Here is a 55925-nt window from a genome sequence, read left to right on the forward strand (position 1 = left end):
TCCCGAACTCAGTAGTGAAACGATGCATCGCCGATGGTAGTGTGGGGTTTCCCCATGTGAGAGTAGGTCATCGTCAAGATTAAATTCCGAAACCCCAATTGCGAAAGCAGTTGGGGTTTTGTTTTGGCGCTCGGAAAAGCTAAAAAATATCGCTTATGCCTTGAGTGCTAACGAACGGGCTTTCTATGCAATGACCCTACGCATGGCTATCATGCGTGCCTCATTGTGAGGCGATACCTGCATGCTGATGTTGTTGAAACTTCTGAAAGATGGTCGATTCCATTCTGGAGAGGCGCTTGGCGCTGCCCTGGGGATTAGTCGAAGTGCTGTGTGGAAGCAGCTCCAGCATCTTGAGGCCGAGATGAATCTGCCTATTCATAAGGTCCGTGGCCGTGGGTATCAATTGGCTGCGCCGCTGGTGTTTTTGAATGCAGAGGACATTTCTCTGGAGGCGGCTTCTTCAGCCTGGCCGATTCACATTTACGATTCCGTTGATTCCACTAATGCCGAGGCTTTGCGTCTTGTGGAGTCGGGCTGCGTGCCACCCTTTGTTGTCTTGGCGGAGCAACAAACGGCTGGAAGGGGAAGGCGTGGCCGAAAATGGGTCAGTCCATATGCGCAAAATCTTTATTACAGTCTCGTGCTGCGCATTGAAGGCGGTCTGCGGCAGTTGGAGGGGCTAAGCCTTGTAGTGGGTTTAGCTGTCATGCAAACCTTGCACGAGTCGGGCGTTCAGGGCGCGGCCTTGAAGTGGCCAAACGATGTCCTGGTTGGAAATAAGAAAATTTCTGGAATCTTGCTCGAGTTAGTCGGGGATCCTGGAGATATATGTCACGTTGTGCTGGGCATCGGTATCAACGTGAATATGCAGAAGGCAGTTGAGGTCGATCAGCAGTGGACCTCGATGCAGCTTGAGACCGGAACCCCTATCGACCGCAACCACCTTTCGGCGCGCCTTGGGAGGCAACTGCATGCCTATCTAGACCGACATAAGGCTACTGGTTTTGCCGGTTTGCAAGAAGAGTGGGAGAAGCATCACCTGTGGCAGGGCAGGAGTGTATGTCTCATTGCTGGCGTAAACCGGATTGAAGGGGTGGTGCTGGGTGTGGATCGTCAGGGCGCGTTGCGTTTGAATGTCGATGGAGTTGAGAAAATATATAGCGGTGGTGAGCTAAGCCTGAGGTTGCGTGATGATTCTTGAGCTCGACTGTGGAAACAGCTTCATTAAGTGGCGTGTGCTTGAGTCGAGTGAGGCAAGCGCTAGCGCGGAAGGCATCGCCGGTTCGGATGTGTCATTGATTGATAGCCTGGTGGCTCTTCCCGATCTTCTGCTTACGCGTTGCCGATTGGTGAGTGTCCGTGCGCTTGAGGAAACCGCCCAGCTGGTAGCTGCGTTGGTGGATGCATTTGGCGTTAGCGTTTCATGTGCTGCCCCTGCGCGGGAAATGGCTGGGGTGCGCAACGGATACGAAGATTTCGAGCGTCTTGGGCTTGATCGCTGGTTGGCGATGCTCGGGGCATTCAAATTGGCGTCAGGTGCATGCCTGGTGCTCGATTTTGGCACCGCGGCGACCGCAGATTTTATCAGTTCAGATGGTGAGCATCTGGGAGGGTTTATTTGCCCGGGCATGCCCCTCATGCGCAATCAGCTGCGAACCCATACGCGCAAGATACGTTATGGCGACGCGGCGGCTGAGAGGGCTCTGGAGCGCCTCTCTCCGGGGCGGACCACCGTGGAGGCCGTCGAGCGAGGCTGTACGCTCATGCTTAGAGGGTTTGTGCTGACCCAGCTCGAGTTGGCGCGAAGCTACTGGGGTGATGATTTCACCGTCTTCCTGACTGGAGGGGATGCTGAGTTGGTCTCGGATGCTGCGCCCCAGGCTCAGCTGGTTCCAGACCTTGTATTTGTTGGTCTGGCGATGGCATGTCCTTTGTCTTGAGGTGATTATGCGTTGGCTGTTTTTGCTTTTACTTGTCCTCAATGCGTTCTATTACGTCTGGCATCAGCAAGAGGCTCCATTGCGTGCCAAGGATGTCACGCCTTTGAGTCTTTATCGTGGGACACAGCAAGACATTCGGCTCTTGAGTGAATCTGCAGATGGGGTGGCTCGGCGTGATCGGATAAAGCCGTCTGATGGGCAAAATACCTGTCTATACATCGGTGGTTTCTCTGATCGGCGCCAAGCCCTATCTGTCGAGCAGCGGCTGACGAGCCTTGATATAAAGGTCAAGATTCAATTGCTGAGCGCGCCTGATGTCTCGGGGTACTGGTTGCGTGTAGCCCCTGAGAGCCGGCGCCTGGCTGATGATCTGCCGTTTGAAAACCTTGCCAAGGAATTCAATGAGTTAAAACATAAAATAATGCTGTGCGAAGGCATTGCAACTCTCGAATAGTTTGCATAGAATGGCGCCCGCTTCGCAGTGAAGACCTTTAAGGTCTACATGGTGAAGCGAAGGTCAACGCAGCTAACCTCATATTTTTAATGAGAAAATGCTTGACAGAAGGTCGGCGTGATGTAGAATGCCGGCTCGCTTAGGAGGGGTTCCCGAGCGGCCAAAGGGATCAGACTGTAAATCTGACGTCTACGACTTCGAAGGTTCGAATCCTTCCCCCTCCACCATTTTAGCGTGAGCTGCAAGCTCCGCGGGTATAGTTTAGTGGTAGAACCTCAGCCTTCCAAGCTGATGATGCGGGTTCGATTCCCGCTACCCGCTCCAAGTTTGCAGGTTGTGCACGGTGTTTTGCTCTTGTAGCTCAGTTGGTAGAGCACACCCTTGGTAAGGGTGAGGTCAGCGGTTCAAATCCGCTCAAGAGCTCCATATAACAAGGCAGATATGAAAATATCTGCCTTTGTTTTAACAGCTGCCTCGGCTTGTTTCGTGTTGTGTCTGGCTTTGATTGTCGGGTGATTTCAAGTCTGTTGGGGTTGGTTGTTGTAAAGTCTTTTTCAGGCCTGCATAATGGTCGGCCTGATTTTGTTTTAGGTCAGTAGCTCAATTGGCAGAGCGACGGTCTCCAAAACCGTAGGTTGGGGGTTCGATTCCCTCCTGACCTGCCAGATTCACGTGGTGTGTCTGGCTTTCTTTTCACAGGATCTTCATAGATGACTCCTAAGGCTGAAGCTCAAAGCTCTCGTTTCGATCTGGTCAAGTGGCTCGCTGTAGTCGCCTTGGTGGTCGTAGGCGTTGTTGGCAATCAGTACTATTCTGCTTCGCCGATCCTGTACCGTGTGCTCGCTTTGCTCGCCCTTGCTGCTGTAGCTGCCTTTGTAGGCCTGCAGACTGCCAAAGGCAAGTCTTTCGCAGTCCTGGTAAAGGAAGCTCGCACCGAAATACGTAAAGTCGTTTGGCCGACTCGCCAAGAAACCACGCAGACCACATTGATTGTCGTGGCTGTTGTACTGGTTATGGCGTTGCTGTTGTGGGGGCTTGATTCCCTGCTCGGCTGGCTTGTTTCCTTGATTGTTGGCTAAGGGTGTCCCGTGGCTAAGCGTTGGTACGTTGTGCATGCTTACTCGGGTTACGAGAAGCATGTTATGCGCTCTTTGCTAGAGCGCGTAAAGCTTGCAGGCATGGAAGATGGCTTCGGCGAAATTCTGGTTCCCACTGAAGAAGTGGTTGAGATGCGCAATGGCCAGAAGCGCAAAAGCGAGCGCAAGTTCTTCCCTGGCTACGTGCTGGTTCAGATGGACATGAATGAAGGTACTTGGCACTTGGTCAAGGACACTCCTCGTGTCATGGGTTTCATTGGCGGTACTGCTGATAAACCTGCTCCGATCACCGACAAAGAGGCGGAAGCAATTCTGCGTCGCGTTGCTGATGGTAGCGACAAGCCTAAGCCGAAGACATTGTTCGAGCCGGGCGAGGTTGTTCGTGTGACTGATGGCCCATTTGCTGATTTCAATGGCACCGTCGAAGAAGTTAACTACGAAAAGAGCCGGATCCAAGTGGCAGTGCTCATTTTCGGTCGCTCTACTCCGGTAGAGTTAGAGTTCAGTCAGGTCGAGAAGGTCTAGCTGAGCAAGCATCCCAACCCCGCAGCCTTAGGCTGTGGGGTTTTGTCGTCACTGGGATAAACGCGCAAGTAACCGGGGAGCCTTTCGAGGCGTTTGAACCCGTAATTGGAGTGCCTCATGGCCAAGAAGATTACCGCTTACATCAAGCTGCAAGTGAAGGCCGCTCAGGCCAACCCAAGTCCACCCGTCGGTCCAGCTCTGGGTCAGCACGGCGTGAACATCATGGAATTCTGCAAGGCCTTCAACGCCCGTACTCAGGGTCTTGAGCCAGGTCTGCCGACTCCAGTGATCATCACTGTATACAGCGACCGTAGCTTCACTTTCGAAACCAAGTCGACCCCGGCTTCGGTTCTGCTGAAGAAGGCTGCTGGTCTGACTAGCGGTTCCGCTCGTCCTAACACCGTTAAGGTTGGCACCGTAACTCGTGCTCAGCTGGAAGAAATCGCGAAAACCAAAAACGCGGATCTGACTGCAGCTGATATGGATGCAGCCGTGCGTACCATCGCCGGTTCTGCTCGTAGCATGGGCCTTAACGTGGAGGGTGTGTAATGGCTAAGCTGACCAAGCGCCAAAAGGCTATCGCCGGCAAGATCGAAGCAGGCAAGTCCTACAACTTTGTAGATGCTGCTGCCCTGCTGACCGAGCTGTCGACTGTCAAGTTCAGCGAGTCTGTTGACGTTGCTGTAAACCTGGGTGTTGACCCACGTAAATCTGACCAAGTCGTTCGTAGCGCTACTGTGCTGCCACACGGTACTGGCAAGACTGTACGTGTTGCCGTCTTCACCCAGGGGCCGGCAGCTGAAGCTGCTCTGGCAGCTGGCGCTGATCGCGTTGGTATGGACGACCTGGCTGCCGAAATGAAAGGCGGCGACCTGAACTACGACGTAGTTATTGCCTCCCCGGATGCAATGCGCGTAGTAGGTCAGTTGGGTCAGATCCTCGGCCCACGTGGTCTGATGCCTAACCCTAAAGTCGGCACCGTAACCCCAGACGTAGCTACCGCGGTTAAAAACGCCAAGGCTGGTCAGGTTCGTTATCGCACCGACAAAAACGGCATCATTCACACCTCCGTTGGCAAAGTCGGCTTCGATGCCGTCAAGCTGAAGGAAAACGTTGAAGCCCTGATCGCTGATCTGAAGCGTATCAAGCCGGCTTCCTCGAAAGGTATCTACGTCAAGCGCGTTACCCTGAGCACCACTATGGGCCCAGGCTTGGTCATCGACCAAGGCTCGCTGGACGTATAAGTCACAAGTTGGCGCAAGCGATTGCGCCAATTGAAAGATTGGGGTCCCTGCCTGGCGGGGGCTATCCAAGACCGTAGGCGGCGCAAGTCTTAAACCAACAAGCCTACGCAGATGGTGCTCCCGGTTCCTTACCGAATCAGACACCAAAACGACATCCGGCTCCGGCCAGATGAAACGGTAACAAGCAGGAGTTAAACCCGTGGCAATTAATCTCGAAGACAAGAAGGCCATCGTCGCTGAAGTCAACGAGGCTGCCAAAGCTGCTCTGTCCGCTGTCGTGGCTGATGCCCGTGGTGTGACAGTAGGCGCTATGACCGGACTCCGTAAAGAGGCTCGTGAAGCTGGCGTATACGTACGTGTTGTACGTAACACCCTGCTCAAGCGCGCTGTTGCTGACACTGAATACAGTGTTCTCAACGACGTGTTCACTGGCCCGACTCTGATTGCGTTCTCCAAGGATCATCCAGGCGCTGCTGCCCGTTTGTTCAAGGAATTCGCCAAGAGTCAGGATAAGTTCGAGATCAAGGCAGCTGCGTTCGAGGGCAAGTTCCTCGCAGCTAACCAAATCGACGTACTGGCAACACTGCCGACCCGCGACGAAGCCATTTCGCAGCTGATGAGCGTGATTCAAGGCGCTACCAGCAAGCTGGCTCGTACTCTGGCTGCAGTTCGCGAGCAAAAAGAAGCTGCCGCAGCCTAAGGCTGAGCAACCTCTCTCGCGTATTTTTGTTTATTTCGATGGCCGCGTAGGCCGTCCCCCAATTCAGGAAATACAGCAATGTCTATCTCCCAAGACGATATCCTCAACGCCGTAGCTGAAATGTCGGTTCTGCAGGTTGTTGAGCTGATCAAAGCTTTCGAAGAAAAATTCGGCGTTTCCGCTGCCGCTGCTTCCGCTGGCCCAGCTGTTGCTGCTGTTGCTGCTGAAGAGCAAACCGAATTCAACGTCATGCTGCTGGAAGCTGGCGAGAAGAAAGTAAACGTGATCAAGGCAGTACGTGAACTGACCGGTCTGGGCTTGAAAGAAGCCAAGGCTGTAGTTGACGGCGCTCCTGCCCAGGTTCTGGAAGCTGTGTCGAAAGACGCTGCTGACAAAGCCAAGGCTACTCTGGAAGAAGCAGGCGCTAAAGTCGAGCTGAAGTAAGCATCGACCTTGCGTCTCCAGCCCAAGCGTTAAGCTGAAGGCTGATGGCTGGTGGCTCTTGCCACCGGCCTTTTTCCGTTCTTGGCTGTCGACTCGGTCGCCGCCATTAACGCGCTGTAGCCACCCGATGCGGTGGTGCAAACCATGGGGTTTGCAAGATTTTCTGGCTGCTCCCGTCGGGAGGGCCAAACAAGCAGGTGACCAAGCTGGGGAACGCTGATGGCTTACTCATATACTGAGAAAAAACGTATCCGCAAGGACTTTAGCAAGTTGCCGGACGTCATGGATGTCCCGTACCTTCTGGCTATCCAGCTGGATTCGTATCGTGAATTCTTGCAGGCGGGAGCGACCAAAGATCAGTTCCGCGACGTGGGCCTGCATGCGGCCTTCAAATCCGTTTTCCCGATCATCAGCTACTCCGGCAATGCTGCGCTGGAGTACGTCGGTTATCGCCTGGGCGAACCGGCATTTGATGTCAAAGAATGCGTGTTGCGTGGCGTTACGTACGCCGTACCTTTGCGGGTAAAAGTCCGCCTGATCATTTTCGACAAAGAATCGTCGAACAAAGCGATCAAGGACATCAAAGAGCAAGAAGTCTACATGGGCGAAATCCCATTGATGACTGAGAACGGTACCTTCGTTATCAACGGTACCGAGCGTGTAATCGTTTCCCAGCTGCACCGTTCCCCGGGCGTGTTCTTCGACCACGACCGCGGCAAGACGCACAGCTCCGGCAAACTCCTGTACTCCGCGCGGATCATTCCGTACCGCGGTTCGTGGTTGGACTTCGAGTTCGATCCGAAAGACTGCGTGTTCGTGCGTATCGACCGTCGTCGCAAGCTGCCGGCCTCGGTACTGCTGCGCGCGCTCGGCTATACCACCGAGCAAGTGCTGGACGCTTTCTACACCACCAACGTATTCAGCCTGAAGGATGAAACCCTCAAGCTGGAGCTCATCGCTTCGCGTCTGCGTGGTGAAATTGCTGTCCTGGATATCCAGGATGAAAAAGGCAAGGTCATCGTTGAGGCTGGCCGTCGTATCACTGCGCGCCACATCAATCAGATCGAAAAAGCCGGTATCAAGGAGCTGGAAGTACCTCTGGACTACGTCCTGGGCCGTACTACCGCCAAGGTCATCGTTCACCCGGCCACAGGCGAAATCCTGGCCGAGTGCAACACCGAGCTGAACACCGAGATCCTGGCTAAAATCGCCAAGGCCCAGGTCGTTCGCATCGAGACCCTGTACACCAACGACATCGACTGCGGTCCGTTCATCTCCGACACACTGAAGATCGACTCCACCAGCAACCAATTGGAAGCGCTGGTCGAGATCTATCGCATGATGCGTCCTGGCGAGCCACCAACCAAAGACGCTGCCGAAACCCTGTTCAACAACCTGTTCTTCAGCCCTGAGCGCTATGACCTGTCTGCGGTCGGCCGGATGAAGTTCAACCGTCGTATCGGTCGTACCGAGATCGAAGGTTCGGGTGTACTGTGCAAGGAAGACATCGTTGCGGTCTTGAAGACCCTGGTCGACATCCGTAACGGCAAAGGCATCGTCGATGACATCGACCACCTGGGTAACCGTCGTGTTCGCTGCGTGGGCGAAATGGCCGAGAACCAGTTCCGCGTTGGCCTGGTACGTGTTGAGCGTGCGGTCAAAGAGCGTCTGTCGATGGCAGAAAGCGAAGGCCTGATGCCGCAAGACCTGATCAACGCCAAGCCAGTGGCTGCGGCGGTGAAAGAGTTCTTCGGTTCCAGCCAGCTCTCGCAGTTCATGGACCAGAACAACCCGCTCTCCGAGATTACCCACAAGCGCCGTGTCTCTGCACTGGGCCCGGGCGGTCTGACCCGTGAGCGCGCAGGCTTCGAAGTCCGTGACGTACACCCTACGCACTACGGTCGTGTTTGCCCGATCGAAACGCCGGAAGGTCCGAACATCGGTCTGATCAACTCCTTGGCCGCTTATGCGCGCACCAATCAGTACGGCTTCCTTGAGAGCCCGTACCGTGTGGTGAAAGAGGGTCTGGTCACCGACGAGATTGTATTCCTGTCCGCTATCGAAGAAGCTGATCATGTGATCGCTCAGGCTTCGGCCACGATGAACGACAAGAAAGTCCTGATCGACGAACTGGTAGCTGTTCGTCACTTGAACGAGTTCACCGTCAAGGCGCCAGAAGACGTCACCTTGATGGACGTATCGCCCAAGCAGGTAGTTTCGGTTGCAGCGTCGCTGATCCCGTTCCTTGAGCACGATGACGCCAACCGTGCGTTGATGGGTTCCAACATGCAGCGTCAAGCTGTACCGACCCTGCGTGCCGACAAGCCGCTGGTAGGTACCGGCATGGAGCGTAACGTAGCCCGTGACTCCGGCGTCTGCGTCGTGGCTCGTCGTGGTGGTGTGATCGACTCTGTTGATGCCAGCCGTATTGTGGTTCGTGTTGCCGATGACGAAGTTGAAACCGGTGAAGCTGGTGTCGACATCTACAACCTGACCAAGTACACCCGTTCTAACCAGAACACCTGCATTAACCAGCGTCCGCTGGTGCGTAAGGGTGATCGTGTTCAGCGTAGCGACATCATGGCCGATGGCCCGTCCACCGACATGGGTGAGCTGGCACTGGGCCAGAACATGCGCATCGCATTCATGGCTTGGAACGGTTACAACTTCGAAGACTCCATCTGTCTGTCGGAGCGCGTTGTTCAAGAAGATCGCTTTACCACGATCCACATTCAGGAACTGACCTGTGTGGCACGTGATACCAAGCTTGGGCCAGAGGAAATCACTGCGGACATCCCTAACGTGGGTGAGGCTGCACTGAACAAGCTGGACGAAGCCGGTATCGTTTATGTAGGTGCTGAAGTTGGCGCAGGCGACATCCTGGTCGGTAAAGTCACTCCGAAAGGCGAGACCCAGCTGACTCCGGAAGAAAAACTGCTGCGAGCCATCTTCGGTGAAAAAGCCAGCGACGTTAAAGACACCTCCCTGCGTGTACCTACCGGTACCAAGGGTACTGTCATCGACGTACAGGTCTTCACCCGCGACGGCGTTGAGCGTGATGCTCGTGCACTGTCCATCGAGAAGACCCAGCTCGACGAGATCCGCAAGGACCTGAACGAAGAGTTCCGTATCGTTGAAGGCGCGACCTTCGAACGTCTGCGTTCCGCTCTGGTAGGCCACAAGGCTGAAGGCGGCGCAGGTCTGAAGAAAGGTCAGGACGTCACCGACGAAATCCTCGACGGTCTTGAGCATGGCCAGTGGTTCAAACTGCGCATGGCTGAAGATGCTCTGAACGAGCAGCTCGAGAAGGCTCAGGCCTATATCGTTGATCGTCGTCGTCTGCTGGACGACAAGTTCGAAGACAAGAAGCGCAAACTGCAGCAGGGCGATGACCTGGCTCCAGGCGTGCTGAAAATCGTCAAGGTTTACCTGGCAATCCGTCGCCGCATCCAGCCGGGCGACAAGATGGCCGGTCGTCACGGTAACAAAGGTGTGGTCTCCGTGATCATGCCGGTTGAAGACATGCCGCACGATGCCAATGGCACCCCGGTCGACGTCGTCCTCAACCCGTTGGGCGTACCTTCGCGTATGAACGTTGGTCAGATCCTTGAAACCCACCTGGGCCTCGCGGCCAAAGGTCTGGGCGAAAAGATCAACCGCATGATCGAAGAGCAGCGCAAGGTCGCAGACCTGCGTAAGTTCCTGCACGAGATCTACAACGAGATCGGCGGTCGCAACGAAGAGCTGGATACCTTCTCTGACCAGGAAATCCTGGATCTGGCGAAGAACCTGCGCGGCGGCGTTCCAATGGCTACCCCGGTGTTCGACGGTGCCAAGGAAAGCGAAATCAAGGCCATGCTCAAGCTGGCAGACTTGCCAGAAAGCGGCCAGATGCAGCTGTTCGACGGCCGTACCGGCAACAAGTTCGAGCGTCCGGTTACTGTTGGCTACATGTACATGCTGAAGCTGAACCACTTGGTAGACGACAAGATGCACGCTCGTTCTACTGGTTCGTACAGCCTGGTTACCCAGCAGCCGCTGGGTGGTAAGGCTCAGTTCGGTGGTCAGCGTTTCGGGGAGATGGAGGTTTGGGCACTGGAAGCATACGGTGCTGCATACACTCTGCAAGAAATGCTCACAGTGAAGTCGGACGATGTGAACGGTCGTACCAAGATGTACAAAAACATCGTGGACGGCGATCACCGTATGGAGCCGGGCATGCCCGAGTCCTTCAACGTGTTGATCAAAGAAATTCGTTCCCTCGGCATCGATATCGATCTGGAAACCGAATAACACGTGACGCGAATCGAGAGCGGAGCCGTTTGGCCCGCTCTCTGCTCCGCCAGGAGGAAAGGCCTTGAAAGACCTACTGAATTTGCTGAAAAACCAGGGTCAAGTCGAAGAGTTCGACGCCATCCGTATTGGGTTGGCATCGCCTGAGATGATCCGTTCGTGGTCGTTCGGTGAAGTTAAAAAGCCGGAAACCATCAACTACCGTACGTTCAAACCTGAACGTGACGGCCTGTTCTGCGCCAAGATCTTTGGCCCGGTAAAGGATTACGAGTGCCTGTGCGGTAAGTACAAGCGCTTGAAGCACCGTGGTGTGATCTGCGAGAAGTGCGGCGTTGAAGTTGCACTGGCCAAGGTTCGTCGTGAGCGCATGGCGCACATCGAGCTGGCTTCGCCGGTTGCCCACATCTGGTTCCTGAAATCGCTGCCGTCCCGTATCGGCCTGCTGATGGACATGACCCTGCGTGATATCGAACGCGTTCTCTATTTCGAGAGCTATGTCGTTATCGATCCAGGCATGACCACCCTTGAAAAGGGCCAGCTGCTGAACGACGAGCAGTACTTCGAAGCGCTGGAAGAGTTCGGCGACGATTTCGATGCCCGCATGGGTGCCGAAGCTGTCCGCGAACTGCTGCACGCTATCGACCTGGAGCACGAAATTGGTCGTCTGCGCGAAGAAATTCCGCAAACCAATTCCGAGACCAAGATCAAGAAACTGTCCAAGCGTCTGAAGTTGATGGAAGCCTTCCAGGGTTCCGGCAACTTGCCAGAGTGGATGGTACTGACCGTTCTGCCGGTTCTGCCGCCAGACCTGCGTCCGCTGGTACCGTTGGACGGTGGTCGTTTCGCGACATCCGACCTCAACGACCTGTACCGCCGCGTGATCAACCGTAACAACCGCTTGAAGCGCCTGCTCGATCTGTCCGCTCCGGACATCATCGTGCGTAACGAAAAGCGTATGTTGCAGGAAGCTGTCGATGCCTTGCTCGACAACGGTCGTCGTGGCCGCGCTATCACCGGTTCCAACAAGCGTCCTCTGAAATCCCTGGCTGACATGATCAAGGGTAAGCAAGGTCGTTTCCGTCAGAACTTGCTCGGTAAGCGTGTTGACTACTCCGGTCGTTCGGTAATTACCGTAGGCCCGACCCTGCGTCTGCACCAGTGCGGTCTGCCTAAGAAAATGGCGCTCGAGCTGTTCAAGCCGTTCATCTTCGGCAAGCTGGAAATGCGCGGTCTTGCGACCACTATCAAAGCGGCCAAGAAAATGGTCGAGCGCGAACTGCCAGAGGTTTGGGACGTTCTCGCTGAAGTGATTCGCGAACACCCGGTTCTCCTCAACCGTGCACCGACCCTTCACCGTCTGGGTATCCAGGCGTTTGAACCGGTACTGATCGAAGGTAAGGCTATCCAGCTGCACCCTCTGGTCTGTGCTGCGTACAACGCTGACTTCGACGGCGACCAAATGGCCGTGCACGTACCGCTGACACTGGAAGCCCAGTTGGAAGCGCGTGCGTTGATGATGTCGACCAACAACATTCTGTCGCCAGCCAACGGTGAGCCAATCATCGTTCCGTCGCAGGACGTTGTATTGGGTCTGTACTACATGACGCGTGAAGCGATCAACGCCAAGGGCGAAGGTCGTGTGTTCGCTGACCTGCAGGAAGTTGACCGTGTGTTCCGTGCCGGCGAAGCCGCACTGCACGCCAAGGTCAAAGTGCGGATCCACGAGACTGTCAACGACCGTGATGGCGGCAGCGTGAGCAACGTTCGTATCGTCGACACTACTGTTGGCCGTGCACTGTTGTACCAGGTTGTGCCAAAAGGCCTGTCGTACGACGTCGTCAACCTGCCAATGAAGAAAAAGGCGATCTCCAAGCTGATCAACCAGTGCTACCGCGTGGTTGGTTTGAAAGAGACCGTGATCTTCGCTGACCAGTTGATGTACACCGGTTTTGCTTACTCGACTATTTCCGGCGTTTCCATCGGCGTTAACGACTTCGTTATCCCTGATGAAAAAGCTCGCATCATCGCGGCTGCTACCGATGAAGTGAAAGAGATCGAAAGCCAGTACGCCTCAGGCCTGGTAACCCAGGGCGAGAAGTACAACAAAGTGATCGACCTTTGGTCCAAGGCCAACGACGAAGTATCCAAGGCGATGATGGCCAACCTCTCGAAAGAGAAAGTCATCGACCGTCACGGCGACGAAGTCGACCAGGAGTCCTTCAACTCGATGTACATGATGGCCGACTCGGGCGCACGGGGTTCTGCTGCGCAGATCCGTCAGCTCGCCGGTATGCGTGGCCTGATGGCCAAGCCGGACGGCTCCATCATCGAAACGCCGATTACCGCGAACTTCCGTGAAGGTTTGAGCGTACTTCAGTACTTCATCTCCACTCACGGTGCTCGTAAGGGTCTTGCGGATACCGCGTTGAAAACCGCTAACTCCGGTTACCTGACTCGTCGTCTGGTAGACGTTGCACAAGATCTGGTTGTAACCGAGATCGATTGCGGCACCGAGCACGGCCTGCTGATGACTCCGCACATTGAAGGCGGTGACGTTGTAGAGCCGCTGGGTGAGCGCGTATTGGGTCGTGTTATTGCCCGTGACGTGTTCAAGCCAGGTACCGAGGAAGTTATCGTTCCTGCCGGCACCCTGGTGGATGAGAAGTGGGTCGAGTTCATCGAACTCAACAGCATCGACGAAGTGATCGTTCGCTCGCCGATCAGCTGCGAAACCCGCTACGGCATCTGCGCCAAGTGCTACGGTCGTGACTTGGCTCGTGGTCACCAAGTGAACATCGGTGAAGCGGTCGGCGTTATCGCTGCCCAGTCCATCGGTGAGCCGGGTACCCAGCTCACCATGCGTACGTTCCACATCGGTGGTGCGGCAAGCCGGACCTCCGCAGCCGACAGTGTTCAGGTTAAGAATGGCGGTACCGTCCGCCTGCATAACCTCAAGCACGTTGAGCGAGTGGATGGCCACCTGGTTGCTGTGTCCCGTTCCGGTGAGCTGGCAATCGCTGATGACTACGGTCGTGAGCGCGAGCGTTACAAGCTGCCGTACGGTGCTGTGATCTCGGTTAAAGAGGGTGACAAGGTCGACGCTGGCGCAATCGTGGCCAAGTGGGATCCGCACACTCACCCAATCGTTACCGAAATGAAAGGTACCGTGACCTACGTGGGCATGGAAGAAGGCATTACGATCAAGCGTCAGACTGACGAATTGACCGGTATGACCAACATTGAAGTACTCGACGCCAAAGATCGTCCAGCTGCCGGTAAAGACATCCGTCCTGCCGTGAAGATGGTCGACGACAACGGCAAGGATCTGTTGCTGCCAGGCACTGACGTAATCGCTCAGTACTTCCTGCCAGCCAACGCCCTGGTCGGTGTAGCGGATGGTGCGAAGATCGCGATCGGTGATGTTATCGCGCGTATCCCGCAAGAAACTTCGAAGACCCGTGACATCACCGGTGGTCTGCCGCGTGTTGCTGACTTGTTCGAAGCGCGTCGTCCGAAAGAAGCGTCGATTCTGGCTGAAGTCAGCGGCACCATCGCGTTCGGTAAAGAGACCAAGGGCAAGCGCCGTCTGGTCATTACCCCGAACGACGGTAGCGATCCGTATGAAGAGCTGATTCCGAAGTGGCGTCACCTGAACGTCTTCGAAGGCGAACAGGTAAACCGCGGCGAAGTTATCTCCGATGGCCCGAGCGATCCGCACGACATCCTGCGTCTGCTGGGTGTGAGTGCGCTGGCCAAGTACATCGTCAACGAGATCCAGGACGTTTACCGTCTGCAGGGCGTGAAGATCAACGACAAGCACATCGAGACCATCCTGCGTCAGATGCTGCGTAAAGTTGAAATCGCTGAATCTGGCGATTCCAGTTTCATCAAAGGCGACCAGATGGAACTGACTCACGTACTGGTAGAAAACGAGCGCCTGGCGAACGAAGAGAAATTCGTTTCCAAGTTCACTCGCGTGCTGCTGGGTATCACCAAGGCGTCGTTGTCCACTGAGTCGTTCATCTCGGCGGCCTCCTTCCAGGAGACCACTCGCGTACTGACCGAAGCAGCGGTAACCGGCAAGCGCGATTACTTGCGCGGCCTGAAAGAAAACGTAGTCGTGGGTCGTCTGATCCCGGCAGGTACCGGTTTGGCTTACCACAGCGAGCGTAAGCGTCGCCGTGATGCTGACAAGCCGCTGCGCGTAAGCGCCAGTGAAGTGGAAGCTGCACTGACCGAAGCGCTGAACTCAAGCGGTAACTGAGTTCTGCAATAGATGAGTCTGGGCCCTGGCACTCCCATTCGTCGGATCGAGGCATTTTTGCCCCGGTTCGACGCAAGGGGAGGTCGGGGCCTTGCCTTGACTGGGGGCAAGATCCTCTTTAGACTCTTGTACCCCTAAATTTGGCGGGAATTCGTTCCTGCCATTTTGCTTTTCTTGCAAGACAATAGCGTCGCAAGACAACAGTGGAGCTAGTAGATGGCAACTATCAACCAGCTGGTACGTCAGCCGCGTAAGCGTATCGTCGAGAAATCCGACGTACCTGCGCTGCAGAACTGCCCGCAACGTCGTGGCGTATGCACCCGTGTGTATACCACCACGCCGAAAAAACCTAACTCGGCACTGCGTAAAGTATGCCGTGTGCGTCTGACCAACGGTTTCGAGGTTTCCTCGTACATCGGCGGTGAAGGCCACAACCTGCAAGAGCACAGCGTGGTACTGATCCGCGGCGGTCGTGTAAAAGACTTGCCCGGTGTTCGTTATCACACCGTACGCGGTTCCTTGGATACTTCCGGCGTTAAAGGTCGTAACCAGGGTCGTTCGAAGTACGGTACCAAAAAGCCTAAGTAGTAGCGGCTTTTTGTAAACCTGAATCATCTTATTTTCTGAGTCGATAAGAGTAAGGTCGGAGGCGTCCCGAAAGGGCACCGATTCCGAGCGAACCTGAAGACCGTTTGAGGGCTTATCCATGCCAAGAAGACGCGTAGCAGCCAAGCGCGAAGTGCTTGACGATCCAAAATACGGAAGCCAAATCCTGGCCAAGTTCATGAACCACGTGATGGAAAGCGGCAAAAAAGCCGTTGCCGAGCGTATCGTTTATGGCGCGCTGGAAAAGGTTAAAGAACGCAAGAACAGCGACCCCCTGGAAATCTTCGAGAAAGCTCTCGACGCCATCGCTCCGCTGGTCGAAGTGAAGTCGCGCCGTGTAGGCGGTGCTACTTACCAGGTTCCGGTTGAAGTTCGCCCGTCCCGTCGTAACGCTCTGGCAATGCGCTGGTTGGTAGACTTCGCCCGTAAGCGCGGCGAGAAGTCTATGGCTCTGCGTTTGGCCGGCGAATTGTTGGACGCTGCTGAAGGTAAAGGTGCTGCTGTTAAGAAGCGTGAAGACGTGCACCGTATGGCTGAAGCTAACAAAGCTTTCTCGCACTACCGCTTCTAATTTTAGCTTCACTAATTTTGCGAGGGCTTTATGGCTCGTACTACTCCGATTAGCCGCTACCGTAACATCGGTATCGTCGCTCACGTGGATGCTGGTAAAACCACCACCACCGAGCGCGTACTGTTTTACACCGGCAAAAGTCACAAGATGGGCGAGGTGCATGATGGCGCCGCGACCACAGACTGGATGGTTCAGGAGCAGGAGCGTGGTATTACCATTACTTCTGCTGCTATTACCGCCTTCTGGAAGGGTTCCGAGAAGCAGTACAAAGATGAGCATCGCTTCAACGTAATCGATACCCCGGGCCACGTAGACTTCACCATTGAAGTTGAACGTTCCCTGCGCGTGCTCGACGGCGCTGTCGTTGTGTTCTGCGGTACCTCGGGTGTTGAGCCTCAGTCGGAAACCGTATGGCGTCAAGCCAACAAATACGGCGTTCCACGTCTTGTTTACGTAAACAAGATGGACCGTGCTGGCGCCAACTTCCTGCGCGTGATCGGTCAGATCAAGCAGCGCCTGGGTCACACCCCGGTGCCAATCCAGTTGGCTATCGGTTCCGAAGACAACTTCCAAGGCCAGATCGATCTGCTGACCATGGAAGCTGTTTATTGGAACGATGCTGACAAAGGTATGGTTCCTGTTCGTAAGCCTATCCCTGCTGAACTGCAGGAACTGGCTGACGAGTGGCGCAACAACATGGTTGAAGCTGCGGCTGAAGCCAACGAAGAGCTGATGAACAAATACCTCGAAGGTGAAGAACTCACCAACGTGGAAATCAAGGCTGCTCTGCGTCAGCGTACTATCGCTGGCGAAATCGTCTTGGCTGTTTGCGGCTCCTCGTTCAAGAACAAGGGTGTTCCCCTGGTTCTCGATGCTGTGATCGACTACCTGCCGGCGCCGGTTGATATTCCTGCCATCAAGGGTACCGACCCGGATGACGAGACTATCGAGCTGGAGCGTCATGCGGACGACGCAGAACCGTTCTCCGCTCTGGCATTTAAAATTGCCACTGACCCATTCGTGGGTACCTTGACCTTCGTCCGTGTTTACTCGGGCGTGTTGAACTCCGGCGACGGCGTGATCAACTCGGTTAAAGGCAAGAAAGAGCGCGTGGGTCGTATGGTGCAAATGCACGCAAACGCCCGCGAAGAGATCAAGGAAGTACGCGCTGGTGACATCGCGGCCTTGATCGGCATGAAGGACGTCACCACTGGTGAAACCTTGTGCAACGCTGACAAGCCAATCATCCTGGTTCGCATGGACTTCCCGGAGCCGGTTATTTCGGTTGCCGTAGAGCCTAAGACCAAGGATGACCAGGAAAAAATGGGTATCGCTCTGGGCAAGCTTGCTCAGGAAGATCCATCTTTCCGCGTCAAGACTGATGAAGAGACTGGTCAAACGATCATCTCGGGCATGGGCGAGCTTCACCTGGACATCCTGGTTGACCGGATGCGCCGTGAGTTCAACGTCGAAGCCAACATCGGTAAGCCTCAGGTTTCCTATCGTGAGCGCATCACGAAGAACTGTGAAATCGAAGGCAAGTTCGTTCGTCAGTCCGGCGGTCGTGGTCAGTTCGGTCACTGCTGGATCCGTTTTGCGCCTGCTGACGAAGGTCAGGAAGGTCTGCAATTCGTGAACGAAGTAGTGGGTGGTGTTGTTCCTAAGGAATACATCCCTGCTATCCAGAAGGGTATCGAAGAGCAGATGAAGAACGGTGTTGTTGCCGGCTATCCGCTGATCGGCCTGAAAGCAACCGTTTTTGACGGTTCTTACCACGACGTCGACTCCAACGAGATGGCGTTTAAGGTGGCTGCCTCCATGGCAACCAAGCAACTGGCCCAGAAGGGCGGTGGTGAGTTGCTTGAGCCAATCATGGCGGTAGAAGTTGTTACACCTGAAGACTATATGGGTGATGTCATGGGCGACCTTAACCGTCGTCGCGGCATGATCTTGGGTATGGAAGACACGGTTTCCGGCAAAGTGATTCGCGCTGAGGTTCCGTTGGGTGAGATGTTCGGTTATGCGACCGACGTTCGCTCCATGTCCCAGGGTCGCGCAAGCTACTCTATGGAATTCAAAAAATACAACACAGCTCCGGCGCACATCGCTGAAACTGTATCCAAAAAACAAGGCTGATTCAGTCCTTTAGGCAAGGAGTTAATTGTCGTGGCTAAAGAAAAATTTGATCGTTCCCTACCGCACGTCAACGTTGGCACCATCGGTCACGTTGACCACGGTAAAACCACTCTGACTGCTGCTCTGACTCGCGTTTGCTCCGAAGTATTCGGTTCTGCAATCGTTGATTTCGATAAAATCGACAGCGCACCAGAAGAAAAAGCTCGTGGTATCACCATCAACACCGCACACGTTGAATACAACTCGCTGATCCGTCACTACGCTCACGTTGACTGCCCAGGTCACGCTGACTATGTGAAGAACATGATCACCGGTGCTGCCCAGATGGACGGCGCAATCCTGGTTTGTTCGGCCGCTGATGGTCCGATGCCACAAACCCGTGAGCACATCCTGCTGTCCCGTCAGGTTGGCGTTCCGTACATCGTGGTTTACCTGAACAAGGCTGACTTGGTAGACGACGCTGAGCTGCTGGAACTGGTTGAGATGGAAGTGCGCGATCTGCTGAGCACTTACGACTTCCCAGGTGACGACACTCCGATCATCATCGGTTCTGCTCGTATGGCTCTGGAAGGCAAAGACGATAACGAAATGGGCACCACGTCCGTTCGTAAACTGGTTGAGACTCTGGATAGCTACATCCCAGATCCAGTCCGTGTTATCGACAAGCCGTTCCTGATGCCAATCGAAGACGTATTCTCGATCTCCGGTCGCGGTACTGTTGTAACTGGCCGTATCGAGCGCGGTATCGTCAAGGTTCAAGATCCACTGGAAATCGTTGGTCTGCGTGACACTACCGTCACCACCTGCACCGGTGTTGAAATGTTCCGTAAACTGCTCGACGAAGGTCGTGCTGGCGAGAACTGCGGCGTTCTGCTGCGTGGTACCAAGCGTGACGACGTTGAGCGTGGCCAGGTTCTGGTCAAGCCGGGTTCGGTTAAGCCGCACACCAAGTTCGAAGCTGAAGTGTACGTGCTGAGCAAAGAAGAAGGCGGCCGTCACACTCCGTTCTTCAAAGGCTACCGTCCACAGTTCTACTTCCGTACTACTGACGTGACTGGTAACTGCGAACTGCCGGAAGGCGTTGAGATGGTAATGCCGGGCGACAACATTAAAATGGTTGTTACCCTGATCAAAACCATCGCGATGGAAGACGGTCTGCGTTTCGCTATTCGCGAAGGCGGCCGTACCGTTGGTGCTGGCGTTGTAGCTAAAATCATCGAGTAATTATCTCTTCTGAGATAGCTCGATGTTTTGAGAAGGCCCCCGCTTAGCGGGGGCCTTTTTTATTGGGTTGACACCTATCAGGGGCGTCTATAGAATTGCGCCTCCTTTTAACGGGCGTATTGCGCTCGCTGGGAATAGCAGCCGGAGTCTGAAATCCAATGCAAAATCAGCAAATCCGTATCAGGTTGAAGGCTTTTGACCATCGCCTGATCGACCAATCCACCCAGGAAATCGTGGAAACCGCGAAACGTACTGGTGCTCAAGTGCGTGGTCCAATTCCACTGCCTACCCGTAAAGAGCGGTTCACCGTTCTGGTCTCCCCGCACGTCAACAAAGACGCGCGTGACCAGTACGAGATCCGTACTCATAAGCGCGTACTGGACATCGTCCAGCCAACGGATAAAACCGTTGATGCACTTATGAAGCTCGATCTGGCGGCCGGTGTGGAAGTACAGATCAGCCTCGGCTAAGACTTGGGTCTTAGTCGTGTAACGCTCTGAAATGGGCGGCCATAGCGGGTGAAAGCCCCGTACACTCATGAGGTTTACAACATGACTATTGGTGTAGTCGGTCGTAAATGCGGTATGACCCGTATTTTCACCGAAGAAGGTGTCTCCATTCCGGTCACGGTCATTGAGATCGAACCGAATCGCGTCACCCAGTTCAAAACTGAAGAAACCGATGGCTATCGTGCAGTGCAAGTCACTGTCGGCGAGCGTCGTGCTTCGCGCGTGACTGCTGCTCAAGCAGGTCACTTCGCTAAAGCAAACGTTGCAGCTGGTCGCACCGTCATGGAGTTCCGTCTTGAAGACGGCGACTACAAGGCTGGCGATCTGATCAACGCTGAAATCTTCGCCGCTGGTCAACTGGTTGATGTAACCGGTCAGTCCAAGGGTAAAGGCTTCCAGGGTACGATCAAGCGTTGGAATTTCCGTGGTCAAGACAACACTCACGGTAACTCCGTTTCCCACCGCGTCCCGGGCTCTATTGGCCAGTGCCAGACTCCTGGTCGTGTATTCAAGGGCAAAAAAATGTCCGGTCATATGGGCGCTGAGCGCGTGACCGTGCAGTCCCTCGAAGTAGTGCGCGTCGACGCTGAACGCAATCTGTTGTTGGTCAAGGGTGCTGTTCCTGGCGCTACTGGCGGCAACCTGGTTGTACGTCCAGCGGCCAAGGCTCGCGGTTAAGGGGAAGCTGACATGCAATTAAATGTAAATGACGCTCAAGCGATCGAAGTTTCCGAACTGACATTTGGCGGCGAATTCAACGAGACGCTGGTTCACCAAGCAGTCGTGGCCTACATGGCCGGCGGCCGTCAAGGTAGCAAGCAGCAAAAGACCCGTTCCGACGTACGTGGTGGCGGTAAGCGCCCTTGGCGTCAGAAAGGCACTGGCCGTGCTCGTGCCGGTACTATCCGTAGCCCAATCTGGCGTGGCGGCGGTACCACTTTCGCAGCTCGTCCACAGGATCACTCGCAGAAGCTCAACAAGAAGATGTATCGCGCAGCTCTGCGCTCCATCCTTGCTGAACTCGTGCGTACCGATCGTCTGGTCGTGGTTCAGGACTTCGCTGTTGAAAGTCCAAAAACCAAAGAACTGCTGGGCAAACTGACCAACATGAGCCTGACCGATGTTTTGATCGTGTCTGAAGCCGTTGATCAGAACCTGTACCTGGCTGCTCGCAACCTGCCACACGTTGATGTACGTGACGTGCAAGGTTCCGATCCAGTTAGTCTGATCGCATACGACAAGGTGTTGATCACCGTGTCGGCCGTGAAGAAATTCGAGGAGCTGCTGGGATGAACCAGGAACGCGTATTTAAAGTTCTGCTTGGCCCGCACGTTTCCGAAAAGGCTACGGTTCTGGCTGACAAGAAAGGCCAGTTCGTTTTCAAGGTTGCAACTGACGCAACCAAGCTGGAAATCAAGAAGGCCGTCGAAAGCCTGTTCAGCGTGAAAGTAGAGCGTGTTACTACCCTGAATGTTCTGGGTAAGAGCAAGCGCACTGCTCGCGGTCTGGGCAAGCGTAATGACTGGAAGAAGGCAGTTATCTCCCTTCAGCCAGGCCAAGATCTCGATTTCAGCAGCAGTGCTGAGTAAGGAAGGGGTGCATCATGGCAATCGTTAAATGCAAACCGACTTCCCCTGGCCGCCGTTTTGTGGTCAAGGTGGTCAACCAGGAGCTGCATAAAGGCGCTCCTCACGCACCGCTGCTCGAGAAAAAATCGAAGACTGGTGGTCGTAACAACAATGGTCGTATTACCACTCGTCACATCGGTGGTGGCCATAAGCAGCATTATCGTCTGGTCGATTTCCGTCGCAACGACAAAGATGGCATCTCCGCCACTGTCGAGCGTATCGAATACGATCCAAACCGTACTGCTCACATCGCTCTGCTGCTGTACGCAGATGGCGAGCGTCGCTACATCATCGCCCCTAAAGGCGTGAGTGCTGGCGACCAGCTGATCGCAGGTGCCCTGGCGCCGATCAAGCCGGGCAACGCTCTGCAACTGCGCAACATTCCAGTTGGTAGCACCGTACACGGCATCGAATTGAAGCCAGGTAAAGGCGCGCAAATCGCTCGTTCCGCTGGTGCTTCGGCTCAGCTGATCGCTCGTGAAGGTGTCTACGTGACCCTGCGTCTGCGTTCTGGTGAGATGCGTAAAGTGCTGGCTGAATGCCGCGCGACCCTGGGTGAAGTCTCGAACTCCGAGCACAGCCTGCGTTCGCTGGGTAAAGCTGGTGCCAAACGCTGGCGTGGCGTTCGCCCAACCGTTCGTGGTGTTGCCATGAACCCGGTTGACCACCCACACGGTGGTGGTGAAGGTCGTACCTCTGGTGGTCGTCATCCGGTATCGCCATGGGGCTTCCCGACTAAGGGCGCGAAGACTCGTGGTAATAAGCGTACCGACAAAATGATCGTCCGTCGTCGCAAGTAAATAGAGGGATACGACAGTGCCACGTTCTCTGAAAAAAGGTCCTTTTATTGATCTTCACCTACTGAAGAAGATCGAAGTGGCGGCGGAAAAGAACGATCGCAAACCAGTTAAAACCTGGTCGCGCCGTTCGATGATCCTGCCACAAATGGTCGGTCTGACCATCGCTGTACACAACGGTCGCTTGCACGTCCCAGTTCTCGTGAACGAAGACATGGTCGGCCACAAACTAGGCGAGTTTGCCGGTACCCGCACTTATCGTGGGCACGTGGCAGACAAGAAAGCCAAGCGTTAAGGGGTTAGGAAATGGAAGTAGCCGCTAAGTTGTCGGGCGCTCGAATCTCCGCCCAGAAAGCCCGCTTGGTCGCCGACCAGATCCGCGGGAAGAAGGTGGGCGAAGCGCTCAACCTGTTGGCTTTCAGCAGTAAGAAAGCCGCCGAGATCATGAAGAAAGTGCTGGAGTCGGCCGTAGCCAACGCCGAGCATAACGAAGGCGCAGACGTTGATGACCTGAAGGTCAGCACCGTTTTCGTCAACGAAGGGCGTTCGCTGAAGCGTATCATGCCACGTGCCAAAGGCCGTGCTGATCGCATCGTCAAGCGGTCTTGCCATATCACTGTCAAGGTTGCTGACAAGTAACGGAGTCGAAGAGATGGGTCAGAAAGTACATCCCATTGGCATTCGCCTGGGAATCGTCAAGGAGCACACCTCCGTCTGGTACGCAGACGGTCGGACTTATGCGGACTATTTGTTCGCTGATCTGAAGGTGCGTGAGTATCTCCAAGACAAACTAAAAAGCGCGTCCGTAAGCCGTATCGATATCCATCGTCCGGCGCAAACTGCACGTATCACCATCCACACCGCTCGTCCAGGTATCGTTATCGGGAAGAAAGGTGAAGATGTTGAGAAACTGCGTCAGGACCTGACCAAGCAAATGGGTGTGCCTGTGCACATCAATATCGAAGAGATCCGTAAGCCGGAGCTCGACGGTATGCTGGTTGCGCAGAGCGTAGCTCAGCAGCTGGAACGCCGCGTAATGTTCCGTCGCGCTATGAAGCGTGCCGTACAGAACGCCATGCGTATTGGTGCCAAAGGCATCAAAATCCAAGTGAGCGGTCGTCTCGGCGGTGCTGAAATCGCACGTACTGAATGGTATCGCGAAGGTCGTGTGCCACTGCACACCCTGCGTGCCGACATCGACTATGCCAACTACGAAGCTCACACCACTTACGGTGTGATCGGTGTAAAGGTTTGGATCTTCAAAGGCGAAGTAATTGGTGGTCGCCAAGAAGAACTGAAACCACAAGCACCAGCGCCTCGTAAAAAAGCTGCTAAGTAAGGGGTACGCCAAATGTTGCAACCTAAGCGTACGAAGTTCCGCAAGCAGATGACAGGCCACAACCGTGGTCTGGCTCAGCGCGGTAGCAAAGTCAGCTTCGGCGAGTTCGCGCTGAAGTCTGTAGCTCGTGGTCGTCTCACCGCTCGTCAGATCGAGTCAGCGCGTCGTGCTCTGACCCGTCACGTAAAACGTGGCGGCAAGATCTGGATCCGTGTATTCCCGGACAAGCCGATCTCCAAAAAACCTCTCGAGGTTCGGATGGGTAAAGGTAAGGGTAACGTGGAATACTGGGTAGCCCAGATTCAGCCAGGCAAAGTCCTGTATGAAATCGAGGGCGTTTCTGAAGAGCTGGCGCGTGAGGCTTTCGCCCTGGCTGCTGCAAAGCTGCCGCTCGCCACCTCCTTTGTTAAACGGACGGTGATGTGATGAAAGCGAATGAACTTCGTGAAAAATCCGCACAGCAGCTGAACGAGCAACTGCTCGGCCTGCTGCGCGACCAGTTCAATCTGCGCATGCAGAAAGCAACTGGCCAGTTGGGGCAGTCTCATCTGCTCTCGCAAGTTAAGCGTGACATCGCTCGCGTGAAGACTGTGCTCAACCAGCAGGCAGGTAAGTGATCATGGCTGAAGCCGAAAAGACTGTCCGTACGCTGACTGGCCGTGTTGTCAGCGACAAGATGGACAAAACCATCACCGTTTTGATCGAGCGTCGTGTTAAGCACCCGATCTACGGTAAATATGTTAAGCGTTCGACTAAGCTGCACGCGCACGACGAAACCAACCAGTGCCACATCGGCGACAAAGTCACTATTCGTGAAACTCGTCCGCTGGCCAAGACCAAGTCTTGGGCACTGGTTGATATTCTCGAACGCGCTGTGGAAGTCTAAGGACTAGGGGTCGGAGAAATTATATGATTCAGACTCAATCCATGCTCGATGTGGCCGATAACAGCGGCGCTCGCCGTGTTATGTGCATCAAGGTGCTGGGTGGCTCCCATCGTCGTTACGCTGGTATCGGTGACATCATCAAAGTTACCGTGAAGGAAGCAATTCCTCGCGGTAAGGTGAAAAAAGGCCAAGTGATGACTGCTGTCGTAGTCCGCACTCGTCACGGCGTACGTCGTGCAGATGGCTCCATTATCCGCTTTGATGGCAACGCTGCTGTTCTTCTGAACAACAAGCAAGAGCCTATCGGCACCCGTATCTTTGGGCCAGTGACCCGTGAACTTCGTACTGAGAAGTTCATGAAGATCGTCTCGCTCGCCCCAGAAGTGCTGTAAGGAGATCCGACATGCAAAAGATTCGTCGTGACGACGAGATCATCGTGATCGCCGGCAAAGACAAAGGTAAGCGCGGTAAGGTGCTGAAGGTTCTCGCCAACAACCGTCTGGTTATCGGTGGTCTGAACCTGGTCAAGCGTCATACCAAGCCTAACCCGATGTCGGGCGTGCAGGGCGGTATCGTCGAGAAAGAAGCTCCGCTGGACGCTTCTAACGTCGCCATCTTCAACGGCGAAACCAACAAGGCTGATCGCGTTGGTTTCAAAGTAGAAGACGGTAAGAAAATTCGTGTCTTCAAGTCGACCCAAAAAGCGGTTGATGCTTGAACACTGCTAGGTAGATAAGACCATGGCACGACTACAAGAGATTTACCGGAAGGAAATCGCCCCCAAGCTTAAGGAAGAACTTAAGCTCGGGAACGTGATGGAAGTTCCGCGCGTCACCAAAATCACCCTGAACATGGGTCTGGGCGAAGCGATTGGTGACAAAAAAGTCATCGAGCACGCTGTTGCTGACCTGGAAAAGATCACCGGTCAAAAAGTCGTTGTGACTTACGCTCGGAAATCCATCGCGGGCTTTAAAGTCCGTGAAGGTTGGCCGATCGGCGTCAAAGTGACTCTGCGCCGTGAGCGTATGTACGAATTCCTGGATCGTCTGCTGTCGATCTCCCTGCCTCGGGTTCGCGACTTCCGCGGCCTGAATGCCAAGTCCTTCGATGGTCGTGGTAACTACAGCATGGGCGTGAAAGAGCAGATCATCTTCCCGGAAATCGACTACGACAAGATCGATGCTCTCCGCGGTCTGGACATCACCCTGACCACCACTGCCAAGAACGATGATGAAGGTCGCGCCCTGTTGCGTGCTTTCAAATTCCCGTTCCGCAACTGATTGGAGTAGGACCATGGCCAAGATGAGCATGAAAAACCGCGAGCTGAAGCGTCAGCTCACGGTTGCCAAGTACGCCAAGAAGCGTGCAGCACTGAAAGCAATCATCGTTGATCTGAACGCAAGTCCAGAAGCGCGTTGGGAAGCTACAGTTGCTCTGCAGAAGCAGCCACGTGACGCAAGCGCCTCGCGCATGCGTAACCGCTGCCGCCTGACCGGTCGTCCACACGGCGTTTACCGCAAGTTCGGCCTCGGCCGTAACAAACTGCGTGAAGCGGCAATGCGTGGTGACGTACCAGGTCTGGTTAAAGCCAGCTGGTAAGTACGTTCGAAGTCCAGGCGGTTCGGATCGCAAGATACTGACCGCCGGTGACCTTGAATCTGGAACAAGCCCCTTTTGGGGCTTGTTTCATTTCCGGAGTGTGTCTAGAATACCCGGCTCGCCTGAGCCCGTGTTTTCTATGCTCGGAGATTCTCGGCGACATATGTAGCCGCAAGGCTAATTTTTTTGTATTAGGAGCGTCTAGCCCATGAGTATGCAGGACCCGTTAGCGGACATGCTAACTCGTATCCGTAATGCCCAGATGGCTGAAAAGTCCGTCGTAAGCATGCCATCTTCCAAGTTGAAGGTAGCTGTTGCCAAAGTCCTGAAAGACGAAGGCTACATTGCGGGTTATCAGATCAGCAGCGAAATCAAACCTCTGCTGTCCATCGAGCTGAAGTACTTCGAAGGCCGTTCGGTCATCGAGGAAGTGAAGCGCGTTAGCCGTCCAGGCCTGCGTCAGTACAAGTCCGCTGAAGATCTGCCGAAAGTTCGTGGCGGTCTGGGCGTGTCTATCGTCTCCACCAACAAAGGTGTGATGACGGATCGTGCTGCGCGCGCTGCCGGTGTCGGCGGCGAAGTTCTTTGCACTGTGTTCTAAGGGGGGATAAGCATGTCACGCGTCGCTAAGAACCCCGTTAAGCTGCCAGCCGGTGTCGAAGTCAAATTCGCAGGCCAACAGCTTTCGGTGAAGGGTGCCAAGGGTACTCTTGAACTGAACATCCATTCGTCCGTTGAGATCGTTGAAGAAGCTGGTGAGCTGCGTTTCGCTGCTCGCAATGGCGATCAACAAACTCGCGCAATGGCCGGTACCACGCGTGCGTTGGTAAACAACATGGTCCAAGGCGTAAGCCAAGGCTTCGAGCGTAAGCTCCAGCTGGTCGGTGTTGGTTACAAAGCGCAAGCAAAAGGCACGGTTCTGAACCTTGCCCTTGGCTTCTCGCACCCTGTGGATTACGAACTGCCAGCGGGCATCACTGCTGAGACTCCTAGCCAGACCGATATCCTGATCAAGGGCATCGACAAGCAGCTGGTAGGTCAAGTGGCCGCTGAGATCCGCGACTTCCGTCCACCAGAGCCGTACAAAGGCAAAGGTGTGCGCTACGCGGACGAAGTCGTCCGTCGTAAAGAAGCCAAGAAGAAGTAGGGCATAGCAAATGACCGACAAAAAAGTTACTCGACTGCGTCGCGCTCGCAAAGCACGCCTGAAAATGCACGAACTCGAAGTCGTGCGTCTCTGCGTGTTCCGCTCGTCGCAGCACATCTACGCCCAGGTCATCTCGGCCGACGGCAACAAAGTCCTGGCAAGCGCCTCGACTTTGGATAAAGAACTGCGTGATGGTGCCACTGGCAACATCGACGCGGCCACAAAGGTTGGCCAGCTGGTCGCTACGCGTGCTAAGGCCGCTGGCGTCTCGCAAGTGGCTTTCGACCGCTCTGGCTTCAAGTACCACGGTCGCGTGAAAGCGCTGGCTGATGCTGCTCGTGAAGCTGGGCTGGAGTTCTAAGTTATGTCAAATAACGACCAAAAGCGCGACGAAGGCTACATTGAGAAGCTGGTTCAAGTTAACCGCGTAGCCAAAACCGTTAAAGGCGGCCGTATCTTCACTTTCACCGCGTTGACCGTGGTAGGTGATGGTAAAGGGCGTGTTGGCTTCGGCCGTGGCAAGTCACGTGAAGTGCCTGCTGCGATCCAGAAGGCAATGGAAGCTGCTCGTCGCAACATGATCCAAGTTGATCTGAACGGCACCACTCTGCAGTACGCAATGAAGTCCGCCCATGGCGCTTCGAAGGTGTACATGCAGCCTGCTTCTGAAGGTACCGGTATCATCGCTGGCGGCGCTATGCGTGCTGTCCTCGAAGTTGCTGGCGTTCAGAACGTTCTGGCCAAGTGCTACGGCTCGACTAACCCGGTAAACGTGGTTCACGCCACTTTCAAGGGTTTGAAAGCTATGCAATCTCCTGAGTCTATCGCTGCCAAGCGTGGCCTGACTGTCAAGGAGATCTTCTGATCATGGCTACCGTTAAAGTAACGCTGATCAAAAGCATGACCGGCCGCATCCCTAACCACAAACTGTGCGTTAAAGGTTTGGGTCTGCGTCGCATCGGTCACACTGTAGAAGTCCAGGATACTCCCGAGAATCGCGGGATGATCAACAAGGCTTACTACATGCTGCGTGTAGAGGGTTAATCGATGAAACTCAATGATCTGAGTCCAGCGCCGGGTTCCCGTCGCGAAAAGCATCGTCCGGGCCGTGGTATCGGTAGCGGTTTGGGTAAGACTGGTGGCCGTGGCCACAAAGGTCAAACCTCCCGCTCCGGTGGTACCATCGCTCCAGGCTTTGAAGGCGGTCAACAGCCGCTGCATCGTCGCCTGCCTAAGTTCGGTTTCGTATCCCTGAAAGCCATGGATCGCGCAGAAGTGCGTCTGTCCGAGCTGGCTAAAGTGGAAGGCGACATCGTTACTGTGCAGACCCTGAAAGATGCCAACGTGATTAACGTCAACGTACAGCGTGTGAAAATCATGCTGTCCGGTGAAGTGACTCGCGCTGTCACTATCGGCAAGGGAATCGGCGCCACCAAAGGTGCGCGTTCGGCTATCGAAGCAGCTGGCGGCAAGTTCGAGGAATAAATGGCTAAGCAAGGTGCTCTCTCAGCGCTCGGCAAAGGCGGTATGTCTGAACTTTGGGCTCGTCTGCGTTTTCTGTTCCTGGCGATTATCGTCTACCGAATAGGCGCACACATCCCGGTTCCAGGTATCAACCCGGACCGACTCGCAGACCTGTTTCGACAGAATGAGGGGACCATTCTTAGCTTGTTCAACATGTTTTCCGGTGGCGCGCTGGAGCGGATGAGCATTTTTGCACTGGGGATCATGCCGTACATCTCGGCATCGATCATCATGCAACTGATGACAGCCGTCAGCCCGCAACTGGAGCAGTTGAAGAAGGAAGGTGAAGCTGGCCGTCGCAAGATTAGCCAGTACACCCGCTACGGCACTGTCGTCCTCGCCCTGGTTCAAGCTATCGGCATGTCCGTTGGCCTGGCCGGGCAGGGCGTTGCGTTCACTGGTGACTTTGGCTTCCATTTCGTCGCAGTATCCACTTTTGTGGCTGGTGCGATGTTCATGATGTGGCTGGGTGAGCAGATTACTGAGCGTGGTGTTGGTAACGGTATCTCGATGTTGATTTTCGCAGGTATCGTCGCCGGTCTTCCGAGAGCAATCGGGCAGTCTTTCGAGTCTGCGCGTCAGGGTGATATCAATATCTTCGCCTTGGTTGCCATCGGTTTGCTGGCAGTAGCGATTATCGGTTTTGTGGTGTTCATTGAGCGTGGCCAGCGTCGTATTGCTGTTCACTACGCCAAGCGTCAGCAGGGCCGTAAGGTCTTTGCTGCGCAGACCAGCCACTTGCCGCTGAAAGTGAATATGGCCGGCGTTATTCCGGCAATTTTCGCGAGCAGCATCTTGCTGTTTCCGGCTTCGTTGGGTACCTGGTTTGGTCAGTCCGAAAATATGGGCTGGCTGCAGGACCTCTCTCAGTCGATCGCTCCTGGTCAGCCGTTGAATATTCTGCTGTTTAGTGCAGGGATTATTTTCTTCTGCTTCTTCTATACGGCGTTGATGTTCAATCCGAAAGACGTAGCGGAAAACCTGAAGAAGTCCGGTGCCTTTATTCCGGGCATCCGTCCAGGTGAGCAGTCGGCACGCTACATTGATGGCGTTCTGACTCGTTTGACCCTGTTCGGTGCTCTATATATGACGGCCGTGTGCTTGTTGCCCCAGTTCCTGGTGGTTGCAGCAAACGTTCCGTTCTACCTTGGCGGGACCTCGTTGCTGATCGTGGTCGTGGTTGTGATGGACTTCATGTCCCAAGTACAATCGCACCTCGTTTCGCACCAGTACGAATCCCTGATGAAGAAAGCCAACCTGAAGGGCTACGGCAGCGGCATGTTGCGCTGAGTACCCCATAAGGTTCGAGGAGTTGGTGATGAAAGTTCGTGCATCGGTGAAAAAGCTGTGCCGTAACTGCAAGATTATTCGCCGCGAAGGTGTTGTTCGAGTAATTTGCAGCGCGGAACCGCGTCACAAACAGCGCCAAGGCTGAGTGTGATCCGCTTGAAGCCCGGCAGCTAGTGCGCTGCCGGGTTGATTATTTGTTATTACAGCGATATTATCTCGCGCCCTATTTCTTGGCTTCCGGGGCGTAGGTAGCTGTCAATTGGAGTCCCACTGAATGGCCCGTATTGCAGGCGTTAACATTCCAGATAACAAGCACACTGTTATCTCGCTGACCTACATCTATGGTGTTGGTCGCACTACTGCGCAGAAAATTTGCGCAGTTGCTGGGGTAAACCCAGCCGCTAAGATCAAGGATCTGAGCGACGAGCAGATTGAACAGCTGCGTGGCGAAGTGGCGAAGTTCACCACTGAAGGTGACCTGCGTCGCGAAATCAACATGAAAATCAAGCGTTTGATGGACCTCGGTTGCTATCGCGGTCTGCGTCATCGTCGTGGTCTTCCAGTACGCGGTCAGCGTACCAAGACTAACGCGCGTACCCGTAAAGGTCCGCGTAAGCCGATCCGCAAGTAATCGCCCCAGCGAATCGACAGGAAAATTATCATGGCAAAACCTGCTGCTCGTCCTCGTAAAAAAGTTAAAAAGACAGTGGTTGATGGCATCGCCCACATCCATGCATCTTTTAACAACACCATCGTGACCATCACCGACCGTCAAGGTAACGCGCTTTCTTGGGCTACCTCCGGTGGTTCGGGTTTCCGCGGTTCCCGCAAGTCCACCCCGTTTGCTGCTCAAGTAGCTGCTGAACGTGCTGGTCAAGCTGCGCTGGAATACGGCCTGAAAAACCTCGACGTTAACGTCAAAGGTCCAGGTCCAGGTCGTGAGTCTGCTGTCCGTGCTTTGAACGGCTGTGGCTATAAGATCGCCAGCATCACCGACGTGACGCCAATCCCGCACAACGGGTGCCGTCCGCCGAAGAAGCGCCGCGTGTAATCCAGGAGATTGTAAAGAATGGCTCGTTACATTGGTCCAAAATGCAAACTCGCTCGTCGCGAGGGCACCGATCTCTTTCTGAAGAGCGGCGTGCGCGCGATCGAATCGAAGTGCAACATTGAAGCAGCACCTGGTATCCACGGCCAACGCCGCGGTCGCCAGTCCGATTACGGCACCCAACTGCGTGAAAAGCAGAAGGTCCGTCGTATCTACGGCGTTCTCGAGCGTCAGTTCAGCGGCTACTACAAAGAAGCTGCTGGCAAGAAAGGTGCAACCGGTGAAAACCTGCTGCAACTGCTCGAATGCCGTCTGGACAACGTTGTATACCGTATGGGCTTTGGTTCGACTCGTGCCGAATCCCGTCAGCTGGTATCGCACAAGTCGATCAGCGTTAACGGTCAGACCGTAAACGTTCCGTCCTACCAGGTTCGTGCTGGTGACGTGGTCGCAGTTCGCGAGAAAGCAAAAAACCAACTTCGCATTGTCCAAGCTCTCGATCTGTGTGCCCAACGTGGCCGCGTAGAATGGGTAGAAGTAGACACTGAGAAGAAGTCGGGCGTTTTCAAGAACGTTCCTGCTCGCAGTGATCTGTCCGCCGACATCAACGAAAGCCTGATTGTCGAGCTCTACTCCAAGTAAGGGCTAGAAAATAGGTGCATCCATGCAGATTTCGGTAAATGAGTTCCTGACACCCCGCCACATTGATGTGCAGGTTGTCAGTCCAACCCGCGCCAAGATCACTCTCGAGCCTCTCGAGCGTGGTTTTGGCCACACCCTGGGCAACGCGCTGCGCCGCATCCTGTTGTCCTCAATGCCCGGCTGTGCAGTAGTCGAGGCCGAGATTGACGGTGTGCTCCACGAGTACAGCGCCATCGAAGGTGTACAGGAAGACGTAATTGAAATCCTGTTGAACCTTAAAGGTCTGGCTATCAAGCTGCACGGCCGTGACGAAGTTACGCTGACCTTGTCGAAGAAGGGTTCGGGGGTGGTTACCGCTGCCGATATTCAGCTGGATCATGATGTCGAGATCGTTAACCCCGATCACGTAATCGCTAACCTGGCGTCTAACGGCGCCCTGAACATGAAGCTCACTGTAGCTCGTGGTCGTGGTTATGAACCGGCCGACTCGCGTCAGAGCGATGAAGACGAAAGCCGCAGCATTGGTCGCTTGCAGCTTGACTCTTCGTTCAGCCCGGTTCGCCGTATCGCATACGTGGTGGAAAACGCCCGTGTCGAGCAGCGTACTAACCTGGACAAGCTGGTTATTGATCTGGAAACCAACGGTACCCTGGATCCTGAAGAGGCTATTCGCCGCGCTGCAACCATTCTGCAACAGCAGTTGGCTGCGTTCGTCGACCTCAAGGGTGACAGCGAACCAGTGGTAATCGAGCAAGAAGACGAGATCGATCCGATCCTGCTTCGCCCGGTTGACGATCTGGAACTGACTGTACGTTCGGCTAACTGCCTTAAGGCGGAAAACATTTACTACATCGGCGACCTGATTCAGCGTACCGAAGTAGAACTGTTGAAGACTCCGAACCTGGGCAAGAAATCCTTGACTGAAATCAAGGACGTTCTGGCCTCCCGCGGTCTGTCCCTCGGCATGCGCCTCGACAACTGGCCGCCTGCAAGTCTTAAGAAGGACGACAAGGCGACTGCCTGATCGTCGTAATCACCGAACGTGAGTTTGGTAAGGAATGAACCATGCGTCATCGTAAAAGTGGTCGTCACCTGAGCCGTACCAGCTCGCACCGCAAGGCCATGTTCCAAAACATGGCGGTGTCGCTGTTCGAGCACGAGCTGATCAAAACTACACTGCCGAAAGCTAAAGAACTGCGTCGCGTTGCTGAGCCGCTGATCACCTTGGCCAAGACAGACAGCCTGGCTAACCGCCGTCTGGCTTTCGACCGTACTCGTTCGAAAGCTATCGTTGGTAAGCTCTTCAACGACCTGGGCAAGCGTTACGCTACCCGTGAGGGTGGCTACCTGCGCATCCTCAAGTGCGGCTTCCGCACTGGCGACAACGCGCCTATGGCGTATGTCGAGTTGGTTGATCGTGCTACTGCCGGCGAAGCTGTATCCGCCGAGTAAGACGACAAGCTGTAACGAAGAACCGGGCCTAGTGCCCGGTTTTTTGTGCGCGTAAGAAAAGCTCAGTAGATACAAGCTTTCACTCATCGGCGCTGGGTACTATGACTATTGGAGAGTTATTAGTTATTTTCTATTGATGCTTACGATTTAATGAATTTGTACACGTCATGTTGATGATCAATACTCCCTCCAAGCCGATTAGCCGGCAGTTCCAAGCCCGACCTGAGGAAGATTGCGCATGAGCCAGAATAACGTCCTTACCACCGCCAGCGGCGCCCCCGTCGCAGACAACCAGAACTCGCGTTCCGCCGGCCCCCGCGGCCCGTTGCTGCTCGACGATTTTCACCTGATCGAGAAGCTCGCTCACTTCAACCGTGAAAACATCCCTGAGCGTCGTGTGCACGCCAAAGGTTCGGGTGCCTACGGTACGTTCACTGTGACAAAAGACATCACCCAGTACACCAGCGCCAAGCTGTTCGAATCGGTTGGTAAGCAAACGCCGACGTTCCTGCGGTTCTCCACTGTAGGTGGCGAGCGCGGTTCGGCTGACACCGAGCGCGATCCACGTGGCTTCGCCTTGAAGTTCTACACCGAAGAAGGCAACTGGGACATCGTAGGTAACAACACCCCGGTGTTCTTCATCCGCGACCCATTGAAATTCCCGGACTTTATCCACACCCAAAAACGCCTGCCGCAAAGCAACCTGAAAAGCGCGCAGATGATGTGGGACTTCTGGTCGCACTCTCCTGAGGCGCTGCACCAGGTCACCATCCTGTTTTCGGACCGCGGTATTCCAGACGGCTATCGTCACATGCATGGCTTCGGTAGCCACACTTACAGCCTTATCAATGCCAAGGGCGAACGTCATTGGGTGAAATGGCACTACAAGACCAAGCAAGGTATCAAGAACCTTGCGCCAGCCGAGGCCGCCCGACTTGCAGGGACTGATCCTGACTATGCCCAGCGTGATCTGTTTGGGGCAATTGAGCGCGGCGACTTCCCGAAATGGCGCGTCTGCATCCAGATCATGACTGAGGCCCAGGCGAATGCTCATTACGAGAATCCGTTTGACGTGACCAAGACCTGGTCGCAAAAAGAGTTCCCGCTGATTGAAGTGGGTGAGTTGGAACTCAACCGCAATCCGCAGAACTACTTCGCTGAAGTGGAACAGGCTGCATTCGGCCCAAGCAACATGGTTCCAGGGGTTGGCCTGTCGCCGGACCGCATGCTGCAAGGTCGGGTTTTCGCTTACGCAGATGCCCACCGCTACCGTGTCGGCACCAACCACCAGCAATTGCCGGTGAATGCGCCACGCAACCCGGTGAACAGCTACCAGCGTGACGGTTCGATGGCCTTCGGCAGTAACGGTGGTGCGGCTCCCAACTACGAGCCAAATAGCTACGCCGATGCGCCGAAACAAGCCCCGCAATATGCAGAGCCTGCATTGGCCCTGAGCGGCGCCGCGGATCGTTACGATCATCGTGAAGACACCGACTACTACAGTCATGCGGGCGCGTTGTTCCGCCTGATGAACGATGAGCAAAAAGCCTTGCTCACCAGCAACATTGCCGGTGCGATGGCTGGGGTTTCCAGCGATGTGGTCCAGCGTCAATTGCAGCATTTCTATAAGGCCGACCCGGCTTATGGAGAAGCAATCGCAAAGGCACTGGGTGTATCGCTTAACTGACTCTAAACGATAAGCAGAACCGCCCTCATTTGGGCGGTTTTTGCGTTATTTCAGCTACTTTTCTCCGGAAATCTTCACTTTTCTGCCGTTGATCCCGTGACCTTCAACTCAGCATGGTTCAAACTACAGCCTTTCAAGTAGGGAGATGTAGGGCGATGCAAGGTCACCCCGACGTAATCGATTACCTCAACACGTTGCTGACGGGCGAACTGGCAGCTCGTGACCAATATTTCATCCACTCGCGTATGTACGAAGACTGGGGCTTTACCGAGCTTTACGAGCGTATCAACCATGAAATGGAAGAAGAGGCACAGCATGCTGACGCGCTGATGCGCCGTATCCTGATGCTCGAAGGTACGCCACGCATGCGTCCCGATGACCTGGATGTGGGCACAACGGTACCTGACATGCTCGCTGCCGACCTGCGTCTCGAATATAAGGTCCGTGCGGCCCTGTGCAAGGGCATCGAGCTGTGTGAGCAGCACAACGACTATGTCACCCGGGAAATACTGCGGGTCCAGTTGAACGACACCGAAGAAGATCACACCTATTGGCTGGAAAAGCAGTTGGGCCTGATCAAGCTGATTGGCCTGGAAAATTACCTGCAGTCGCAGTTCTAACTTCCGGCTACAAAAAAGCCCCTGTCACCGCAACGTGACAGGGGCTTTTTATTGGGGCCTGAAAATCAGGCCCGGTCGCGCGCCAACAACGGCTTCAAGTAATAACCCGTGTGTGACTGCGACATCTCGCAGACTTGCTCCGGCGTGCCCACTGCGATGATCTGACCACCCTTGGAACCACCTTCCGGCCCCAAGTCAACCAGCCAGTCGGCGGTCTTGATCACATCCAGGTTGTGCTCGATCACCACCACGGTGTTGCCGTGGTCACGCAAGCGGTGCAGCACGTCCAACAGCTGCTGGATATCCGCGAAGTGCAGGCCGGTGGTCGGCTCATCGAGAATGTACAGGGTCTTGCCGGTATCTCGCTTGGACAGCTCGCGAGACAACTTGACCCGCTGCGCCTCGCCCCCCGATAAGGTGGTCGCCGATTGCCCCAGCTTGATATACGACAGGCCCACGTCCATCAACGTCTGCAGCTTACGCGCCAGTGCCGGTACCGCGTCGAAGAACACCCGGGCTTCCTCGATGGTCATCTCGAGGGTTTCGTGGATGCTCTTGCCCTTGTACTTGATCTCCAGGGTCTCGCGGTTGTAGCGCTTGCTCTTGCATACGTCGCACGGTACGTAGATGTCAGGCAGGAAGTGCATCTCTACCTTGATCAGGCCGTCGCCCTGGCATGCTTCACAGCGCCCGCCCTTGACGTTGAACGAGAACCGGCCAGGCCCATACCCCCGCGAACGGGATTCTGGAACGCCAGCAAACAGCTCGCGAATTGGCGTAAACAACCCGGTGTAGGTCGCCGGGTTGGAACGCGGTGTGCGGCCGATCGGGCTCTGGTCAATATCGACCACCTTGTCCAGGTGTTCCAGGCCCTTGATGCTGTCATGGGCAGCCGCTTCCAGGGTAGTCGCGCCGTTCAGGGCGGTGGCACTCAATGGGAACAGCGTGTTGTTGATCAGCGTCGACTTGCCCGAACCGGAAACGCCGGTCACACAGGTCAGCAGGCCCAGCGGAATCTCCAGGTCGACATTGCGCAGGTTGTTCCCGCGCGCGCCTTTGAGATGCAGCGCCATTTTCTTGTTACGCGGAGTACGCTTGGCAGGTACTTCGATCTTCACCCGGCCAGACAAATACTTGCCGGTCAACGAATCAGGATGGGCCATTACTTCGGCAGGCGTGCCCTCGGCAACGATATGTCCACCATGCACGCCAGCACCCGGGCCGATATCGACCACATAGTCTGCCAGGCGGATAGCGTCTTCATCGTGCTCCACCACAATCACGGTGTTGCCGATATCCCGCAGGTGTTTCAACGTACCCAGCAGGCGATCGTTATCCCGTTGGTGCAACCCAATCGACGGCTCATCGAGGATATACAGCACGCCCACAAGGCCCGCACCAATCTGGCTGGCCAAGCGGATCCGCTGTGCTTCACCACCCGACAAGGTATCGGCGCTGCGATCCAGCGACAGGTAGTCCAGGCCGACGTTGACCAGGAACTGCAGGCGCTCGCGAATTTCCTTGAGGATCTTGTCGGCAATCTCTCCGCGACGCCCGGTCAGCTTGAGCACGCCAAAATATTCGCACGCATCGCCAATCGGCAGGTTGGTCACCGCCGGCAGGGTTTTCTCGCCTACCCACACATGTCGTGCTTCACGGCGCAGGCGCGTGCCACGGCAATCGGGGCAAGGCTGGGTGCTGAGGAATTTAGCCAGTTCTTCACGCACGCTCGCCGATTCGGTTTCGCGGTAGCGGCGCTCCAGGTTCGGCACGATGCCTTCGAACGGGTGCGAGCGCTTGACGATATCGCCGCGGTCGTTCAGGTACTTGAAGTCGACGTTCTGCGAGCCGCTGCCGTGGAGAATGACCTTCTGCTGGTCGGCCGGCAGTTGGTTGAAGGGCACTTCCAGGCTGAACTTGTAATGGGACGCCAACGACCCCAGCATCTGGAAGTAGTAGACGTTACGCCTGTCCCAGCCCCGTATCGCCCCCTCGGCCAGGGTCAGGTCGCCATTGACCAGGCGCTTGATATCGAAAAACTGCTTCACGCCCAGGCCATCGCACGTCGGGCAGGCGCCGGCCGGGTTGTTGAAGGAAAACAGCTTGGGTTCCAGCTCGCTGATGGCGTGGCCACAGATCGGGCAGGCGAAGCGCGCGGAGAAGATGATCTCTTCGCCCGGCTCGTCATCCATGGGTGCCACCAGGGCAATGCCATCGGCCAGCTTCAGCGCGGTCTCGAAAGATTCCGCCAAACGCTGCTGCAAGTCGGCGCGCACCTTGAAGCGGTCGACCACCACATCGATCGAATGCTTTTTCTGCTTGTCGAGCTTCGGCGCTTCGTCCAGCTCATAAAGCTTGCCATTGATGCGTGCGCGTACGAAGCCTTGGGCCCGCAGCTCTTCGAAGACCGAAAGGTGTTCACCCTTGCGCTCGCGAATGACCGGCGCCAGCAGCATCAGCTTGGCGCCTTCCGGCTGGGCCAGTACCAGGTCGACCATCTGGCTGACGGTCTGGGCTTCCAGAGGAATGTCGTGGTCCGGGCAACGCGGAATACCAACCCGCGCGTACAGCAGGCGCAGGTAGTCGTAGATCTCGGTAATGGTGCCTACGGTGGAACGCGGGTTGTGGGAGGTCGACTTCTGCTCGATGGAGATCGCCGGCGACAGGCCTTCGATGGTGTCGACGTCGGGCTTTTCCATCATCGACAGGAACTGCCGTGCATAGGCCGACAGCGATTCCACATAACGACGCTGACCTTCGGCATACAGCGTGTCGAACGCCAGGGACGACTTGCCGGAGCCGGACAAACCGGTGATGACGATCAGTTTATCCCGGGGCAGGGTCAGGTCGATGTTCTTCAGGTTGTGGGTTCTAGCCCCACGAATCAGGATCTTGTCCAAGATGGCCTCGCACGGCGGGCGTAAATAATGCCGGAGTATACGGCTAAAGACTGGATGAATATACACTGTCAAAAGGCCGCTTGCAGCCTTACATGAAAGCTGCGCGGCAAAGCGCCGCATATACCCTCTCAATCGATGGGACTGGTAGAATCGCCGCCGGTTCACACGAGGTTTTTCCATGCACGATCCCCACAGCGAACGCATGAGTAGCGGCGAGACCCGAGCGGCAAGCGGTCTGGCCCTGGTGTTCGCCTTCCGTATGCTGGGCATGTTTATGGTGTTGCCGGTGCTGGCGACCTATGGAATGGATCTCGCAGGCGCGACCCCCGCTTTGATCGGCCTGGCGATTGGCGCCTATGGCCTGACCCAGGCGATTTTCCAGATTCCGTTCGGGATCATTTCCGACCGCATTGGCCGTCGCCCGGTGATTTATCTCGGGCTGATCGTGTTCGCCTTGGGCAGCGTGCTCGCGGCCCAGTCCGATTCGATCTGGGGCGTGATCGCCGGGCGCATCCTGCAGGGTGCGGGCGCGATTTCCGCTGCGGTTATGGCCTTGCTGTCGGACCTGACCCGTGAACAGCACCGCACCAAGGCCATGGCCATGATCGGCATGACCATCGGCCTGTCGTTTGCCGTGGCGATGGTGGTCGGCCCTTTGCTGACCCGTGCGTTTGGCTTGCACGGGTTGTTCCTGGCCACCGGCGGCATGGCATTGTTCGGTATCGTGATAGTTGCCTTTATGGTGCCGCGCTCTACTGGCACGCTGGCCCATCGTGAATCCGGTGTCGCCCGCCAGGCGTTGCTGCCCACCCTCAAGCACCCAGACCTGCTGCGCCTGGATTTGGGTATCTTTGTGTTGCACGCCATGCTGATGTGCAGCTTCGTCGCCTTGCCCCTTGCCCTGGTGCAAAAAGCCGGCCTGCCCAAGGAGCAGCACTGGTGGGTGTACCTTACCGCGCTGCTGATTTCGTTCTTCGCCATGATCCCGTTCATCATCTATGGCGAGAAAAAACGCAAAATGAAACGAGTTCTGCTCGGCGCCGTCGCGACGTTGATGCTCACTGAGCTATTCTTCTGGCAGTTCGGCGATAGCCTGCGAGCACTGGTCATCGGTACGGTGGTGTTCTTCACCGCATTCAACCTGCTGGAGGCCTCGCTGCCATCGCTGATCAGTAAAGTTTCGCCGGCCGGTGGCAAGGGCACGGCCATGGGGGTGTATTCCACCAGCCAGTTCCTCGGCTCTGCGCTGGGCGGCATCATGGGGGGCTGGATGTTCCAGCATGGCGGTTTGTCGGTTGTGTTCCTCGGATGCGCCGGGCTGGCTGCACTTTGGCTGGTCTTTGCTGTTACCATGCGCGAACCTCCCTACGTCACAAGCCTGCGTTTGCCGCTATCGCCCGAGGCGATCCGCGAAGCCGGCCTGGTAGAGCGCCTGAAGGCCGTCGTAGGGGTAACGGATGCAGTCGTGGTCGCTGAAGAGGCGGCCATTTACATCAAATTGGACACCGAATTATTGGATCGCGCGACGCTCGAGCAACTGGTCAACCCAGTGCCGACAGCGCGCCCAGCCTAGGAGAACGTTATGGCCCGTGGGGTTAACAAAGTCATATTGGTCGGTACTTGCGGCCAGGATCCCGAAGTTCGCTACTTGCCTAACGGTAATGCCGTGACCAACCTGAGTCTGGCGACCAGCGAACAGTGGACCGACAAGCAGACCGGCCAGAAGGTCGAGAAAACCGAATGGCACCGCGTGTCGATGTTCGGCAAGGTCGCTGAGATCGCCGGTGAGTACCTGCGCAAAGGTTCTCAGGTCTACATCGAAGGCAAACTGCAAACCCGCGAGTGGGAAAAAGACGGTATCAAGCGCTACACCACCGAAATCGTGGTCGACATGCAAGGCACCATGCAGCTGCTGGGCGGCCGTCCACAGGGCGACCAACAAGGCCAGGGCGGCATGTCCAACTCGGCACCGCGTCCACAGCAGTCGCGTCCGCAGCCAGCCCAGCAGCCACAGCGTGAGTCGCGTCCAGCACCACAGCAGGCTGCACCGCAACCGGCCCAGGATTTCGACAGCTTTGATGACGATATCCCGTTCTGAGGGCGGTCCAAGGCTCCCGGAATAAACAAAACCCCCGATAGCGAAAGCTTCGGGGGTTTTTTATCGGCTATGCCCAGGCGTCGTCCACTGGATACATTTGTTCTCATGGGGCACTCGATTTAGGCTGTAGCCCGCCTCTAAAACAAGGAGAGACGTATGAGTTGGTCCGCCAAGCAATACACGCTGTTCGAACAGCAACGCACTCGTCCCGTCCGTGACCTGGTCGCGGCCATCCCCACTACTGACGTGCGCACAGCCGTTGACTTGGGGTGTGGGCCGGGCAACTCCACTGAAGTGCTGGCCGAACGCTTCCCCGAGGCGCAGGTGACCGGCATGGACAGCTCCGATGACATGTTGGCCGACGCCCGCAAGCGCCTGCCGGCGCTGAACTTTGAGCTGGCAGATATCGGTGCCTGGAGCCCGGCACAGAGTTTCGATGTGATCCTGGCCAATGCCTCGCTGCAATGGCTGCCCGACCACGCCATGCTCTACCCGCACTTGATCAACCAACTGAACCCAGGCGGCACGCTGGCGGTGCAAACACCAGACAACCTTGACGAGCCAGCCCACCGGCTGGCCCGCGAAGTCGCGGCCGACGGCCCATGGTCGGTGAAGATCGGTGCGGTCAAACACAACGAGCGGCACACCGCCAGCTACTACTACGAACTGCTGAGCAAGCATTGCGGTGCCGTAGATGTATGGCGCACCACTTATCAGCACCCGCTGGCGGATCACGCGGCGGTAGTGGAGTGGTTCAAGGCGTCGGCATTGCGGCCCTTTCTCGCGCCGTTGAGCAGTGATGAAAAAACCGCTTTTCTGCAGGCGTACCAGGTGCGAATCACCCAGGCCTACCCGGCCCTGGCCGATGGCACTGTATTGCTGCCATTCCCACGGCTGTTCATCATTGCTACACGCTGAAGCCATCGACCCGGGTGGCGGTCACACGGCCGCCGCTTGCGCCGTCAAGAATTCATCCGCCGACACCACGCCCGCATAGCCGAAGGCCAGGGCTGCCATGTATGCCCCTTGTACCTGAGCCGCCGGGATGACCTGCCCGTTGAATTCCTGATCGCGAGTGGCACACGCGTCATGGATCACCGTGACTTTGTAGCCCAGGTCCGCCGCCGCCCGCGCCACGGCATCCACGCACATATGGCTCATGCTGCCGACTACCACCACATCGGTGATGCTGCGTTGTTCCAGCAAAGTGCGCAGGTTGGTTTGGCGAAACGCATTCACAAAGTGCTTGAGCACGACCGGTTCATCGCCCTCGTTCAACACCTTGGCATGCAAGTGCGCGCCTACGGAGCCCGGCGCAAAGAACGGTGCGTCGTCGCCTTCGAATTCATGCCGCACATGAATCACTGCATCGCCGGCCTGGCGAAACGCCTGTAGCACTTGCGCCGCCTTGTCCGCCGCGGCTTCCACGCCGTCGAGGGGCCACTTGCCTTGTGGGAAGTAGTCGTTCTGGATATCGATTAGGATGAGCGCCTGCTTGGCCATGTGTATCGCCTCGTGATGGGTTGATGGGCCTAGTATCTTAGCTGGCGATCAGGCCGAGGATTGGCTGCACCGACAATAACAGGGGGAAAACTGACAATGACCGTGGAACGCGAGACCGTCGAGCTGGGGGTGTTGGTCTACCAGGGCGCGCAACTGGCGGCGGTGCATGGCCTGACCGACCTGTTCGGGGTGGCTAATCGCATCGCCGCCGAGCATCGAACCGGGCAACTGCCCCTGTTGCGGGTCAGCCACTGGCAGGTGGATGCCCACGGTACGCCTGCGCGCGGGTTTGACAGCCACCCAGGTCCGGGCCAATCGATGATGGCCGTGCTGGTGCCCCCGTCGATTGGTGAATTCACCGAAGATCAGGCGCCGCCCGCGCTGCTGGAGTGGATCCGCCAGCAGCATGCCGCCGGCACGGTGCTTGGCGGCGTGTGCATCGGCTCGATCATGCTGGCGCGCAGCGGCCTGTTGGACGGGCGCAGCGCCACCACCCACTGGTCATCCGCGAAAACCTTCGCGGCCCGTTACCCGGCGGTGCGCCTGGAGGCGGATAAACCCATTGTCGATGACGGCGACCTGATCACCACCGCTGGGCTGATGGCCTGGTCCGAGCTGGGCCTGCGCCTGGTCGACCGGCTGATGGGCCCAAGCATCGCGGCCGACACGGCGCGGTTTCTGGTGATCGAACACCGCGACAGCGCCAGCCAGTGCGGCAGCAACTTTGCGCCGATTCTCAGGCATGGCGACAGCGCAATCCTCAAGGTCCAGCATTGGCTGCAAGCCAGTGGCGCGGTGGATGTCGGCGTGGCGGCGATGGCACGGGAGGCGAACCTTGAAGAGCGCACGTTCCTGCGGCGTTTTCGCACTGCGACCGGGTTGAAGCCCACCGAGTACTGCCAGCACCTGCGGGTAGGCAAGGCGCGACAGATGCTGGAGTTCACCAACGGCACGATCGACCACATCGCCTGGACCGTGGGCTATCAGGATCCCAGCGCTTTTCGTGCAATCTTCAAGAAAATTACCGGCCTGGCCCCCAGCGACTACCGCAACCGGTTTGGTGTTTGAATCGTGCAGAACGCCGTGTGGTGTAACGCAGGTCGTGCAGAATAAAACAGGCTAACGGCCATCACTTTCCTTGCAACTGATTGATTTAAAGCCCATCCCTTCTACCTGTGCGTTGGCCTGATCCATGCAGCCTTTGTGATACACATAAGAGCGGGATAGCCAAGGGGAACGCATGACCCCATCGAATCGTAAAAAACTGGTGGTCGCACACTCCACGCGAGAGGGCGCGCCGCAGCAGGAAGTCGAAACCAACCGCGCCTTGGCTCGCTGGCTGGCGCAGATCCTCGGGCTCAAATTCGGTGGCAGTTACGACCCCGATTTGCACGCTGGGCGTGAACTGTATCTTTTGCCCACACAAACTCTGGTCGGGCCCGCCCAGGCGCGTGAACTCAATATCAAAGGGCCCGAAGATTTGTGGGGCGGTTATGTCGACCACGATTTCATCTGCACCAAAGCCATCAGCCATGGCCTGCTGGGCCCCGAGGCAAAGGCGCCTGAAGGCTGGTCGCCGCTCTTCTGCGAGCGCGTACGCGACGTCGTGTTGGATGGCTTGAGTGTGTTCAGCCTCGACGACGCCAGGCCCGCCGCCACTCGTCTGCTCTACAGCGGTCCGATTCGCCTCAAGCCCGTGCATGCCTGCGCAGGACGTGGCCAGGAAGTTATCCACAGCCTCGATGAATTCGACGCGGTCTTGGCACGTCCAGAAGCGAGCAAGATGTTCAGCGAGGGCGTGGTGCTGGAACAGGACCTGCACGACGTGGTCACCCACAGTGTGGGCCAGAGCTTTATCGGCGCTCACGTATTCAGCTACTGCGGCGAGCAGTACCTGACCCAGGACGGGCAGGGCGAAGAAGTTTACGGCGGCTCCAATCTCTTGGTCGTGCGCGGTTACTACGAAGACCTGCTCACCCTGGAATTGCCAGAGGATGTGCGTGAAGCCATCGAGCAGGCTCGGGTGTTCGACAACGCTGCCGACGAAGCCTACCCGGGCTTTTACGCCTCGCGGCGCAACTACGATATCGCCCAGGGTCTGGACAGCGACAATCAACGGCGCAGTGGTGTGCTCGAGCAATCCTGGCGCATGGGCGGCGCGAGCAGCGCGGAGGTCGCGGCGCTGCAGAGCTTTATCAACAACCCGGGCCTCAAGGCCATTCGTGTGTCCTCGGTGGAAACCTACGTGGAGCAAGCGCTGCCGGCGGATGCCATCGAGGTATATCGAGGTCCGGCCGAAAACAGCGAATTTCTTCTCAAATATGTGACGGTCAAACCTTATGACGGCTAGAAGCGAGAGCATCTCCATCGATATAGACCACGAACAGATGAGCGGGACATTCCTCAGCCCAAAATCCAAAGTGCCCGGCGTGTTGTTTGTGCACGGTTGGGGCGGCAGCCAGGAGCGCGACCTGGAGCGAGCCAAAGGCATTGCCGGCCTGGGCTGCGTATGCCTGACCTTCGACTTGCGCGGCCACGCCGGCACTGGCATTCCGTTATCCCGCGTTACCCGTGAAGACAACCTGCGCGACCTGCTGGCCGCCTACGACCGCCTGCTGTCTCACCCGGCTATCGACACCTCGGCGGTGGCGGTGGTTGGCACCAGCTATGGCGGCTACCTGGCGGCCATCCTCACCTCGTTACGCCCAGTGCGTTGGCTGGCGTTGCGAGTGCCCGCGCTGTACCGCGACCAGGAATGGCTCAAGCCCAAGCGCGACTTGGATAAAGCCGACTTGATGGATTACCGCGGCACCCTCGTGCATGCCGAGACCAACCGTGCCTTGCATGCCTGCGCACAATTTACTGGCGATGTGTTGATCGTCGAATCGGAAACCGACGATCATGTGCCCCACGCCACCATCATGAGCTATCGTGCGGCGTGCCAGCAGACCCACTCCCTGACCCACCGCATCATCGATGGTGCCGACCATTCCCTGAGTGACCCGGTGTCGCAACAGGCCTACACCTCGATCCTGGTGGACTGGATTACCGAGATGGTGGTGGGCGAGCGGTTAAGCATCATTCAATCCCGCTGACGCGCTAAGCGGGTGTCTTCTTTACCCGCAGGGCCTTGGCTTTCGCCTCCACGCCCAGGTACATCACCAAGGCAATCAACAGCGGGCAAATAAAATAAATCGCCCGATACGCGATCAAGCCCGCCAGCAAACTCCCCCGCGACGCCTCGTGTTGCAGCAGGGCGACAAATACCGCCTCCAACACCCCAAGCCCGGCAGGTATGTGGGTGACCACCCCAGCAATCGCACTGATCAGCAACACCCCCAACACCAGCGGGTAATCCAGCTTGGCCGGCAGCAAGGTAAAGATCACCGCTGCCATCAGCGACCAGTTCAAGGCGCCCAGGGCCAGTTGCAAACAGGCCATGCGCAGTGACGGAAGGTTGATCTCGATGCCACGGATCGACCATGCGCGTTTTTTCGAAAACCGGCATGCCGCCAGATACCCAAGGCTTGCGATTACCAACAACACGCCGACACCTTGCAAGGCGCCACTGCTGAGCTTCCAGCCGGGCGGCATGGTAACCAGCCCGCTGCTGAACACCACCCCGGCCAGAGCCATATAGCCAAACCAATTGGTGGCCAGGCTCAGGCCGAGGATCTTGGCGATATTGCTGGTGCTCACTCCCAGTCGGGAATACAGCCGATAGCGCATGGCGATGCCGCCTACCCAGGCGCTGAGGTTGAGGTTGAACGCGTAACTGATGATGCCCACCGGCAGGATTTGTTTCCAGCGCAGCGGCTGGCGAATGTAGGTGCGGCCGATCAGATCGAAACAGGCATAGACGATAAAACTGCACAAGGTCAGTGCGCCAGCGACGAGCAACGTGCGCAGCTTGAAGTCGCTCAGGGTCTGGAACACTTCGCTCCAGTCGATACGCCGGGCGAGCAAGGTGAACAGCACGATCAGCAGCAGGAAGAACGCAATCGTCAGCGGTTTTTTCCAGCGCTTGAACCGCGAACCGCTGGTTTCAGGCGTCATGGGGCCTACTCTCAAAAGGTTTCAAGCGCGGCTTGTGCGCTGGCAACCAGCCGGTCAGCGCAGGGAAGTGGCGCATCACATGGAACACCAGGAAACCCACGGTCAGGCGCCAAAGCCACAGTCGCGGCTTGCGCTTTGCGGGTATGGTCTGGCAATGATTCCTGGCAAGTGCTTCCAGGCGTTCGTATAACTGCTGATTGAATGCCCGGTCGCGAATCAGCACATTGGCTTCCAGGTTCAATGCCAGGCTCAGCGGGTCGAGGTTGCTGGAGCCCACGGTGCTCCATTCGTCATCCACCAGCGCAACCTTGCCGTGCAGCGGGCGTTGGCAATACTCGTGAATCGCCACACCATCCTTGAGCAGATAGTCGTAGAGCATGCGCGCCGCGAGCTTGGCCAGCAGCACATCGGGCTGGCCCTGCATGATCAATTGCACGTGCACGCCACGGCGCGCCGCGTTACGAATCTCGCGCAGCAGGCGATAGCCAGGGAAGAAGTAGGCGTTGGCGATCACCACCCGCCGGCGGGCTTGGCTCAAGGCATGGATATACGCCTCTTCGATGTCATCGCGATGCTGGACATTGTCGCGATAAATCAGGCGCACCAGGCCGTCACCTTGCTCGTTGGTCCAGGGCGAAGGCCGCTGCTGACGCCGTCGCCAGCCACGACGGCTGCGCACCTGGCGACCGCTTTGGGCCAGGGCGAAATGGTGCAGGTCAGCCACGGCCGGGCCGATCACCTGCACTGAATAATCCTGCTTGGCCTCGGGGCCGAAGTCCGCCAAGTGGTCGGCAGAAAAATTGATCCCGCCGATAAACGCCACGTTGGCGTCCACTACCACAATCTTGCGGTGCAGGCGGCGGAACCAGTTGGTGCGAATGCCCAAGGTCTTGGAGGCTGGGTCAAACATCTGCACCATCACTCCAGCCTCGGCCAATTCGCTGAGAAAGGCCGGGCTCAGTTCGCCACAACCAAATCCATCGAGGCTCACCACCACTTTCACCCCGCGCTGCGCCGCTTCGATAAGGATGCCTTGCAGCTCATGGCCGACCTTGTCCTCAAACAGGATGAAGGTTTCCAACAGGATTTCGCGCTGGGCGCCGCGCAAGGCGTCGAACACGGCGGGAAAGTACGCCTCGCCATTCTCCAGCAACTCAACACGGTTGCCGCTCTGCCAGCCGTAATCCAGGTCGCGGGCTTTGCTGTCGTCCGGCGGCTGGTCGGTGGCGATATGCTCTACCGCAACGTTCATAGCTCAATCTCCACCGACAGGGGCACATGATCCGACAGGTGAGACCAGGGCCGCGTGGTGAGCACGCGAGGATTATGGATCGTCAGGTTGCGCACATAGATGCGATCCAGTGGCAGCAACGGCAGGCGTGCCGGGAAGGTGCGTGCCGGCTTGCCATGGGCGTGGACAAACACCTCATGGAGGCCGCTTTGGCTCAGGTCGGCCTTTTGGCGCCAGTCGTTGAAATCGCCGGCGACCACCAACGGCGCATCGGCCGGGATCTCGCGGATGCGCTGTTCCAGCAAACGCAATTGCTGCTGGCGATGTACCTCGCGCAAGCCCAGGTGGATGCAGATTGCATGTATCTCGCGCTCGCCACCCGGCAAGCGCAGCACGCAATGCAGCAGGCCACGGTTTTCGTGGCCGCTTTGGGAAATATCGAGGTTGTCGTAGCGGATAATCTGGAATTTTGACAGCAGTGCATTGCCATGGTCGCCATGGGGGTAGACCGCATTGCGACCATAGGCAAACTGCGGCCAGATGCTGTCGGCGAGGAATTCATACTGCGGCATTTTCGGCCAGTCGCTATAGCGCTGGGGATGACGTTCGTGGGTGCCGTGGATTTCCTGCAGGAACACCATGTCAGCGCCCACACTGCGCACTGCCTCGCGCAGCTCGGGCAAGATGAAGCGCCGATTCAGGGCCGTGAAGCCCTTGTGGATATTGACCGTCAGCACGGTGAAACGGGTGATGGCGGTGGTCGGTGTGATCGGGATCAATTCGGGCTGGGTCATGGCAATACTCCGGGTTCCGGCAACTTGCCGGGCTCGGTGGCCAGGTGCTTGTCCAGTTCGAAACGCTGCAGCAATTGCCGTGCATCGAAGGGCGCGCGAACTTTGATGTCGTTGTCGAAAAAACAGAACACATCGCGCTGTTTACGGGCGCGAGGCTTATGCTGCGGGGCGACGAGGTGCGCGTCCGCAGGTTGCTTGCCATGGGCCCAGCGCTCGATGCGATCGCCCCAGCGCTTGAGCGCTTCGGCGCTATAGCCACTGGCATACAATTGCTTGTCGCCGTGCAAGCGCAAGTACATGAAATTGGCAGTGACGTCTTCGATATACGGCCACTTGCCGGCGGTGTCCGCCACCACCAGGGCGACGCCGTGCTTGTCCAGCATCTGCACAAATTCCGGCACGGCAAAACTCTTGTGGCGAATCTCCACCGCATGGCGCAACGGCTTCTTGGCATAGGCTTTCATGCTGGCCTTGCCGTTCAGGCGCGACTCGTGTTGGCGGGCGAGGGCGGCGGCCTGATAAGTGTCGGTGGGCAGTTCGGCAAGGAAGGTCTCAAACAGCACTGCGTCGAACTTGAAGCTGGGCGGGAACTGCCAAAGGATGGGGCCAAGTTTTTCCTTCAACTCCAATACCCCGGAGGCGAAGAAATTCGCCATCGGCTTGTGCACCTCCCGCAGGCGCAGGATATGGGTGATATAGCGCGGCGCCTTGACGCTGAACACGAAGCCCTCAGGCGTATCGGCATACCATTCGGCGTAGCGCTTGGGGGTTTGCAGGGCGTAGAACGAGCCGTTGATTTCGATGCTGTTGACGGCACGTGACGCAAACTGCAGCTCGCGTTTCTGGGTCAGCCCCTCGGGGTAGAAGTCCCCGCGCCAGGGCGTGTACCGCCAGCCGGAAATGCCGATATGAATCGCCGCCATGCTTGCTCCCGTAAATGATGGGTGGGTTGACCTCCGTTATGGGATGACTGCGATATTTGCCTGAAAGTTTCCACATTCCTACAGACGGTACGGGGTACTAAATGTGGGAGGGGGCAAGTCCCTCCCACCGTTTTAAATCACATGCCCGAAAAGCGCAGGGAACGATCCAAGGCCAAACCCGTCAGTTCCTTACAGACCCTGCTGAAGGAGCCCGCTGTTTTGCTGAATCTAAAGACTGCATTACTGCTCGCCGCGCTGGTGCTATGCGGCAACGGCGCACTGCAAGCCGCGGCCACTGCGCCTGCCACCGAAACGCCGGCCAAGCCGGAGCTGTTGGTGGAGGGCGGGCTGCTCGGGGCCATCAGTTCCAGTATCGATGACGTGCAGGACAAGCTCGACCTCAACCAGAACCTCGTCGACGCCTGGCGCCTGCGTGCCGACCGGGCGGCGGATGAAGTGGGTCGCCTGGTCGACCAGACCGCCGCGCGCTCGCCGTGGAGTGTGGCCGGCGATTTTCTGCTGTTGTCCGGGGTGTGGATCGGTGCCTTTGCCGTGTTGACGTTACTGGGGCACTGGGTCGTGCAGCGCTCCAGCCGCGGCCCGTTCGTCGCACGACGCCAGCGCTTGCAAGGCTTGCTCGGCTACATCGTGCCCTACACGATTCCAGCGTTGATCTGCCTGCCGCTGACCCTCTATGTGAGTCACTTCTTGGCCGCTTCGGTGGGCCGTGCGCTGGCGCTGTGTTTTGCCTATGCCACCAGCAGCGGCATCTTTTCGACCTCGATGCTGCTGTGCGTCATTGTGATGTTTAACGTCGGGCACAAGCGGCCCGCCGTGCAGATTATTCGTGACTACTGCCCCAAGCCGCTGTTCCTGATCGGTTTCCTCGCCGCCCTCAGCGACGCATTGACCAGCCCGCAGATCGCTCGTCAACTGGGCGGCAATATCACCAGCAGCATCGCGGTATTTACCGGCCTGTTTGCCGCAGTAATTTTTGGTGTGCTGGTGGTGCGCCTGCGCCGTCCGGTGGCCCATTTGATCCGTAACCGGCCGTTGGCCCAGCGCCTTAAGCACCCGGCCTTGCAGCAATCGCTGCGGGTGTTTTCCGGGCTTTGGTACTGGCCGATCCTGTTGATGGTGCTGGTCTCGGCGGTCAACCTGATTGGCGCCGGCGACGACAACCAAAAGGCCCTGCGTTGCGCACTGCTCACCACGCTGCTGCTGATCGGCACAGTGTTTCTCAGCACCGTGCTGCAACACCTGTTCAAGTCCCGCGGCCAGGTGGCGATCCAACGCAGCGGCGCCTACAAGGAGCGCTTCCTCAGTTTGCTGCACGCGATCCTGCGTATCGTCATGGCCATTGCCTTTATCGAAATCCTCGGGCGTATCTGGGGCGTATCGCTATTCGAGTTCGCCCAGCGCAACTCGGTGGGCCGGGCCATCAGTGATTCCCTGAGCAGCATCGGCCTGATTCTGTTGGTGACCTGGCTGTTCTGGGTGGTGCTGGACACGGCGATCCAGGAAGCCCTCAAGCCGCCGGTGAATAAACGCTCCAGCCGCCAGCCCAGCACGCGGGTGAAAACCATCCTGCCGCTGTTGCGCAATGCGGTGAAGATCATCCTGGTGGTGATTTGCGCGATCACCACCATGGCAAATCTTGGCATCAACGTCGCGCCGTTGCTGGCGGGTGCCGGCGTGGTGGGCCTGGCCATCGGTTTCGGCTCCCAGCAGTTGGTGCAGGACGTGATCACCGGCCTGTTCATCATCATCGAAGATACCCTGTCCATCGGCGACTGGGTGGTGCTCGACTCCGGCCATGCCGGCACCGTCGAAGGCCTGACCATCCGCACCCTGCGCCTGCGCGACGGCAAGGGTTTTGTGCATTCGGTGCCGTTCGGCCAGATCAAGGCGGTCACCAACCAGTCGCGGCAGTTCGCCTATGCCTTCTTCTCGGTGCAATTCACCTACGACACTGACGTGGACAAGGCCGTGGAACTGATCCGCGAAGCGGGCCAATCGATTCGCGACGACGTGTTCCTCAAGTACAACCTGCAAGGGCCGCTTGAAGTATTTGGCGTGGACAAGATGGACCTCAATGGCGTGGTGCTTACCGCACAGTTCCGTACGGTGTCGGGTGGGCAATATGCGGTCAGCCGGGCGTTTAACCAACGGTTGAAAAAACTTGTGGATAACTGTGATGAGGTGCACTTTGCGCAGACTTATCCACAGCAGGTATTGTTGCCAAGACGTATGCCGCAGGTGGAAGAGCCGGAGGCGGCGCAGGCCAGGCCGCAATGATGATGTTGGTTATGCTGGCCTCATCAGCCAGCCCCCTCCCACATTTAGATTTGTGAACACATTTCAAGTGTGGGAGGGGGCTTGCCCCCGATGAGGCCCTCAAGGTCAGCGCCTGATCAACTTCTCCTGCACCGCCCGCTGATCCACCTCCAACAAAACCTGCTGCTTGCCCCCAACCATCACCGCTGCCGGCACCCCATCACGATAGACAACCCGATTACCGCTCACCGCTGGCACCTTGGCTCCCGGCAACAGCGTGCCGACAAGATTCAACGGATCCGCCCCACACACCGCAATCAAACTCCCATCATGGGGCCGCCGCCGCACCTCGCGCAGCAACGGTATCGCCTCCGGTAATGCAAACTGCTCCCCCGCCAACCCACTGACAAACCGCCCGCCACGGATCTCGCCCCGTGCCTCCAACCGATGGAAAGTGCGCAGCAGCTCGCGCCAACTTGGCAACCAGTCCGCCTCACGCTCCAGCAGCCGCCAGAACACCACGCCATAACGGCGCAGCAGGGTCATCGCCACATGCTCCAGGGTCTCGGCCGAAGGCGCGCCGGCGGCGGTCGCCGAGCGGCGAACCAAGGCCCAACGCCCGGCATCGTCCATACCGCCGACAAACGCCCCGCGCCCACGTCGACTGCTGCGCGCCTGGCGTTTGCTGGCGGGGGTGGTCAAGGCGCGCAGGCCGGCGAAGCTGTCAGCATTCACCAAGCCGGCGCCTACCAGTTCCTGCAAGGCTGTCTCCAGCTCGCTGCGCAGCAAATGGGCCTCGTGCACCAGTTCATCGAAAAACAGCGCGCCATGCTCGCGCAGGGCCAGGTGGACCTTCTGCGCCTTGGGCGACAAGGTGGTGCTGTCGGTAGGCTCGGTCAGCCCGCTCCACAACGCTACCTGGCTACGGGGGAGCAAAACCACCGGGGTGCTGCGCAACGCCATGGCGCCGGCCTTGTTGCTCAGGCGCGTCCACACCAGCTTGCCGCTGCGGCACAGGTCATCGAGCCAGGTCGATGAGTAATCCTTGATGCGGGCGCTGAGCAGGTCTGTGTCCCAGGCCGACGTGGCGGCGGCATAGCCTTCGAACTGGCCGACAATCTGCGGCAACACGGCGCTGCCCTGGCCGCGGGTGCTGTCGGACAGGTGTTGCCAATCGAACAGAAAGCGCATGAAATCCTGCAATGCCACCGGCTCGATTTCCCGGCGCAGGCGCTTGACCGTGTAGCGATGAATGCGCGCCAGCAAATGACGTTCGCACCATTGTTCTTCACCTACGCCGGGGCTGAAGTGGCCGCGCAGCACGTAGCCTTCTTGTTCCAGGCGTGCCAGGGCCTGGGTAATCGCCACCACCGGTAATGCCAGGGGCGTTGCGATCTCGACCAGGGTCAGCGGGCCAAAACCGCTGAGGCGCGCACGCAGTACTTCCACCAGCGCTTCATCAAAGGACCAGGGCTCATCGAACCCCGGCAGCAACGGCAGATCGTTGGGATACAGCGCCTGCAAACAGCTCAAGCGCTCTACGGCGACCCACATTCCGTTGGACAACTGATAGGCCCGCCCGGCCTTGCGCAATGCCTGCAACCATTGGGCCCATTGCGGCGTAACTTCGCTCGCTGCGATGCACGCCAGGCTCATCAGCGCCTCATGCATTTCATCCAGGCCATTGGGCGCCGGCCAGGCTTCTTCGCGCACACCGGCGATGGCGTCGGCATCCAGGGCGCCCAAGTCGTCAGTGCTCTGCGGGTCGCTCCAGCGGCGGTTGAGCACGGCCTGGGTGCGGCGCTCTTCAAGGGGCGCGTCGTCGAGGAAGGTATAGGGTTTAGCGCTGAGGATTTCTGCGGCCATGGGCGAGGGCGCGGGCAGGTCGCGACTGATCAACCGCACGTCGCCGCGCTCCATGCGCCGCAGCAGCGCCAGCCAGGCGTCGCTGTCCATGGCCTCGTGCAGGCAGTCGTCGAGGGTTTGCTCCACCAGCGGATGGTTGGGGATTTCGCGTTCGCCGGCGAGGTTTTCCAGGCAGGCGATCTGGTCGGGAAATACGCTGGCGATCAGGTCTTCGCTCTTCATACGCTGGATCTGCGGCGCCACCTTGCGCCCGCCGCTATAACGCGGCAGCGCCAGGGCCACGCCGGCATTCCAGCGCCAGCGCACACCGAACAGTGGCGCATCCAGCACGGCCTGGATCAGGATGTGCTCGGCACTGTTGCTGTTGAGGTAACGCCACACCTCATCCAGCGCGAAGCTGTGACTGGTGGACAACGACAGCACGATGGCATTTTCACTGGCCGCCGCTTGCAGTTCGAAATTGAAGGTGCGGCAAAAGCGCTTGCGCAGGGCCAGGCCCCAGGCGCGGTTGATGCGGCTGCCAAACGGCGTGTGGATGATCAACTGGGTGCCGCCGGATGCATCGAAAAACCGTTCCATGATCAATGTGTCCTGGGACGGCAGGGCGCTCAGGGCCTGGCGCGACCGGGCGAGGTAATCCAACAGTTGGTCGGCGCTGGCGACATTGAGGCCCAAGGTGCCGGTAAGCCAGTCGAGGGCCGGTTGCAGGTCGCCGGGCGTGGCGCCGAGCAAGCTGTCCAATTGCCCTTGCAAGCGGGCCACGGCCACCGATAACTCGTTGCTGCGCCCGGGGGCTTCACCCAGCCAGAACGGAATGGTCGGAGGTTGGCCCTGGGCATCCTCGACCCGCACCTTGCCGGCTTCGACCCGCAGGATGCGATAGGAGGTATTGCCGAGCTGGAAGATATCCCCGGCGATGCTTTCCACCGCAAAGTCTTCGTTGACGCTGCCGATATTCAGGCTTTGCGGCTCCAGCAACACGCTGTAGTCGGCATTGTCGGGGATCGTGCCGCCGCTGGTTACCGCCGTGAGCCTTGCGCCACGGCGGCCGCGCAGGGTGTGGGTCACGGCGTCGCGGTGCAGGTAGGCGCTGCGCATACCCTGGCGGCCGTTGTAGCCCTCGCTGAGCATCTGCAAAAGGGCCTGGTAGTGGCGTTCGTCCAGTTGGGCGTAGGGCGCGGCGCGGTGGATAAGCGCCAGCAGCGCCTGTTCCGGCCATTCCTGGGCGCTGACCTCGGCGATGATCTGCTGGGCCAGCACATCGAGCGGTGCCACGGGAATATGCAAGGTATCCAGCTCGCCACGGCGTACGCAGTCGAGCAGCGCGGCGCACTCGATCAGGTCGTCGCGGGTGGTGGCAAACAGGCGCCCCTTGGGCGTGCCGCCGACCTGGTGCCCGGAACGGCCGACCCGTTGCAGGAAGCCGTTGATGGAACCGGGTGAGCCGATCTGGCACACCAGGTCCACTTCGCCGATATCAATCCCCAGCTCCAGGGACGCCGTGGCGATCAACACTTGCAGTTCGCCGGCCTTGAGGCGTTGTTCGGCGTCCAGGCGCATTTCCTTGGCCAGACTGCCGTGGTGTGCGGCCACGGCGGTCTTGCCCAGGCGCTCGCTCAAGTGCCGGGCCAGGCGTTCGGCCAGGCGCCGAGTGTTGACGAATACCAGCGTGGTGCGGTGTTCGCGGGCCAACTGCGCGAGGCGATCGTAGACCAGCGCCCACACATCGTTGGCCATCACCGCCGAGAGGGGCACCGGCGGTACTTCGATCGCCAGGTCCCGGGGGCGGGCGTGGCCGATATCCACAATGGCGCAATCACGGTCGGTGCCGACTAAAAAGCGTGCGACGGCTTCGATGGGTTTTTGCGTGGCCGACAAGCCGATACGGGTCAATGGCTCGGCGCACAGCCCTTGCAGGCGCTCCAGGCTCAGAGCCAAGTGGCTGCCACGCTTGCCGGCGGCGATGGCGTGGATCTCATCGACGATCACCGTACGTGTGCTGGCGAGCATGTGCCGGCCGGAATCCGAGCCGAGCAGCACGTAGAGCGATTCAGGAGTGGTTACCAGGATATGCGGTGCGCGTTTGCGCATCTGGGCGCGGTCTTTTTGCGGGGTGTCGCCGGTGCGCACAGCGGTGCGGATTACCAGCGGCGGCAGCCCCAGCTTCTCTAGATGTTCGGTAATGCCGGCCAGCGGGGTTTGCAGGTTGATCTGGATATCGTTGGACAGCGCCTTGAGCGGCGACACATACACCACCAGGGTTTGGTCCGGCAGTTCGCCGCCGTTGGCCAGGCCTTGGTGCACCAGGTCGTCCAGCACCGCCAGGAAGGCCGTCAGCGTCTTGCCGGAACCGGTGGGCGCGGCGACCAGTGTCGAGCGGCGCTGGCGGATCAACGGCCACGCCTGGGCCTGGGCGTTGGTCACCGAAGGAAAGGTACTACGGAACCAAGTGCTGACGGCGGGGTGAAAGCCGTGCAAACCCTTGTCCGTTGATTCGGGAAGGTTCATTTACCCTATATGCAACCGGCGAGGCCAAGTTGCAAGCCCGCACTTTATCCGTGACGGTTGCGCTACAAACCCGCAAAATGCAACGATTCTGGCAACTACCTAC

Annotated in this window: 59 protein-coding genes, 4 tRNA genes and 1 rRNA gene; 57 read left to right on the plus strand and 7 right to left on the minus strand. The window is 57.3% G+C overall.

The genetic code is table 11. From position 1 onward, the window contains the following. The 50 genes from rrf to bfr all read left to right on the plus strand — a co-directional run. Positions 1 to 79 (plus strand): 5S ribosomal RNA (rrf, locus tag TU73_RS29725); the annotation flags it as partial. Between the two features lie 162 nt (positions 80 to 241). Continuing rightward, on the plus strand, positions 242 to 1201 hold the full coding sequence (gene birA, locus TU73_RS25440) for a bifunctional biotin--[acetyl-CoA-carboxylase] ligase/biotin operon repressor BirA (RefSeq protein ID WP_057014513.1): 960 nt from the start codon (positions 242 to 244) through the stop codon (positions 1199 to 1201). Next, positions 1191 to 1940, plus strand: a complete 750-nt coding sequence (locus TU73_RS25445) for a pantothenate kinase (RefSeq protein ID WP_057014514.1) — start codon at positions 1191 to 1193, stop codon at positions 1938 to 1940. Before birA ends, TU73_RS25445 begins: the two co-directional genes overlap by 11 nt. Positions 1941 to 1947: 7 nt before the next feature. Continuing rightward, a complete protein-coding gene (locus tag TU73_RS25450; protein WP_057014515.1) occupies positions 1948 to 2394 on the plus strand; it encodes a hypothetical protein in 447 nt (148 codons plus the stop codon). A gap of 142 nt (positions 2395 to 2536) precedes the next feature. Then, positions 2537 to 2621, plus strand: a tRNA-Tyr gene (locus TU73_RS25455). 23 nt (positions 2622 to 2644) lie between these two features. Further along, positions 2645 to 2718, plus strand: a tRNA-Gly gene (locus TU73_RS25460). 26 nt (positions 2719 to 2744) lie between these two features. Beyond that, positions 2745 to 2820: transfer RNA gene (locus TU73_RS25465), tRNA-Thr, on the plus strand. A gap of 163 nt (positions 2821 to 2983) precedes the next feature. Further along, positions 2984 to 3059 (plus strand) — tRNA-Trp (locus tag TU73_RS25470). A gap of 45 nt (positions 3060 to 3104) precedes the next feature. Next, positions 3105 to 3473, plus strand: a complete 369-nt coding sequence (gene secE / locus TU73_RS25475) for a preprotein translocase subunit SecE (RefSeq protein ID WP_003194658.1) — start codon at positions 3105 to 3107, stop codon at positions 3471 to 3473. Positions 3474 to 3482: 9 nt separating this feature from the next. Beyond that, positions 3483 to 4016 (plus strand): transcription termination/antitermination protein NusG, encoded by a 534-nt coding sequence (gene nusG / locus TU73_RS25480; protein ID WP_003176436.1) that lies wholly within the window; start codon positions 3483 to 3485, stop codon positions 4014 to 4016. 117 nt (positions 4017 to 4133) lie between these two features. Beyond that, entirely contained in the window at positions 4134 to 4565 is a 432-nt protein-coding gene (gene rplK / locus TU73_RS25485; RefSeq protein WP_003176435.1) for a 50S ribosomal protein L11, read from the plus strand. Beyond that, entirely contained in the window at positions 4565 to 5260 is a 696-nt protein-coding gene (rplA, locus tag TU73_RS25490; protein WP_003176434.1) for a 50S ribosomal protein L1, read from the plus strand. Before rplK ends, rplA begins: the two co-directional genes overlap by 1 nt. Before the next feature lie 199 nt (positions 5261 to 5459). Then, complete coding sequence (gene rplJ / locus TU73_RS25495) at positions 5460 to 5960, plus strand: 50S ribosomal protein L10 (RefSeq protein WP_003232405.1); 501 nt, start codon at positions 5460 to 5462, stop codon at positions 5958 to 5960. Positions 5961 to 6038: 78 nt separating this feature from the next. Beyond that, the gene (gene rplL, locus TU73_RS25500) at positions 6039 to 6404 is read left to right on the plus strand and encodes a 50S ribosomal protein L7/L12 (protein ID WP_003176432.1); all 366 of its coding nucleotides are present in this window, start codon (positions 6039 to 6041) and stop codon (positions 6402 to 6404) included. Positions 6405 to 6623: 219 nt separating this feature from the next. Beyond that, complete coding sequence (rpoB, locus tag TU73_RS25505) at positions 6624 to 10697, plus strand: DNA-directed RNA polymerase subunit beta (RefSeq protein ID WP_057014516.1); 4074 nt, start codon at positions 6624 to 6626, stop codon at positions 10695 to 10697. Positions 10698 to 10761: 64 nt separating this feature from the next. Continuing rightward, positions 10762 to 14961 (plus strand): DNA-directed RNA polymerase subunit beta', encoded by a 4200-nt coding sequence (gene rpoC, locus TU73_RS25510; RefSeq protein WP_057014517.1) that lies wholly within the window; start codon positions 10762 to 10764, stop codon positions 14959 to 14961. A 216-nt stretch (positions 14962 to 15177) separates the two neighbouring features. After that, positions 15178 to 15549 (plus strand): 30S ribosomal protein S12, encoded by a 372-nt coding sequence (gene rpsL, locus TU73_RS25515; protein ID WP_002555494.1) that lies wholly within the window; start codon positions 15178 to 15180, stop codon positions 15547 to 15549. 118 nt (positions 15550 to 15667) lie between these two features. Next, positions 15668 to 16138, plus strand: a complete 471-nt coding sequence (rpsG, locus tag TU73_RS25520) for a 30S ribosomal protein S7 (protein ID WP_002555493.1) — start codon at positions 15668 to 15670, stop codon at positions 16136 to 16138. A 30-nt stretch (positions 16139 to 16168) separates the two neighbouring features. Next, positions 16169 to 18274: an elongation factor G gene (fusA, locus tag TU73_RS25525; RefSeq protein ID WP_015886136.1), complete on the plus strand. Its 2106-nt coding sequence runs from the start codon at positions 16169 to 16171 to the stop codon at positions 18272 to 18274. Between the two features lie 30 nt (positions 18275 to 18304). Beyond that, positions 18305 to 19498 (plus strand): elongation factor Tu, encoded by a 1194-nt coding sequence (gene tuf / locus TU73_RS25530; RefSeq protein WP_003176426.1) that lies wholly within the window; start codon positions 18305 to 18307, stop codon positions 19496 to 19498. Positions 19499 to 19656: 158 nt separating this feature from the next. Then, positions 19657 to 19968 carry a 30S ribosomal protein S10 gene (rpsJ, locus tag TU73_RS25535; RefSeq protein WP_003186070.1) on the plus strand — a complete coding sequence of 104 codons (312 nt, stop codon included), beginning with the start codon at positions 19657 to 19659 and terminating at the stop codon, positions 19966 to 19968. A gap of 81 nt (positions 19969 to 20049) precedes the next feature. Then, positions 20050 to 20685, plus strand: a complete 636-nt coding sequence (gene rplC / locus TU73_RS25540; protein WP_003176425.1) for a 50S ribosomal protein L3 — start codon at positions 20050 to 20052, stop codon at positions 20683 to 20685. 12 nt (positions 20686 to 20697) lie between these two features. Then, positions 20698 to 21300 carry a 50S ribosomal protein L4 gene (gene rplD, locus TU73_RS25545; RefSeq protein ID WP_057014518.1) on the plus strand — a complete coding sequence of 201 codons (603 nt, stop codon included), beginning with the start codon at positions 20698 to 20700 and terminating at the stop codon, positions 21298 to 21300. Further along, the gene (rplW, locus tag TU73_RS25550; protein WP_002555488.1) at positions 21297 to 21596 is read left to right on the plus strand and encodes a 50S ribosomal protein L23; all 300 of its coding nucleotides are present in this window, start codon (positions 21297 to 21299) and stop codon (positions 21594 to 21596) included. Before rplD ends, rplW begins: the two co-directional genes overlap by 4 nt. A gap of 14 nt (positions 21597 to 21610) precedes the next feature. Next, on the plus strand, positions 21611 to 22435 hold the full coding sequence (rplB, locus tag TU73_RS25555) for a 50S ribosomal protein L2 (RefSeq protein ID WP_003176423.1): 825 nt from the start codon (positions 21611 to 21613) through the stop codon (positions 22433 to 22435). Positions 22436 to 22451: 16 nt separating this feature from the next. Continuing rightward, the gene (gene rpsS, locus TU73_RS25560; RefSeq protein ID WP_003232420.1) at positions 22452 to 22727 is read left to right on the plus strand and encodes a 30S ribosomal protein S19; all 276 of its coding nucleotides are present in this window, start codon (positions 22452 to 22454) and stop codon (positions 22725 to 22727) included. Positions 22728 to 22738: 11 nt separating this feature from the next. Next, positions 22739 to 23071 carry a 50S ribosomal protein L22 gene (gene rplV, locus TU73_RS25565; RefSeq protein WP_003103908.1) on the plus strand — a complete coding sequence of 111 codons (333 nt, stop codon included), beginning with the start codon at positions 22739 to 22741 and terminating at the stop codon, positions 23069 to 23071. Positions 23072 to 23084: 13 nt separating this feature from the next. Beyond that, positions 23085 to 23771: a 30S ribosomal protein S3 gene (gene rpsC / locus TU73_RS25570; RefSeq protein WP_003176422.1), complete on the plus strand. Its 687-nt coding sequence runs from the start codon at positions 23085 to 23087 to the stop codon at positions 23769 to 23771. A 12-nt stretch (positions 23772 to 23783) separates the two neighbouring features. Further along, a complete protein-coding gene (rplP, locus tag TU73_RS25575; protein ID WP_003176421.1) occupies positions 23784 to 24197 on the plus strand; it encodes a 50S ribosomal protein L16 in 414 nt (137 codons plus the stop codon). Further along, positions 24197 to 24388 (plus strand): 50S ribosomal protein L29, encoded by a 192-nt coding sequence (gene rpmC, locus TU73_RS25580; protein ID WP_002555481.1) that lies wholly within the window; start codon positions 24197 to 24199, stop codon positions 24386 to 24388. The genes rplP and rpmC overlap by 1 nt, the downstream gene beginning before the upstream one ends. Positions 24389 to 24390: 2 nt before the next feature. Next, positions 24391 to 24657, plus strand: a complete 267-nt coding sequence (rpsQ, locus tag TU73_RS25585; RefSeq protein WP_003444370.1) for a 30S ribosomal protein S17 — start codon at positions 24391 to 24393, stop codon at positions 24655 to 24657. A 23-nt stretch (positions 24658 to 24680) separates the two neighbouring features. After that, positions 24681 to 25049 carry a 50S ribosomal protein L14 gene (gene rplN, locus TU73_RS25590; RefSeq protein WP_002555479.1) on the plus strand — a complete coding sequence of 123 codons (369 nt, stop codon included), beginning with the start codon at positions 24681 to 24683 and terminating at the stop codon, positions 25047 to 25049. 11 nt (positions 25050 to 25060) lie between these two features. Beyond that, on the plus strand, positions 25061 to 25375 hold the full coding sequence (gene rplX / locus TU73_RS25595) for a 50S ribosomal protein L24 (RefSeq protein ID WP_003176416.1): 315 nt from the start codon (positions 25061 to 25063) through the stop codon (positions 25373 to 25375). Between the two features lie 22 nt (positions 25376 to 25397). After that, entirely contained in the window at positions 25398 to 25937 is a 540-nt protein-coding gene (gene rplE, locus TU73_RS25600; RefSeq protein ID WP_003194642.1) for a 50S ribosomal protein L5, read from the plus strand. Positions 25938 to 25950: 13 nt separating this feature from the next. Beyond that, positions 25951 to 26256 (plus strand): 30S ribosomal protein S14, encoded by a 306-nt coding sequence (gene rpsN / locus TU73_RS25605; RefSeq protein ID WP_003176414.1) that lies wholly within the window; start codon positions 25951 to 25953, stop codon positions 26254 to 26256. Positions 26257 to 26464: 208 nt separating this feature from the next. Continuing rightward, positions 26465 to 26857: a 30S ribosomal protein S8 gene (gene rpsH, locus TU73_RS25610; RefSeq protein ID WP_003176413.1), complete on the plus strand. Its 393-nt coding sequence runs from the start codon at positions 26465 to 26467 to the stop codon at positions 26855 to 26857. 12 nt (positions 26858 to 26869) lie between these two features. Further along, entirely contained in the window at positions 26870 to 27403 is a 534-nt protein-coding gene (gene rplF / locus TU73_RS25615) for a 50S ribosomal protein L6 (protein ID WP_003194640.1), read from the plus strand. Positions 27404 to 27413: 10 nt separating this feature from the next. Continuing rightward, the gene (rplR, locus tag TU73_RS25620; protein WP_003186037.1) at positions 27414 to 27764 is read left to right on the plus strand and encodes a 50S ribosomal protein L18; all 351 of its coding nucleotides are present in this window, start codon (positions 27414 to 27416) and stop codon (positions 27762 to 27764) included. A 3-nt stretch (positions 27765 to 27767) separates the two neighbouring features. Further along, complete coding sequence (rpsE, locus tag TU73_RS25625) at positions 27768 to 28268, plus strand: 30S ribosomal protein S5 (protein WP_003176409.1); 501 nt, start codon at positions 27768 to 27770, stop codon at positions 28266 to 28268. Positions 28269 to 28270: 2 nt separating this feature from the next. Beyond that, positions 28271 to 28447 (plus strand): 50S ribosomal protein L30, encoded by a 177-nt coding sequence (gene rpmD / locus TU73_RS25630; RefSeq protein ID WP_003176408.1) that lies wholly within the window; start codon positions 28271 to 28273, stop codon positions 28445 to 28447. A gap of 3 nt (positions 28448 to 28450) precedes the next feature. Continuing rightward, a complete protein-coding gene (rplO, locus tag TU73_RS25635; RefSeq protein ID WP_003176407.1) occupies positions 28451 to 28888 on the plus strand; it encodes a 50S ribosomal protein L15 in 438 nt (145 codons plus the stop codon). Then, the gene (secY, locus tag TU73_RS25640) at positions 28889 to 30217 is read left to right on the plus strand and encodes a preprotein translocase subunit SecY (protein ID WP_003194637.1); all 1329 of its coding nucleotides are present in this window, start codon (positions 28889 to 28891) and stop codon (positions 30215 to 30217) included. Positions 30218 to 30245: 28 nt separating this feature from the next. Continuing rightward, on the plus strand, positions 30246 to 30362 hold the full coding sequence (rpmJ, locus tag TU73_RS28760; RefSeq protein WP_002555468.1) for a 50S ribosomal protein L36: 117 nt from the start codon (positions 30246 to 30248) through the stop codon (positions 30360 to 30362). Positions 30363 to 30491: 129 nt separating this feature from the next. Continuing rightward, entirely contained in the window at positions 30492 to 30848 is a 357-nt protein-coding gene (gene rpsM / locus TU73_RS25645; protein ID WP_003194635.1) for a 30S ribosomal protein S13, read from the plus strand. A 30-nt stretch (positions 30849 to 30878) separates the two neighbouring features. Continuing rightward, on the plus strand, positions 30879 to 31268 hold the full coding sequence (gene rpsK / locus TU73_RS25650) for a 30S ribosomal protein S11 (protein WP_002555466.1): 390 nt from the start codon (positions 30879 to 30881) through the stop codon (positions 31266 to 31268). Positions 31269 to 31286: 18 nt separating this feature from the next. Further along, the gene (rpsD, locus tag TU73_RS25655; RefSeq protein ID WP_003176404.1) at positions 31287 to 31907 is read left to right on the plus strand and encodes a 30S ribosomal protein S4; all 621 of its coding nucleotides are present in this window, start codon (positions 31287 to 31289) and stop codon (positions 31905 to 31907) included. A gap of 22 nt (positions 31908 to 31929) precedes the next feature. Further along, complete coding sequence (locus tag TU73_RS25660; RefSeq protein ID WP_003176403.1) at positions 31930 to 32931, plus strand: DNA-directed RNA polymerase subunit alpha; 1002 nt, start codon at positions 31930 to 31932, stop codon at positions 32929 to 32931. Between the two features lie 41 nt (positions 32932 to 32972). After that, positions 32973 to 33359, plus strand: a complete 387-nt coding sequence (gene rplQ, locus TU73_RS25665; RefSeq protein ID WP_007918448.1) for a 50S ribosomal protein L17 — start codon at positions 32973 to 32975, stop codon at positions 33357 to 33359. A gap of 238 nt (positions 33360 to 33597) precedes the next feature. Continuing rightward, positions 33598 to 35046 (plus strand): catalase, encoded by a 1449-nt coding sequence (locus tag TU73_RS25670; protein ID WP_057014519.1) that lies wholly within the window; start codon positions 33598 to 33600, stop codon positions 35044 to 35046. 155 nt (positions 35047 to 35201) lie between these two features. Continuing rightward, entirely contained in the window at positions 35202 to 35666 is a 465-nt protein-coding gene (bfr, locus tag TU73_RS25675; RefSeq protein WP_003176400.1) for a bacterioferritin, read from the plus strand. Between the two features lie 65 nt (positions 35667 to 35731). Here the strand turns inward: bfr and uvrA are convergent, their stop codons facing one another. Further along, positions 35732 to 38566, minus strand: a complete 2835-nt coding sequence (uvrA, locus tag TU73_RS25680; RefSeq protein WP_057014520.1) for an excinuclease ABC subunit UvrA — start codon at positions 38564 to 38566, stop codon at positions 35732 to 35734. Positions 38567 to 38744: 178 nt separating this feature from the next. Between uvrA and TU73_RS25685 the strand changes: the two genes are divergently transcribed. From TU73_RS25685 to tam, 3 genes are all read left to right on the plus strand, one after another. Then, positions 38745 to 40139 carry an MFS transporter gene (locus TU73_RS25685; RefSeq protein ID WP_057014521.1) on the plus strand — a complete coding sequence of 465 codons (1395 nt, stop codon included), beginning with the start codon at positions 38745 to 38747 and terminating at the stop codon, positions 40137 to 40139. Positions 40140 to 40148: 9 nt separating this feature from the next. Next, complete coding sequence (locus TU73_RS25690; protein WP_043050064.1) at positions 40149 to 40664, plus strand: single-stranded DNA-binding protein; 516 nt, start codon at positions 40149 to 40151, stop codon at positions 40662 to 40664. Positions 40665 to 40820: 156 nt separating this feature from the next. Continuing rightward, positions 40821 to 41582 carry a trans-aconitate 2-methyltransferase gene (tam, locus tag TU73_RS25695; protein ID WP_057014522.1) on the plus strand — a complete coding sequence of 254 codons (762 nt, stop codon included), beginning with the start codon at positions 40821 to 40823 and terminating at the stop codon, positions 41580 to 41582. A 21-nt stretch (positions 41583 to 41603) separates the two neighbouring features. Here tam and TU73_RS25700 read toward each other — a convergent pair whose 3' ends face one another. Then, on the minus strand, positions 41604 to 42167 hold the full coding sequence (locus TU73_RS25700; RefSeq protein WP_057014523.1) for a cysteine hydrolase family protein: 564 nt from the start codon (positions 42165 to 42167) through the stop codon (positions 41604 to 41606). Positions 42168 to 42263: 96 nt separating this feature from the next. Between TU73_RS25700 and TU73_RS25705 the strand changes: the two genes are divergently transcribed. The 3 genes from TU73_RS25705 to TU73_RS25715 all read left to right on the plus strand — a co-directional run bounded on the left by TU73_RS25705 (position 42264) and on the right by TU73_RS25715 (position 45262). Next, positions 42264 to 43235, plus strand: a complete 972-nt coding sequence (locus tag TU73_RS25705) for a GlxA family transcriptional regulator (protein ID WP_057014524.1) — start codon at positions 42264 to 42266, stop codon at positions 43233 to 43235. Positions 43236 to 43407: 172 nt separating this feature from the next. Beyond that, positions 43408 to 44517 (plus strand): DUF3182 family protein, encoded by a 1110-nt coding sequence (locus TU73_RS25710; protein ID WP_057014525.1) that lies wholly within the window; start codon positions 43408 to 43410, stop codon positions 44515 to 44517. Then, positions 44507 to 45262 (plus strand): alpha/beta hydrolase family protein, encoded by a 756-nt coding sequence (locus tag TU73_RS25715; RefSeq protein ID WP_057014526.1) that lies wholly within the window; start codon positions 44507 to 44509, stop codon positions 45260 to 45262. Before TU73_RS25710 ends, TU73_RS25715 begins: the two co-directional genes overlap by 11 nt. Before the next feature lie 4 nt (positions 45263 to 45266). Here the strand turns inward: TU73_RS25715 and TU73_RS25720 are convergent, their stop codons facing one another. From TU73_RS25720 to TU73_RS25735, 4 genes are read right to left on the minus strand one after another with little or no spacing between them, the layout of a single operon-like run. Beyond that, on the minus strand, positions 45267 to 46223 hold the full coding sequence (locus TU73_RS25720; RefSeq protein ID WP_057014527.1) for a lysylphosphatidylglycerol synthase domain-containing protein: 957 nt from the start codon (positions 46221 to 46223) through the stop codon (positions 45267 to 45269). After that, positions 46213 to 47475 (minus strand): cardiolipin synthase ClsB, encoded by a 1263-nt coding sequence (clsB, locus tag TU73_RS25725; RefSeq protein WP_057014528.1) that lies wholly within the window; start codon positions 47473 to 47475, stop codon positions 46213 to 46215. Before clsB ends, TU73_RS25720 begins: the two co-directional genes overlap by 11 nt. Continuing rightward, positions 47472 to 48248 carry an endonuclease/exonuclease/phosphatase family protein gene (locus TU73_RS25730; protein ID WP_057014529.1) on the minus strand — a complete coding sequence of 259 codons (777 nt, stop codon included), beginning with the start codon at positions 48246 to 48248 and terminating at the stop codon, positions 47472 to 47474. Before TU73_RS25730 ends, clsB begins: the two co-directional genes overlap by 4 nt. Continuing rightward, positions 48245 to 49171 carry a DUF72 domain-containing protein gene (locus tag TU73_RS25735; RefSeq protein WP_057014530.1) on the minus strand — a complete coding sequence of 309 codons (927 nt, stop codon included), beginning with the start codon at positions 49169 to 49171 and terminating at the stop codon, positions 48245 to 48247. The genes TU73_RS25730 and TU73_RS25735 overlap by 4 nt, the downstream gene beginning before the upstream one ends. Before the next feature lie 219 nt (positions 49172 to 49390). Here TU73_RS25735 and TU73_RS25740 point away from each other — a divergent pair, with 219 nt between their 5' ends. Further along, on the plus strand, positions 49391 to 51469 hold the full coding sequence (locus tag TU73_RS25740; RefSeq protein WP_057014531.1) for a mechanosensitive ion channel family protein: 2079 nt from the start codon (positions 49391 to 49393) through the stop codon (positions 51467 to 51469). Between the two features lie 105 nt (positions 51470 to 51574). Here the strand turns inward: TU73_RS25740 and TU73_RS25745 are convergent, their stop codons facing one another. Continuing rightward, on the minus strand, positions 51575 to 55822 hold the full coding sequence (locus TU73_RS25745) for a DEAD/DEAH box helicase (RefSeq protein ID WP_057014532.1): 4248 nt from the start codon (positions 55820 to 55822) through the stop codon (positions 51575 to 51577). Between the last annotated feature and the right edge of the window lie 103 nt (positions 55823 to 55925).

It is taken from the genome of Pseudomonas libanensis (assembly GCF_001439685.1).
Classification (GTDB): domain Bacteria; phylum Pseudomonadota; class Gammaproteobacteria; order Pseudomonadales; family Pseudomonadaceae; genus Aquipseudomonas; species Aquipseudomonas libanensis.

What these genes read in the sequence shown, in the direction of transcription:
- rplF (WP_003194640.1), top strand. Translation starts at nt 26,870, where the DNA reads ATGTCACGCGTCGCTAAGAACCCCGTTAAGCTGCCAGCCGGTGTCGAA.
- TU73_RS25700 (WP_057014523.1), bottom strand. Translation starts at nt 42,167, where the DNA reads ATGGCCAAGCAGGCGCTCATCCTAATCGATATCCAGAACGACTACTTC.
- rplO (WP_003176407.1), top strand. Translation starts at nt 28,451, where the DNA reads ATGAAACTCAATGATCTGAGTCCAGCGCCGGGTTCCCGTCGCGAAAAG.
- rplQ (WP_007918448.1), top strand. Translation starts at nt 32,973, where the DNA reads ATGCGTCATCGTAAAAGTGGTCGTCACCTGAGCCGTACCAGCTCGCAC.
- TU73_RS25690 (WP_043050064.1), top strand. Translation starts at nt 40,149, where the DNA reads ATGGCCCGTGGGGTTAACAAAGTCATATTGGTCGGTACTTGCGGCCAG.
- rpsN (WP_003176414.1), top strand. Translation starts at nt 25,951, where the DNA reads ATGGCCAAGATGAGCATGAAAAACCGCGAGCTGAAGCGTCAGCTCACG.
- rplE (WP_003194642.1), top strand. Translation starts at nt 25,398, where the DNA reads ATGGCACGACTACAAGAGATTTACCGGAAGGAAATCGCCCCCAAGCTT.
- rpsC (WP_003176422.1), top strand. Translation starts at nt 23,085, where the DNA reads ATGGGTCAGAAAGTACATCCCATTGGCATTCGCCTGGGAATCGTCAAG.
- TU73_RS25685 (WP_057014521.1), top strand. Translation starts at nt 38,745, where the DNA reads ATGCACGATCCCCACAGCGAACGCATGAGTAGCGGCGAGACCCGAGCG.
- rplK (WP_003176435.1), top strand. Translation starts at nt 4,134, where the DNA reads ATGGCCAAGAAGATTACCGCTTACATCAAGCTGCAAGTGAAGGCCGCT.
- rplV (WP_003103908.1), top strand. Translation starts at nt 22,739, where the DNA reads ATGGAAGTAGCCGCTAAGTTGTCGGGCGCTCGAATCTCCGCCCAGAAA.
- birA (WP_057014513.1), top strand. Translation starts at nt 242, where the DNA reads ATGCTGATGTTGTTGAAACTTCTGAAAGATGGTCGATTCCATTCTGGA.
- TU73_RS25445 (WP_057014514.1), top strand. Translation starts at nt 1,191, where the DNA reads ATGATTCTTGAGCTCGACTGTGGAAACAGCTTCATTAAGTGGCGTGTG.
- rplP (WP_003176421.1), top strand. Translation starts at nt 23,784, where the DNA reads ATGTTGCAACCTAAGCGTACGAAGTTCCGCAAGCAGATGACAGGCCAC.
- secE (WP_003194658.1), top strand. Translation starts at nt 3,105, where the DNA reads ATGACTCCTAAGGCTGAAGCTCAAAGCTCTCGTTTCGATCTGGTCAAG.
- rpsH (WP_003176413.1), top strand. Translation starts at nt 26,465, where the DNA reads ATGAGTATGCAGGACCCGTTAGCGGACATGCTAACTCGTATCCGTAAT.
- TU73_RS25745 (WP_057014532.1), bottom strand. Translation starts at nt 55,822, where the DNA reads ATGAACCTTCCCGAATCAACGGACAAGGGTTTGCACGGCTTTCACCCC.
- rpsG (WP_002555493.1), top strand. Translation starts at nt 15,668, where the DNA reads ATGCCAAGAAGACGCGTAGCAGCCAAGCGCGAAGTGCTTGACGATCCA.
- rpsQ (WP_003444370.1), top strand. Translation starts at nt 24,391, where the DNA reads ATGGCTGAAGCCGAAAAGACTGTCCGTACGCTGACTGGCCGTGTTGTC.
- rpmD (WP_003176408.1), top strand. Translation starts at nt 28,271, where the DNA reads ATGGCTACCGTTAAAGTAACGCTGATCAAAAGCATGACCGGCCGCATC.
- rpoB (WP_057014516.1), top strand. Translation starts at nt 6,624, where the DNA reads ATGGCTTACTCATATACTGAGAAAAAACGTATCCGCAAGGACTTTAGC.
- TU73_RS25710 (WP_057014525.1), top strand. Translation starts at nt 43,408, where the DNA reads ATGACCCCATCGAATCGTAAAAAACTGGTGGTCGCACACTCCACGCGA.
- tam (WP_057014522.1), top strand. Translation starts at nt 40,821, where the DNA reads ATGAGTTGGTCCGCCAAGCAATACACGCTGTTCGAACAGCAACGCACT.
- rpsK (WP_002555466.1), top strand. Translation starts at nt 30,879, where the DNA reads ATGGCAAAACCTGCTGCTCGTCCTCGTAAAAAAGTTAAAAAGACAGTG.
- rpsL (WP_002555494.1), top strand. Translation starts at nt 15,178, where the DNA reads ATGGCAACTATCAACCAGCTGGTACGTCAGCCGCGTAAGCGTATCGTC.
- rplL (WP_003176432.1), top strand. Translation starts at nt 6,039, where the DNA reads ATGTCTATCTCCCAAGACGATATCCTCAACGCCGTAGCTGAAATGTCG.
- TU73_RS25660 (WP_003176403.1), top strand. Translation starts at nt 31,930, where the DNA reads ATGCAGATTTCGGTAAATGAGTTCCTGACACCCCGCCACATTGATGTG.
- rpmJ (WP_002555468.1), top strand. Translation starts at nt 30,246, where the DNA reads ATGAAAGTTCGTGCATCGGTGAAAAAGCTGTGCCGTAACTGCAAGATT.
- rpsJ (WP_003186070.1), top strand. Translation starts at nt 19,657, where the DNA reads ATGCAAAATCAGCAAATCCGTATCAGGTTGAAGGCTTTTGACCATCGC.
- rplR (WP_003186037.1), top strand. Translation starts at nt 27,414, where the DNA reads ATGACCGACAAAAAAGTTACTCGACTGCGTCGCGCTCGCAAAGCACGC.
- rpmC (WP_002555481.1), top strand. Translation starts at nt 24,197, where the DNA reads ATGAAAGCGAATGAACTTCGTGAAAAATCCGCACAGCAGCTGAACGAG.
- rplW (WP_002555488.1), top strand. Translation starts at nt 21,297, where the DNA reads ATGAACCAGGAACGCGTATTTAAAGTTCTGCTTGGCCCGCACGTTTCC.
- rplX (WP_003176416.1), top strand. Translation starts at nt 25,061, where the DNA reads ATGCAAAAGATTCGTCGTGACGACGAGATCATCGTGATCGCCGGCAAA.
- TU73_RS25670 (WP_057014519.1), top strand. Translation starts at nt 33,598, where the DNA reads ATGAGCCAGAATAACGTCCTTACCACCGCCAGCGGCGCCCCCGTCGCA.
- secY (WP_003194637.1), top strand. Translation starts at nt 28,889, where the DNA reads ATGGCTAAGCAAGGTGCTCTCTCAGCGCTCGGCAAAGGCGGTATGTCT.
- rpsE (WP_003176409.1), top strand. Translation starts at nt 27,768, where the DNA reads ATGTCAAATAACGACCAAAAGCGCGACGAAGGCTACATTGAGAAGCTG.
- fusA (WP_015886136.1), top strand. Translation starts at nt 16,169, where the DNA reads ATGGCTCGTACTACTCCGATTAGCCGCTACCGTAACATCGGTATCGTC.
- TU73_RS25705 (WP_057014524.1), top strand. Translation starts at nt 42,264, where the DNA reads ATGACCGTGGAACGCGAGACCGTCGAGCTGGGGGTGTTGGTCTACCAG.
- TU73_RS25720 (WP_057014527.1), bottom strand. Translation starts at nt 46,223, where the DNA reads ATGACGCCTGAAACCAGCGGTTCGCGGTTCAAGCGCTGGAAAAAACCG.
- bfr (WP_003176400.1), top strand. Translation starts at nt 35,202, where the DNA reads ATGCAAGGTCACCCCGACGTAATCGATTACCTCAACACGTTGCTGACG.
- rplA (WP_003176434.1), top strand. Translation starts at nt 4,565, where the DNA reads ATGGCTAAGCTGACCAAGCGCCAAAAGGCTATCGCCGGCAAGATCGAA.
- clsB (WP_057014528.1), bottom strand. Translation starts at nt 47,475, where the DNA reads ATGAACGTTGCGGTAGAGCATATCGCCACCGACCAGCCGCCGGACGAC.
- rpsM (WP_003194635.1), top strand. Translation starts at nt 30,492, where the DNA reads ATGGCCCGTATTGCAGGCGTTAACATTCCAGATAACAAGCACACTGTT.
- rplB (WP_003176423.1), top strand. Translation starts at nt 21,611, where the DNA reads ATGGCAATCGTTAAATGCAAACCGACTTCCCCTGGCCGCCGTTTTGTG.
- rplD (WP_057014518.1), top strand. Translation starts at nt 20,698, where the DNA reads ATGCAATTAAATGTAAATGACGCTCAAGCGATCGAAGTTTCCGAACTG.
- TU73_RS25735 (WP_057014530.1), bottom strand. Translation starts at nt 49,171, where the DNA reads ATGGCGGCGATTCATATCGGCATTTCCGGCTGGCGGTACACGCCCTGG.
- TU73_RS25450 (WP_057014515.1), top strand. Translation starts at nt 1,948, where the DNA reads ATGCGTTGGCTGTTTTTGCTTTTACTTGTCCTCAATGCGTTCTATTAC.
- rplC (WP_003176425.1), top strand. Translation starts at nt 20,050, where the DNA reads ATGACTATTGGTGTAGTCGGTCGTAAATGCGGTATGACCCGTATTTTC.
- rpsD (WP_003176404.1), top strand. Translation starts at nt 31,287, where the DNA reads ATGGCTCGTTACATTGGTCCAAAATGCAAACTCGCTCGTCGCGAGGGC.
- TU73_RS25715 (WP_057014526.1), top strand. Translation starts at nt 44,507, where the DNA reads ATGACGGCTAGAAGCGAGAGCATCTCCATCGATATAGACCACGAACAG.
- rplN (WP_002555479.1), top strand. Translation starts at nt 24,681, where the DNA reads ATGATTCAGACTCAATCCATGCTCGATGTGGCCGATAACAGCGGCGCT.
- TU73_RS25730 (WP_057014529.1), bottom strand. Translation starts at nt 48,248, where the DNA reads ATGACCCAGCCCGAATTGATCCCGATCACACCGACCACCGCCATCACC.